We start from the raw sequence: 57671 nt of genomic DNA, 5'->3' as shown, positions 1-57671 counted from the left end.
GGTGTGAAAAGCGCCCCTGCGAGCCCGGCCAAAAGCGCAGAAAGAACAAAGGCCGTGGTCTTGATCGCAAAGGGGTTAAGACCGATGGACTGTGCCGCCACGTCGCTGGAGGCTACTGCGCGCATTGCCATGCCCCATCGGCCCCGTGACAATTGCAGAAACAACAGCAGGGACACTCCGGCAAGCAGCACCGCAGCAATCGCCACCTCGGTTTCAAAGAATATGCGCCCAGCAAATTCAGGCGACCGGAAGCCCATCAGACCATTATGCCCACCGGTAAGATCCCGTAATTCGATCGCAGCATGTTCGACGATAAAGGCGAAGGCGATTGTCATCATCGCAAGATAGGGGCCCGCGACCCGTAGGGCTGGCATCGCCAGCAGCATGCCCGCAAAGCTGCTTATGATGCCGGATACGATGAAAGCCAGCCAATAGTCAAAGCCTGCGATCACCATGATCGCCGTCGTGTAGGCACCGATCGCGAAGAACCCGACATGACCAAAGGAAATCTGTCCGGAAAGCCCCAACAGAATATTGAGACCGACACCAACGACGACATTCAGCGCAAAAAGGGCGAGGATGAAGACAAGGTAACCATTGGCATTGAGTGCCAGCATGATCGTGATGGCGGTCAGAGCCACTATTCCCAAGATTGACGTGCCCGGATGCGCCAAAAGCCGGGTCAAGCGCAGCCGTGCGGATACGTATTCTTGTTCAGCCATGGATCAGACTTTCTTGAGTTCTGCGCGACCGAACAGGCCGTTCGGCACCGTCACCAGCACCAGTATGACAACACTGAATGAAACGATCTGCGTATAGCTCGAACCAATGTAAGCGGTGGTCAGGGCCTCGACGCAGCCATAAAGCACGCCAGCAATCATGACACCCCAAGCGCTGCTGATCCCGCCGAGAATAGCAGCCGCAAACGCCTTGATACCAAAGACGACACCCATGCCTGCCGACACGTTGAAAAGCGGAGCGATCAGCAATCCCGCGACACCGGCAAAAACTGCCGAAATTGCAAAGGATGCTGCGATGACCGCTTGTGTATTCACGCCTGTCAGACGTGCCGCCTCTGGTCGTTGCACAGAGGCCAGCATGGCTTTGCCAAGTCGGGTTTTGGTCGTCACAATCGTCAAGGCCATTGCAATCGCAAGACCGACGACCGGAATGATCAGCTGCAAGGGATAGGCGCCAGCGCCAAAGATATCGATTGCATTTTCAACAAACGGTGACGGCAGGCTGCGGGGTTCTTTGCCGAAGGTGAACAGAATGATGTTATCGAGGACGATCCCGCCTGCAACCGTCGCCATGAGCCAAGCGTCAGAGCCGCGCGCGGCGAAAGGGCGAACCAAGAACCGTTCCACCGCGAGACCCAGTATCGCACAACAGGCCAAAGCCGCCGGAATTCCAATCCAGAACGGCCAACCCAGCGTCACCATGAAAGTATACCCCATGACAGCGCCGAACATCATCGATGAACCCTGACTGAAGTTGACTGTTTTTGACACCGCATAGGTAATGTGAAAGCCCAGAGCCATCAGCCCGTACATCGAGCCAAGCGCCAGTCCGGTAATGAGTGTGGACGCGATCATGATCCTCTCCCGCAAGTGATACGGAAGGCCCTTTGGCCTTCCGACGTTTTGTTTCGGGGGCGCTACTTGATGGGGATGATCTCGCCGTCAATAAATCGCGTGAACACGTAGTCTTCTGCTCCAAGCGCGTCGTGCTGCTCTGGCGTGAAGGGGGTGGAATAGGTTTTGATCAACCCGTCATAGCTGTCGATGTCATATAACCCTTGGCGAATTGCCGGACCGTCCGTTGAACCTGCGTTCTGAATGGCAAGAGCCGTAAGATGCATCGCGTCATAGGCATTCGCGATGCCCACTGCCGGGGTGACATCCGCCGGACCTTTGATTTCGGGAAACTTGGCCATTAGCGCGTCCAGAGTTGCCGCAGCTTTGGGCGAGTCGTTGCCTGAGAAGGTGAAGGTTTGGATCATTTCCACATCCTTGGCACGCGGCCCGGCCAGTTCAGAGAAGCGGCCTCCGGCTGGTCCCCAATGGGATATGACCGGAACGTCCCAGCCCATGCGCTCCAGTGATTTCATGACCTGCGCAGACGGGCCCACATTGGCAACCATAAAGATCGCATCGGCACCGGCCTCTTTTAGTCGGGTCAACTGTGGAACGACGTCGATATCGTTTGCTTCAACCCGCTCAATCCCGGCTGTGGGCATTCCCTTTGCCTCAAGGGCGGCGGTCAGTCCTTTCTCGTTTGACTCGCCCCAAGGGTTGTTGATCAGCATCATGCCGGGGTTTTTTGACCCATGAACTGTCACGGCGCGTTCGACGAGAGCGACGTCTACCATTTCATCCACGGCAGACACCCGGAAGACATAGTTCTCTTCGGCACCGTTTTGGGTGATTGGGGTGCCAGCGGCCCATGGCCCCATGAACGGAACTTTGGCTTGGTTCATGTAAGGCACCAAGGCGAGTGAGACAGGCGTTTGCAGGCCGCCAAACAACACCACGACCCCTTCGCGCTGGACCAGTTCACGCGCTGCGGTCAGACCTTTGCCGGGGTTGTCCTCGTCATCGCGGCGGATCATCTCGACCTGTTTGCCCAACAGCCCGCCGGCTGCGTTGATCTCATCAATCGCCAGCGCCATACCTCGGGTGATTGCTTCGCCGGACTTGGCAGAGGGGCCGGAGAGAGAGGCGATCAGCCCGATCTTGATGGTATCCTGCGCCAGGCCGGGTGTAGCAAAGGCTGTGACCGTGGCGAGCGCAAGCCCGGCAAAGGAGCGGCGCGTGAACTTTTGGTTCAGAATGGTCTTCATGTGGTTTCCTTTCGGGTCTGGTTGAAGGGTTAGGTCAGTCGCCATTGATGCGCGCGGATCGTCGCGCGCTCAGTCATCCATCACGGACACAGGGACGCGACGATGTTGCGCCGATCCGGCGGGTGCGCCCAAGGATGACTTTGGCGAACGATCCTATGGGTAGAAGCTCTGGTGAATTCAGCGATGTGCGCGCCGCCGAGAAGTTTCTGGGCGGCACTGAACCGGATGATCTGAGTGCTCGTCCAAAAGAGCCTGTCCAATGCGCTGCCATCACTGCCCATGAGAGCTGCCGCATCGTCATCAAAAGACGTTGTTACCTCTTCACCAGTCTCTGTGATGTTAACTTTCATGCCTTATTGAGCCCCCGGACGAAACGTCAGAACGCGCGTGCTCTAGACAGGTCCGAGCGCGCGTCTATTTTGAGGTCCACGCAAAAGGCGCGTCGTTGCAACTTGTTTGCAGGTTCAGCTCTGGCAATTCCGCAAGGGGTGGTGAGTAATTGCTTACTTACTATGCAAGTGCCTAAATATTGCTCGATTTTGGGGGCGGCGATTGGGGTGGAATTCGACCTTCAGAGTTTAATCACATGCGGCTTGGGCCGAGATTGCGCGGTCTTCTTTGAAAATACCTTAGAAAGACACCGTCGCCGTGCCGGTGATTTTGGGCTGCATGACCTTTGCTCAATACGCTACCGCTCCACAAACTGCAGAGACGCTCTGCCGACAACGAAACGGGGCGCAGGGTTCAAGTGCTGATATCACTTGAAAGCAAAGCGAGTACTGCTTGTGTCACGTGCCTTTTTCGCTCTGCTAAAAATTCCGGTGATGACATATCCACGCCAAAGGTTGCCGTGAGAGTGAATCTGTTGGTGATGTGAATGAAACTGAGGCCCAGAATTGTGAGGTAGAGATTAAGCGCATCTGGCCGATACGGAAACTCGCCCGATGCATGACCTTGCGAAATCAGCTTATCTAGCTTGGCGATGAATGGCGCTGATGCTGTTCTGATCGAGTCGGCAATATTGACCGCTGCGCGCCCCTTGTTGAGGTTCTCATTGATGATCATGCGCGGGAAACTCTGGTTTCTTAGCATGTAGTCAAAGGTGAAATGCGTCAGGGCGATGATTGCTTGTTTCGGGGGCAGATTCCAGAAATTTGCAGAGGCTTCGCTGCTGCGCAGATGCTGGTAGACACGTGTTAGAGCGGCAAGGTAGAGGCCATCTTTGCTTTCGAAATAATGGTACAGCATCCGGATATTGCAGCCGGCTGCGCGGACAATATTCGTTGTGCTCGCGCCAGCATATCCGTGCTCGCAGAACTCTTCGATCGCTGCGAGCAATATCTTCTCTTTGGTTTGCGATGCGCTTCGACCTTCACTTCTGGGCGCGACCTCTGGGACTGCTGAAATTCTATTGCTCATGAGCGTTCCTCGGTGATTGGCCCAGCCCATCATAAACAGATTTTGTTTGCATGGAACTATAAGTAATAGTTGACTTACTATTTTAACCCATGCCTCATATTTCCAAGTGCTCACTTAGAGGTGAAGAGATTGCTAAGCACAGCATTGGGATTTAACGGCGCATTCAGTGCCCCCCACCGAGCGGCAGCCTTGGCGGGGCGGGATGTGCTGAATGCAGGCGGCACTGCGATTGAGGCAATGGTTGCCGCGGCTGCAAGCATTGCGGTCACATACCCCCATATGAACGGCATCGGAGGTGATGGGTTCTGGCTCATTCATCGGCCGGGAATGGCGCCTGTCGGAATATCGGCCTGCGGTCGGGCTGCCTCTTTGGCTACGCCCGGTTGGTATGCCGCGCAGGGCGTAACAGGTGCAATGCCTGCGCGGGGTGCCTTGGCCGCTCTGACAGTGCCGGGCACGATTGATGGCTGGGCCAAGGCGCTGGCACTGGTGCCGGACCGACGCCGGATGCCGCTAAAGGATCTGCTTGGTGCCGCGATTTCGCAGGCTCGTGACGGAATCGCAGTCACCGGCAATCAATCTCGTACGACGTTGGAAAAGCTGGATGGGCTCAGGGATGTGCCGGGCTTTGCCGAAACCTATCTGGTCGGGGGCAGGCCGCCTGCGCCGGGGCATAGACTGCGACAGTCAGCTCTCGGGGATACGCTCGCCCGTTTGGCAGAGACCGGGCTGGACGACTATTACCGTGGCGAGATTGCACAGACCCATGCCGCGTTTCTGGACGCAAAAGGTAGCCCGCTGCGACTAGAGGATTTCAACGCCTTCTCGGCAGAGCTGGTGACACCGCTCACAACGCAGATTGGTGCGGGGCAACTCTGGAACATGACGCCACCCACGCAGGGGATTTCATCGTTGATGATCCTTGCGATATTTGACCGGCTTGGCGTGACCAAGGCAGACGGCCTTGAACATCTGCATGGATTGGTCGAGGCCACAAAGCAGGCCTTTATTCAGCGCAATGCAGAGCTTGGCGACCCTGACTTTATGGAGCGCCCAGCCCAAGACTGGCTGCACCCGGATCATATAGCCGACCTTGCGGGCCGAATTGATCCTGCGCGGGCCTTGCCTTGGCCGCACCCGGCAAAGCCGGGCGATACAATCTGGATGGGGGCGGCCGATTCAGAGGGAACGGTTGTCAGCTTCATTCAATCCGTGTTCTGGGAATTTGGCTCTGGGCTGACTTGCACCGATACGGGTGTTTTCTTTCAGAACCGAGGCGCGGGTTTCTCGTTGGACGCTGGTCCAAATCAATTGCGCCCTCGCGCGCGCCCGTTTCACACCCTCAATCCTGCACTTGCCGCGCTGAACGATGGTCGCATCATGGCCTATGGCACGATGGGGGGCGAGGGGCAGCCACAGACGCAAGCGGCAGTCTTCACGCGCTACGCAGTTTTCGGTCAAGACCTACAGCAGGCGGTCAGCGCGCCGCGCTGGCTCTTGGGCAAGACCTGGGGTGAAACAACCACAACGCTCAAACTTGAGGACCGCTTTGATCCCTCTCTTGTCGCGGGTCTGCGTGCGGCCGGTCATGACATCGAGATGATTTCCCCATGGTCCGATCTTGCTGGGCACGCAGGGGCCGTGGTGCAGCATTGCACAGGGCTGATGGAGGCCGCGAGCGATCCGCGCGCTGATGGTGCGGCCCTTGCGTTCTAGAGGTTCAGCGAGTGCCCAAAAAGCAATCACCGTGCCGTTTTCCGGGGCAATAGTCTTTTAGCCCGCAGCCAAAAGGACACCAGAATTGCAAAGTAATTGTGCCCTTACCAAGTGTCGCTCACAGATTCGCGCGTCAGACAGAAACTTGTCCTACAGGAGAACGAAATGAATAAGAGAAAGATTACAATTGGTTGCCTTACTGCACTTGTGCTGAGTATGACATCGACTGTCGCTCTCGCAGAGGTCATCAAGTTTCACCATGACCTGCCAGACACCTCGGCACAGCACAAAGGTGCTGTAAAATTCAAAGAGCTTGTAGAGGCGGCATCGAACGGGGCCTATGAGGTTGAAATCTACGCCAACAACGCCCTTGGCGACGATGTTGAGGTTGCGCAGCAAATGCAATTTGGTGCGGTACAAGCTGCGCCCATTCCCACTGCGAAGCTTGCGAACTTTAGCCCGTCATTGCAGTTGATCGACCTGCCTTTCCTCTTTCCGTCAGTCGAGGCGACCTATGCGCTGCTCGATTCAGAAGAGGTTGGCGGCGCGATGCTCAAATCGCTTGAAGAGTCGGGTTTCGTGGGCGCAAAATTCTGGGAATCGGGATTTAAACAGCTGACCTGCAACCATCTCGTCAGCAAACCCGAAGACTATGTTGGGCGCAACGTCCGCGTGATGGAAAGCCCGCTTCTGATTGCTCAGTTTGAAGCCTTGGGTGCAACGGCCATACCCGTGGCCTTTTCCGAAACCTACACGGCGCTTCAGCAGGGCGTGGTAGAGTGCCAAGAGAATCCGATCGTATCAATCAACTCGATGAAGTTCTACGAAGTGCAGGACTACATGATGTTGTCGAACCACGGCTATATCGGGACCGCGTTTATCTTTTCCAAGGTGTGGTTCGATGCGCAGGCCCCCGAAATGCAAGACATACTGATGACCGCCGCGCGCGAGGCCGGCGATTACCAACGCCAGGTTTCGGCAGAGGACAATGGGCGCCTGCTTCAGGAAATCATTGATGCGGGCACCACCGAAGTGGTCGAAATGACACCGGAACAATTGGCCCTCTTCGCAGAGGCCATGCAGCCGGTACACGAGAAATTCGCAGACCGCATCGGCAGTGATCTACTCGAGGCGGCTTATGCGGAGATTAACTCCTTCTCCAAGTGATCTGATGCAAAGGGCCCTGTCGGTATGACAGGGCCTTGGGATCGGCCCTAGGCCCGCTGGGCTTTGCGGGCCGATCCAGGTGCTTGGGCTGAGCCCCGGCTTTTTGCCCCGTCAACAAGGACTTTGCCGATGCTGAAATGGCTGACACGGATCGACGCCACGCTGACATTTCTGGAACGTACCTCAGTCGCACTTCTACTGCTGGTTGCCGTTATAATCTTGGTCGCAGACGTTGCATTGCGTGCGTTCTTTGGTGTCGCGCTCGCTTGGGCGGCTGAGTTGACCCGTTATTCCATCGTCTGGCTTGTGTTTATCGGCGGGGCGATTGGGGCCCGCTCTGGGGCGCATATCTCGATTGATGTGCTGGGGGCTATTTTGCCGCCCGGCATGGCGCATCGTTTGGCACAGATCGCAGCGCTGATTGCCGCTGGCACCACGGCGATGCTGGCCTGGTATGGCTGGACCCTTGTCAGCCAGATGAAACAGTTTGGCCAAACATCCGCGTCGCTCGAATGGCCCATGTGGGTTGTCTACCTCGCCATTCCGACGGGGTGCACGCTCATGTCGGTGCGGTTTGTCCAGAACGCCTTGTTACTGTCAAAAGATGCGCGCCGTCTGACGGCTGCTCAAAGTACAGCCTAAGGATACCCAGATGCACGCCATTTTCTTTGGATCCCTCGTTGCTCTGCTTCTTGTGGGTGTTCCCGTCTTTGTCGTGTTGCTGTTGCCTGTGATGGTGGCGCTGGAAACCACGACTTCGACTCCGCCTGTGCTGATCATTCAGCGATTGTTTTCCGGCATTGATAAGTTTCCGCTGATGGCGATCCCGTTTTTCATCTTTGCGGGCAATATCATGGCCCAGGGTGGAATTTCCAAGCGTCTGATAAGATTGGCAAATGCCTTGGTGCGCCCGTTGCTGGGCGGATTGGGGATCACAACTGTTACAAGTTCGATGTTCTTTTCCGCGATCTCGGGCTCTAGCCCCGCAACCGTGATCGCGGTGGGCAAGATCATGCTGCCCGCCATGGAAAAGGAAGGATACAAACGCTGGTTTTCCATCGGCCTGCTGATGAGTTCCGGATCCATGGGCATCATTATCCCGCCGTCGATTTTCATGATCGTCTATGGCGCGGTCACGGGCGTGTCGATCGGGGCACTGTTTCTGGCGGGCGTAGGCGCAGGATTGGTCTATGGTGTGGCGTTCATCGGCGTTTGCGTTGTGTACGCAAGGGCCACAGGCATGGCCCGCGAGGCGCGCTGGGACACGACCGAGATACTCACTGCGGCGCGTGGATGTTTCTGGGGCCTTGCCACGCCGTTCATCATTCTCGGGGGCATCTATGGGGGCATATTCACCCCGACAGAAGCGGCGGCAGTCGCGGTGATCTATGCCGTCTTGGTTTCGGCCTTGATCTACCGCGAAATGACCCTGTCCGACATTCTTGATTCAGCAGTCGACAGTGCCATCACGACGGCGCAAGTCATGATCATTATCGCTGCGGCCTCAGCCTTTGCTTGGTATCTGACGACCTCGGGCGTCGCCAGCGGACTGACAGGCTTGCTGGCGGGTATCGGCAATAACCCGATTTACGTTCTATTGACGATCAACTGCCTCATTCTTTTGGCTGGCATGGTCCTTGATCCGAATTCGATCATCATCATCCTTGTGCCGTTCATCGTACCCGTGGCCGTTGCGGCGGGTATTGATCCCATTCATCTGGGCATCGTTCTTGCGGTCAACGCGGCAATCGGCATGTTCACGCCGCCCTTTGGGCTGAACCTCTTTGTTTCGGGGGCGCTTGGCGTGAGTTTCAACGAAGCCATAAAGGGCGCGTTGCCTTTCATTCTGGTCGGATTGATCGCCCTGTTCGTGATCACCTATGTACCGATCACGTCGCTCTGGCTGCCTGCGCAATTCTACCCGAATATCTCAACAACCTTCTAAGGAGGCACAAGATGTTGCCGACATGCGACCCATTCATAGCGAGATTTGACAGCCCGCTGAAAGGACAAAGCCCTTCTGGCGCACTTGCAGGCTTGCGCGTTGGCGTCAAAGACGGGTTTGACATTGCAGGGCATGTAACCGGGGCTGGATGCCCAGAGTGGGGCCAGTTCCACGGCGCAGCGACCGCGACCTCTCCTGTCGTGCAGGTTTTGCTGGATGCGGGCGCAGAGATTATCGGCAAAACCCAGATGGATGAGTTGGCTTATAGTCTGATGGGGGTGAATGCGCGCTACGGCACGCCCCTCAATCCCGCTGCTCAGGACCGCGTACCGGGGGGGTCCTCCTCTGGCTCGGCGGCCAGTGTGGCTGCCGGGTTGGTGGATATCGGCCTTGGAAGTGACACCGGCGGTTCCGTTCGTTTGCCTGCATCCTTTTGTGGCGTTTATGGCTGGCGGCCAACCCATGGGCTTATGTCGGGGGACAGCCTTGTGCCATTGGCACCCAGCTACGATACACCAGGCTTTTTTACGCGTGATCTGATGACCATGGCGACTGTCGCTTCTGTTTTTCAGGATGCGCCTGCGACGGTGAAGCCGATCAAGTTTTGGCTACCCTCAGACCTGTGGTCCTTGGCTGAGAGCGGCGTTTCTGCGGCCCTGCGCGATGCACTTCCCGTGGTTGATCATCGCTCAGACCCAATTTTGCCAAGCGGGGATCTGAGCGACTGGTTAGGGGCGTTCCGTATCCATCAAGGCTATGAAATCTGGCAAACGCTTGGCCCTTGGATCACGCAAAACCAACCTGATTTTGGTCCGGGGATACGAGAGCGGTTTGAAACCGCGAGCCGGATCACACGCCAAGACTTTGATAGCGCCGTTGAAAAGCGTTGCGCCATCCGTAAGCATCTGGAAAAGGCGATTGATCCCGCAACGATCCTTGTTTTCCCAACCTCGCCGGGTGCTGCCCCGCTGCGATCAACCCAACAGAGCGATCTGGAATTGTTCCGCAATGCCGCTTTGACCATGCTCTGCGTTGCAGGGCATGCGGGTTTGCCGCAGATCAACATCCCGCTCGCGACCTATACCGGGGCGCCGGTTGGGCTGTCTTTGGCAGGGGCGAGGGGGGCGGATCATCTTCTCATCAAGACAGCGCAGATCTTTGAACCAAAGCCACAGGATCGCGCATGACCGAGCTGAGCTATATCAACCGCCCAGAGGTGCACGCCGAAGTGACAGAGGTTTTCTATCGCTACGAGACGGCCCTTGTGACAAATGATGTAGAGACGCTTGATGCCTTGTTTTGGTCCAGTGATCACACGATCCGGCTGGGTGCCTCTGAAAATCTGTTCGGGCAGGATGAAATTCTTGCATTCCGAAAGGCGCGGCCGGGTGTGGGCCTTGCGCGCAGTCTTCTGCGCGTGGTCGTCACAACATTTGGCGATGATTGTGCCACAACGAACGCGATATTCACCCGCGCGGGATGGCCTGCGTCCCGAACGGGACGGCAGAGCCAGACTCTGATCAAGCTTCCTGAAGTGGGCTGGCAAATTGTCTCAGCCCATGTGTCCATCGTCGATCTTGAGTAGTCAGCTTTGGAACGCCTTACTCTCATTGTCGCGCAGCTTATCGTTGGGGTCAGCCTCAACCGGTGTCGCGAAGACGTGGTAACCCGCGAGAAGGACTGGGATGGCAGGCCAAGGTTTGCAGAACGGGCTTTAGGCTCACGCCATAAGGCGCAGGCGCGAACCCCAGCACCCCGAGACAATAGCCTTCATCCTCCGACTTCACCAAGGTGACACCTTGGCACAGTGGACAAGCCGAGCGCGGGGGAACCTCAGTTTTGCAGGATTTTTGACAGAAAGTCCTGTGCGCGTTCACTTTCGGGCGCGTCAAAGAATTCTTTCGTTGGGCGATCCTCTACGATGGCCCCCGCATCCATGAAGACGACACGGTCCGCGACCTTGCGCGCAAAGCCCATCTCATGGGTGACCACCATCATGGTCATGCCGTCGTCCCGGGCCAGCCCTACCATAACGTCGAGAACCTCTTTGATCATCTCGGGATCAAGCGCGGATGTCGGTTCATCAAAGAGCATCGCGATCGGGTCCATGGCAAGGGCACGTGCAATGGCGACGCGCTGTTGCTGACCGCCCGACAACTGACCGGGATATTTGGCGACGTGGTCAATCATTCCCACGCGCGTCAAGAGCGTCTCGGATCTCGCCTCTGCCTCTTTGCGGGTCCGGCCCAACACCTTTTCCTGCGCAAGGCACAGATTATCGCGCACGCTCATATGGGGATAAAGTTCGAAATGCTGAAACACCATGCCGATCTTGGCGCGCAGCTTGGTCAGTTTTGCTCCACTGCCTGTCACTTCGGCGCCATCCACGACGATCCGCCCCTCCTGAACCGGCTCAAGCCCGTTCACACATTTGATCAGGGTGGATTTTCCCGAGCCAGAGGGCCCACAGACCACAACGACCTCGCCCTTTGCAACTTTTGTCGTGCAATCGGTGAGAACCTTGAAGTCCCCGTACCACTTGCTCACATTTTTCATTTCGATCATGTCGTCATCCGCGCTTGAAGCCGACGCACGAACAGCGAACCTGAAAAACAGATCACGAAGTAAACGAGCGCGGCAAAGAGATACATTTCAACGAGGCGGCCCTCGGTCCGGGCCACGATGGAAGAGGCGGTCATCAGGTCGCGAAGCGATACGACAAAGACCAATGAGGTATCCTGAAACAGGATGATTCCCTGTGTCACAAGGATTGGGATCATGTTGCGGAATGCCTGCGGCAGCACGATGTAACGCTGAATCTGCCAGTAGCCGAGACCGGTGGCCTGTCCCGCGTGTACCTGACCCGTCCGAACGCTTTGAATACCGGCGCGCATGATCTCGGAATAATAGGCGGCCTCGAACATCACAAAGGCGATGAGCGCCGAATAGAAGCCGCCGATGGGCCGGCCAAGCGCCAAAGGCACAAGGAAGTAGAACCAGAAAATCACAAGGATCAAGGGGACGGACCGGATCAGGTTTACATAGGCCGCAGCGAATATCGCCAGCGGCTTGATCCCCGAGAGCCGCGCCAGCGCGAGCAAGGTGCCCAAAGCGATACCGCCCAAAACCGCAAGAAAGGTAAGCCATAAGCTGAGTTGCAACCCCTGCCAGAGGAACGGCAGGTTGTTCAGGATGACGTCGAAATCAAAATCGCCCATCTCAGTTCCCCTTGCCAACATAGCCCGGAATGCGCGTGTAGCGTTCCAGGACAGTCATGACGATTGTGGCGCAGAGCGCGATGAACACGTAGATGACGGTGGCTGCCGTATAGGCCTCGAAACTCTGGAATGTGTATTCTGCGATCTGCTGGCTTTGCGCCGTCAGTTCGAGCAGCCCGATGGTCAGCGCGAGCGATGAGTTCTTGAAGACGGTCAGGAATTCCGATGTCATTGGCGGCACGATCAGGCGGAAAGAAATCGGCAAAAGAACGTATCGGTACACCTGCGCCACGCCCATACCCTGTGCGGTTGCCGCTGATTTGAGGCCCGATGGCACCGCCTCAATCCCGGCACGCACCTGTTCTGCCACGCGGCTTGCGGTATAGAGGCCCAAGGCCACAACTGCCGTGACAAACTCGGGCTGTGGCATGTCGCGCTTCATCCAGCGCCCGGCATCCTCGGGCAACATCTCGGGGACGGCGAAATACCAGATGAACATCTGCACCAGCAGCGGAACGTTGCGAAACAGTTCGACGTAGGTGGTGCAGAGTGTGCTTACCACTTTATTGGGCAGGGTTCGGCCTACGCCCACCAGCGATCCCACGACTATCGCGATCACCCAAGCGCAGAGCGCTACGGACACGGTCCAGCCAAGGCCACTCAGGAGCCAGCCGAAGTATTCCGGTTCCCAAAGAACGCTCCAGTTCCAGTTATAGTTCATCTTGGCCGGTCCCCCGATCTTGCGCGGCCCGCCCAGTCACGAGCGGGCCACAGGTCTTTTACTCAGGCAGGGCACCAAGCTGGAATGCGGCCTGCAGGAGCGGGTCGGCAGGCACGCCCATCGGGTCGAACCACTTTGAATAGATCTCGTTGATCTCGCCCGAGCGGAACACGTTGGCCAGCGCGGTCTTGCCCACCAGTTCAAAGGCACTGTCGTCACGACGGACCATCAGCGCATAGGGATCGAAGGACAAAAAATCACCGACAACGGCAAATTCATCCGGTGTCTTGGACTTGGCAATCAAACCGAACAGCAAAATGTGGTCTGTGGAGTAGGCATCAACCCGGTCGGTCTCTAGCGAGAGCATGCCTTCGGCATGGTCTCGTACCGGCAGGATTTTCACCTCGAGCCCTTGGGCTTCGACCGCTGCCTTGACGGCGCGTTCGTTGGTTGTGCCCTGTGCCAGCGCGATGGATTTACCGTCGAGATCGGCAACCGAGGAAATGCCCGAATCCTTTCGGGTCAGGATCTTGGTGCCGGTCACAAAGGTCACGGGCAGATATTCAACCTGCTGCTGGCGCGTCAGGTTGTTGGTGGTGGACCCACATTCCAGATCAATTGTCCCGTTCGCCATAAGCGCGATGCGGGTCTTGGGATTGACGGGCACATAGCGGACTTCGATATCCTTTCCGAGCGTCTTTTCCACTTCCTCGACCACCTTCATGCACAGGTCGATCGAATAGCCCTCGGGCTGCTGCTGATCATTCAGATAGGAAAATGGCACCGAGCTTTCGCGATGGCCGATCACGATTTCTCCGCTGTCATTTATCTTGGCGAGAGTTCCCGTCAGATCCTGAGCCCAGAGCGCGGCAGGCGCCAGCCCCGTTGTCAAAGCCGCGACAGCAAGCACGCGGCGGGCAAGTTTAAAGTCCATGGTCAAATTCTCCCTCTTCTCATTGGTGGTTAGTTTGCCTGATAGCCTGGCAGGTTAAACGCGCCGGTGTATCCGAACAGCGCGGCTGATCCGCCAGTATGCAGAAAGACGACATTCTCCATGTCGCCAAAGGCGCCCTTGCGGGTCAGGTCAATCAGACCGTCAAGCCCTTTGCCGGAATAGACCGGATCGAACAGCAGGCCTTCAAGCTCTGCCAGAAGCCTGACGCTTTCGATCATGCCTTGCGTGGGAATGCCATATCCCGCCCCCACGTAATCGCAGTTGGCCCTTACGTCTTCACGACGGATGGCCTCTTCACAGCCGATGCGCGCACCGGTGCGTTTCGCAAGCTCAAAGACCATGCTTTCCTGCTTGTCCCGAGGGGCCCGAACGCCAATACCAAGGAGCTGGATGTCACTTTCCAGCGCCGCAAGGCCAGCCACCAAGCCCGCTTGGGTGCCCGCGCTGCCCGTGGCGTGGATTAATGCGTCGATCTTTAACCCCATGGTCGCGGACTGTTCGCAAAGTTCCAAGGCGCAATTCACATACCCAAGCGCGCCGGTGCTGTTCGAGCCACCTCCTGGAATGACATAGGGCTTCCGCCCGGCGGCGCGAAGCTCTACCGCCAGAAGCTCCATCTCTGCCGTCATGTCGGCACCGCCCCGCCGCTTGGCCACTGTTGCGCCATGCAGCCGGTCAAGAAACACATTGCCGCTCAGCGTATATTCTGGGTCGGCAGAGCCGGTCCGATCTTCGAGCAGGATATGGCAGGCCATGCCCAGTCGTGCTGCTGCGGCCGCTGTCTGGCGCGCGTGATTGGATTGGGTGGCACCTTGGGTAATGATCGTATCCGCACCCTCTACCAATGCATCGGCCATCAGGAATTCGAGCTTGCGGGTCTTGTTACCGCCAGAGGACAACCCTGTGCAGTCATCACGCTTTACCCAAAAACGGGGTCCACCCAAATGCTCGGTTAGCCGATCCATGGGTTCCAGCGGTGTGGGAAAATGCCCCAGACGCACTCTGGGAAATGCCGCAAGCGCGCTTGCCAGATCCTTTCGGCGCGCGGCCGACGGCCACGCACTTTGTCGGATATGCCGAGCAGCCCCCGAAATATGCCCTTCGCCCATGAATGACCCTCACCCAATATCGGAAACAGGCTAACCCCCCTTTACAGCGGTGGAAAATGCTATTTTCTTGGACTACTCATATCAAAAGTATGGGTAAGGGATGAAAAATGGATCTCAACATCTTCGATGACGTGCTTGTTCTTTTGGAAGAGGGCAATATGAGCCGTGCCGCACGACGTCGAAATGTCACGCAACCGGCTTTTTCCCGACGCATCCAGAGCTTTGAGAATTGGCTTGGTCGCCCGATCGTCAAACGTGCAGCCAACCGCGTCGAGATTGAACCGGCGTTGTCTGAAAACATCGTCGAGCTTCAGGCGCTGATCCGGCATGTTGAGGCCCTCAGACAGCGGATCGCCAAATACAATGCCGCAAGATCGACCGTAACAGTCGCGGCACAGCATTCGCTGATCGTTTCGATTTTCCCTGATTTCGCTGCGGGCGCACGCGACGCGCAGCCGGAGGTCGATTTTCGCCTAAGGGCGGCAAACCACAATGACTGCATCTCGCTTTTCCTGAGCGGCGAAGCCTCGCTGCTCATGTGCTATGAGCGCGATGGCGGAGAGCCGATGCCATTCGATGACCGTATCGTTCGTGCAACTTGGGGCCGCGATCGGCTTGTCCCGGTGATCGGCGGCGCGCTGCGCTTCACGCTTGATCGCAAGGGGGCCCCACCCGAGGATACACCCATGATCCGCTATCCACCCGGCAGCTTTTTCGCGGATATGCTTGCGGGGGCGAGTACCTCCTATTCCAACCACTCTGGCAGCACCTTTGCTGAGAGTGCATTCACTGTTGGGGTCAAGGAAATGGCCCTGATGGGATTTGCCCTCGCTTGGCTACCGATGAGCCTCGTCTACAGCGAGGTCCAAAGTGGCGCGCTGATCGTGTGCAATGGAGATACCGAAACCCTGCCGCTGCGTATCTCGCTCTTTGCCCGACCAACTGATCCAGTTGCAATGCGCCTTTGTAGCCTGCGACATGACAGTGTGGAACCATCGCGGGTTTAGAACAGCACCACGTAGCAAGGCCGTACCATTTAAATGGGGCCTTTATGGCTAGGCTATCCCGTTGCTATTGAAACATTCGCCCGGTTGATGCGCATAGCGCCGTGTAAACGACAAGCGGGTGGCCTGACCGTGGTCTAATTTCGGAGAATCATGATGGGCGTGTTGGCAAGAAGCTCCTGAAATGTCGTGCTGCTTCCGGTTTTGCCGAAACGTTCGTTCGCATTCAGCCCCGCGCCGATCAGTTGCACCACCTCCGGAGAGCCGGCGAACTTGGAATGGCTGCCGGAATTGGAATCCTCGATTTGGGACAGGTCAATCACGGTCACACCGAGTTTTTCCAACTGGAGCGCGTCTGCTGCGCCGACACGCGGCACGCCCCCCGCAATCCGGCGTGACAGCCGCAGTGCCGCGTCATCCTTGGAAATCAAAAGGAACATCCGCTGCTTGATCGACGGGTGCAGAGCCGAAATCTGAGTGCGAAACAGATCTATGTCGATGTCAGGAGAGGCCAGAATAATGTGATCAATCGGAATTCCCTTGCCAAGTCTGCCGGTTTGCTGCTGATGGACAAGCCCCTCCATCGTCAGGAAGGTGCCCATCGAATGCGCGAAAACATCCACACTTTCGGCCTTGGTCCGGTTCAGGATGGCGGCCAGATTCCTTACTTCGGGGCGGGCGATGAGCGCGCTGTTGAGGTCATAGACATAGCGCGTTCCCTTCGCCGCCGAGGCCCAGGTGAACAGCACAGGCACGCCTTGAAAGTCGGTGTCCTCTACAAATTGCGATAGGCGCAGGACGGCGTCGCTTGCGGTGTTATTAAAGCCATGCACAAAAATCAGAAGTTTGCGGTCTCCGGGTGCGCGTTTGGCCAGCTCACGATTTATGCCCGAGATAAAGGCCGCATCGGTGCTGTAGACGATTGGGTTAACGACGGTGAATTCGGTGCGCGGATCAGGAGGCAGGCGCTTTGGCCGCTCCAGCACGCCGACAACATGGGTTGGGGGCACAGTGGCATCAACCGAGGCCATGCCAAGTTCTGGTGCACGAACAGAGGAGTAAAAGGCCCCAGCCACCTCGGATGAGCCGCGCGTCGACATGATGAAAATACGATGCTTTGTCAGGTCTTCGACGGACTCAACGGGGACATTCGCGTTTCTGATGCCAATGATTTCCGGCGCTGCCGAACATCCGACCAATACCAGCAAGACCAACGTGGAAATCAGGGATCGGGTGCCAAAATGACGTTTCATGACTTCTCTCAAATGGGGCGTCTCGCGCGCAGGGGCCGGACAGGGGCAGCGTTTTGTGAGTCAAAACTCGTTATTTCAGCATGCCCTTGGTTCCCACTTGGATCAACAGATTTGAGAGCCGCAGAGCACTTTGCTCTGGGCGCAGTCTAGCGCGTTGGGTGTGCGTGCGGCGGGGGTGTTCCCGCGCACAAGCCCTCGCAGGCCTAAGGGGCGGTGTCAGTGCAACCGACGATTTGGGTTTTGAGTGTCGCGGTCTTGTGTCACGTCTTCATACTCGGTCTCAACCACATCGTCGCGCGCGGGCGGCGGTCGGCCGCCCATCTCAAAGTGCTGGACATGCACGCGCTGCCGGATTTGCCGGAAAACCGAACGGCGCACCGGCGGCATCAAAAGCGCAAAGCCCAAACCATCGGTAAAAAAGCCGGGGGTCAGTAGCAGCGCACCCGCAAAGAGGATCATCGCCCCATGCGCCAGCGGTTCCGACGGATCATCAAGATCCGAGAACGAGCGGCGCAGGTTCGACATTGCAACCGCCCCCTGCTTGCGCAAGAGCGATGTGCCGATCACAGCGGTCAGGACCACGATCGCCAAGGTGGGCCATAGACCGATCAGCCCGCCCACCTGAATGAACAGTGCGATCTCGATCAGCGGAACGGCGAGGAATGCCAGAAAAAGCCACATGAGCGGCCCCCCTTTGTTTTATGCCCCTTACGGTGGACTTGACCCTGTCCAGCCCCTACATAGGACTGAGCGCTGACGCTTACCATGCCCCGCACAACAAGAGGTGTCCATGAATTCGCCCATCTTGCAGTTACTGGTACTCGCCGGTATCGCCATTTTTCTGATTTTGCGGCTCAAGAGTGTTTTGGGCACCCGTGACGGATTCGAGGGTCCGACGCGCAGCGCGCCCGCGCCCGAGACCCGCCGCCGCAGAGAGTTCGAGGTGATCGAGGGCGGTCCAGATCATGACATCGTTGATCATGTGCCCGAAGATTCTGATGCCGCAGCGGCCTTGGCTGAAATGAAGCGCATTGAGCCGGATTTCAGTGTCACGACCTTTTTGCAAGGGGCGCGTGGTGCTTATGAGATGATCCTGATGGCGTTTGAGCGCGGCAAGCTGGATGAGGTAACGCCGTTTCTGGATCGCGATGTCTACGAGACCTTTGCGCAGGTGGTCGATGCCCGCGAACAGCAGGGGCTGACGATTGAGGCCGAATTCATCGGTGTGCGCGAATTGACACTGGCGGATGCCCGCTTTGATGCCGACACGCGGCGCGCGGAAATCTCTGTGCGGTACGTGGGCGAGTTGATTTCGGTTGTGCGCGATAGCGCGGGCGAGATCGTCGAAGGGGTGCCGGGCCAGTCGAAGCGTCAAAAAGACGTCTGGACCTATGAGCGTGTCATGGGTGCGGATGATCCCAACTGGCGGCTTGTCGCAACGGGCGAATGATCCGGGGGCTGTGGCGATTGGGGCTGAGCTTGTGGCTGGTGTGTGTCGCACCAGCCAAGGCGCAGGACGTGACCCACGAGATCCTGAGCTTTGACGATCTGGATGGATGGGCCGAGGATGATCATGCCGCGGCCCTTTCTGTTTTCCTCAACACCTGCCCAGATATGAAAGACCTCGATTGGCGGTCGCTCTGTGCCTTGGCGCAGCAACGCCCCGACGCACGAGGATTTTTCGAGCTGTTCTTTCGCCCCGTGATGATGTCTGAGGGCAAGCCCGCGCTTTTTACCGGCTATTTCGAACCGGAATTGCATGGCGCGACGCGCCCCGATGGGCGCTATCGCTATCCGGTTTACCGCGAGCCGCCCGAGGCACGGCTATCCAACCCTTGGCTTACCCGTCGCGAGATTGAGACAACGGATGTCATGCGCGGTCGCGGGCTTGAGATTGCGTGGGTCGATGATCCGGTCGAGTTGTTTTTTCTGCAAATCCAAGGCTCTGGGCGGATCAGGCTTGAGAATGGGCAGGTGATCCGCGTGGGCTATGCCGGGGCCAACGGCCATCCTTATCGCTCGATCGGGGTCGAACTGGTGCAGCGCGGCATTTATTCGGTGCATCAGGTCTCTGCCGAGGTGATCAAGAACTGGGTGCGGCGCAATCCCGAGGCCGGGCGCGAACTGCTCTTTCATAACCCGTCTTATGTGTTCTTTCGCCGGTTGGATAATGTGCCCGCAGAGCGGGGACCGCTCGGCGCAATGAATCGCTCGGTCACGACCCTGCGCACGGTGGCGGTTGACCCGGCCTTTGTGCCCTTGGGGGCGCCGGTCTGGGTGGAAAAGGATGGCGATGGCCCGATCCGCCGCCTGATGATGGCCCAGGATACCGGGTCGGCGATCAAGGGCGCGCAGCGCGCCGATATTTTCTTTGGCACTGGCGATGCGGCGGGGCAGGCGGCGGGACGGTTGCGCGATCCGGGGCGAATGGTTGTGCTTATGCCCATTCAGCGCGCCTATGCCATGCTGCCGGAGCAGGAACCGTGAGTCGCAGGCGCATCAAGCCTGAGGAGTTGGAGCTTTGGCAACAGGTCGCCCGGACCGCGCAGCGCCTTCGGCCTGAGACGCCCGGCCGCGTTTCGCCCTTGCCGCCCGAGCCGATGATCCGCAATCCGCGCAGCGCGCCGCCTACGCCGCGGTTGGAGGATTTTCAGATCGGACAGAGGGCTCTGGGTACGCCCCCGGCGCATGATCTTCTGCCCGGTCTTTCGGAGCGTGTGGCCACTGTGCCGGTGCAGATGGATAAAAAAGCGTTTCAGCGGATGAAGCGCGGCAAGCTTTTGCCCGAGGCCAAGATCGACTTGCACGGCATGACGATGGATCGCGCGCATCCGGCGCTGACCGGATTCATCCTGCGCTCGCATGCGGCGGGGCTGCGGCTGGTTCTGGTGGTCACGGGCAAGGGCAAGGATCGCGATACCGGCGGGCCGATCCCGGTGCGGCACGGGGTCTTGCGGCACAATGTGCCACAATGGCTGCGGATGCCGCCGCTGGCACCGCTGGTGTTGCAGATCACCGAGGCGCATCTGAAACACGGCGGTGGCGGGGCCTATTACGTCTATTTGCGGCGGCAGAAATAAAAAGGGCGGCCCATTGGACCGCCCCTCGTTGTGTTACTGTCCCACGATCATCTCAGACTGTTTGACGATCACCTCGGCCTGTTTGATCGAGGCGATATCGACAAGGCGGCCTTTGTAGGTGGTCGCGCCCTCGCCGCGCGCCTTGGCCTCTTCCATTGCCTTCAGGATTTCGCGGGCCTCTTGCACGGCGGCCTCAGAAGGCGTGAAAATCTCATTGGCGAGCGCGATCTGTTTGGGGTGAATCGCCCATTTGCCAACCATACCAAGCGTGGCCGAGCGCCGCGCCTGCGCGCGAAATCCCTCATCATCCGAGAAATCGCCAAACGGGCCATCGACCGGCAAGAGGCCGTGGGTGCGACAGGCGGCCACGATGGCGGTCTGTGCCCAATGCCACGGGTCAGACCAATAGCGCTGGCCCTCGCGCAGCATATAGTAATCCTCTTGCGTGCCGCCGATGCCGGTGGTTTGCATCCCCATGGAGGCCGCGAAATCCGCAGCCCCAAGGCTCATCGCCTCAAGCCGGGGCGAGGCGGCGGCGATTTCCTCGACATGGGCGATGCCAGCAGCAGATTCGATGATGACCTCGAAAGCGATCCGCTTTTTCCGGCCTTTGGCGGCCTCAATCGCGGTAACAAGCGCGTCCACCGCATAGATATCCCCGCCGCAACCCACCTTGGGAATCATGATCTGATCCAGCCGGTCGCCCGCCTGTTCAAGCAAATCCACCACGTCGCGATACCAGAACGGGGAATCGAGGCTGTTGATCCGCACCGACAGGGTTTTCTTGCCCCAATCAACCGAATTGATTGCCTCAATCGTGTTTTTGCGGGCGATATCCTTGTCAGTTGGGGCAACCGAATCCTCAAGGTCGATATTCACCACATCCGCCGCCGAGGCCGCCATTTTCTCGAACAGTTTGGTATTGGAACCGGGGCCAAACAATTGGCAGCGGTTGGGGCGGGCAGGGGCGGGCGGTTGCAGGCGAAAGCTCATGGGCGGGTGGCTCCGTTACATAAGGAAATTGCGGGATTGTCGCGGCTGTGGTTATGAAATTGCGCAAGGCTCTGCAAGGCGCTTTTCCCGGCGCAGGGATTGGGCGGTTCGTGGGCGGAGGAAAGAAAATTCGATGATTTCACTCATTTGTCGAAGGAACATGTGCTATCTAGGAAATTTAAATGAAATCAAACAGAAAATCGCAAGTAAATCGTTGGAAACTGCCGTCAAGCTATAGCGAAAGGATGCGCCATGATCGAGACCCCCTATCTGTTGTTCTTGGGCGACGCGCCCGACATGCTGGCAGCCAAGGTTGCCATTGGCATTCGTGACTGGCGGCCCGAGAATGCGCTGGGTCAATTGCGCCTGCCCGGCTGCGGGGCCGATCTGGGCCTGCCCGACATGACATTGGCCGAGGCCAAGGCGGCGGGCGTCAAGACCGTGGTGATTGGCGTGGCCAACCGGGGCGGTGTCATCAGCCAAGACTGGAAAAAGGTGTTGGTGGCGGCGCTGGAAGAAGGGTTTGATCTGGCGGCAGGCCTCCACAACCTCTTGCGCGACGAGGCGGATCTGCGCGCGGTGGCCGAGGCGACGGGGCGCACCCTGCATGATGTGCGGGTGCCGTCGGTCAAATACCCCATCGCGGATGGCAAGAAACGGACCGGCAAGCGCTGTTTGGCGGTGGGCACGGATTGCTCGGTGGGCAAGATGTACACCGCCATGGCGATGGAGCGCGAGATGATCGCCGCTGGGATGAAGGCCACGTTCCGGGCGACCGGACAAACGGGGATTCTCATCACCGGCGATGGCGTGCCGCTGGATGCGGTCATCGCGGATTTCATGGCCGGATCGGTGGAATGGCTGACACCTGACAATGACCCGGATCATTGGGATCTGATCGAAGGGCAAGGCAGCCTGTTCCACGTCTCCTTTTCCGGGGTCACGATGGCGCTTATTCATGGCGGTCAGCCCGATGCGCTGATCCTCTGCCACGAGCCGACGCGCACGCATATGCGTGGTCTGCCCGATTACACGCCGCCAACACTCGAGGCGCTGCGCGACATGGTTCTGCCCATCGCGCGGATTGCCAATCCGGCCTGTCAGATCGTGGGCGTTTCGGTGAATACGCAGCATATGACCGAGGAGAGCGCGCGCGCCTATCTGGCACGTGTCGAGGCCGAAATGGGCCTGCCTGCAACCGATCCTTACCGATTTGGAGCAGCGCCGCTGGTGGCTGCCTTGGCGGCGGTTTGAGTATGTTTGAAACGATGAAAGGGGGCGCGTGTGCAGATTGATGTAACGCGGGATGTGTTCCGGCTGGCGCAGGTGTTTACCATCAGCCGGGGATCGCGGACCGAAGCCAAAGTGCTGACCGTGCGTGTGACCGATGGGGGCGTGACCGGCTGGGGCGAATGTGTGCCCTACGCCCGCTATGACGAGACATTGGAGAGTGTGACAGCCCAGATCGAGGGTCTGTCGGGGGATTTATCGCGCGCCGCGCTTTATGATCTGTTGCCTGCCGGGGCAGCGCGGAATGCGCTGGATTGCGCGCTCTGGGATCTGGAGGCCAAGCGCGCAGGACGCCGCGTTTGGGAACTGGCGGGTTTGCCCGTGCCGGGGCCGGAAATCACGGCCTATACGCTCTCGCTTGATACGCCCGAGGCGATGCAGGCGCAGGCCGCGAAACATGCGTATCGGCCCTTGCTCAAGATCAAGCTGGGCACGCCAGACGACATGCCAAGGTTAGAAGCGGTGCGCCGTGGCGCGCCGCAGGCCAAGATCATCGTCGATGCCAATGAAGGCTGGAGCGCGGCGGTCTATGCTGATTTGGCCCCGCATCTGGTGCGATTGGGCGTCGCGCTGGTGGAACAACCGCTGCCCGCCGGAGACGATGAGGCGCTGATCGGCATGGCGCGTCCGGTGCCGGTCTGTGCCGATGAAAGCTGCCATGACCGGGCGAGTCTGCCCAAGCTCAAGGGCAAATATGACGTGGTCAATATCAAGCTGGACAAGACCGGCGGTCTGACCGAGGCGCTGGCCCTGCGTGAAGCGGCACGCGCCCAAGGGTATGGAATCATGGTGGGTTGTATGATCGGAAGCTCGCTTGCGATGGCGCCCGCGGTGCTTGTCGCCCAAGGCGCGATGGTGACAGACCTTGACGGCCCGCTGCTTCTGGCCGAAGACCGCGAGGATGCTTTGATTTTCGATGCTGCAGGCGTGCATCCGCCGCGGCCAGAGTTATGGGGATAAGACCATGCGCACTGTCTATGTAAACGGCGAGTATCTGCCGGAAACCGAAGCCACCGTTTCGATTTTCGACCGGGGGTTTCTGATGGCCGATGGCGTTTACGAGGTGACAAGCGTGCTGGGGGGCAAGCTGATTGATTTCGGCGGGCATCTGGCGCGGCTGGAACGGTCCTTGAATGAACTCGACATGAAAAAGCCAGCAGCCTTCGACGGCCTGTTGGAAATTCACCGCGAATTGGTGCGGGCGAATGACATTACCGATGGTCTGGTCTATCTGCAGGTGACGCGCGGCAGCGATGGCGACCGCGATTTCGTGTTTCCCAATGCCGAAACGACCGAGCCGACGCTGGTCCTCTTCACCCAGTCCAAGCCGGGTCTGGCGCAAAACCCTGTTGCCCAAAAAGGCATCAAGGTGATCAGCATTGAGGATATTCGCTGGGGTCGGCGGGATATCAAAACGGTGCAGCTTCTCTATCCTTCCATGGGCAAGATGATGGCCAAAAAGGCCGGCTGCGATGACGCCTGGATGGTCGAGGATGGTCATGTGACCGAAGGCACCAGCAACAATGCCTATATCGTCAAGGGCAACCGGATCATCACGCGGCAATTGTCCAACGACATCCTGCACGGGATCACTCGCGCCGCTGTCCTGCGCTTTGCGCGTGAGGCGCAGATGGAGGTTGAGGAACGCGCCTTTACGATTGACGAGGCCAAGGATGCCGATGAGGCGTTTGTGACTTCGGCCAGTGCCTTTGTCATGCCGGTGGTCGAGATTGACGGCGCGGCCTTGGGCGATGGCACACCGGGGCGGGTGGCTGCGCGGCTGCGCGAAATCTATCTGGAAGAGAGCCTGAAAGCGGCGGTCTAAGGCGCGCATTTCTGCACAGAAGCTGGGCAGAATCGGGGAATTGAGCACGGGGGCGGTTGCGGCCATTTTAGGGGAAACCCAAGATTGGAGCCGCAAATGACCCCTGTTCACCCTGAGGCCCGCATCGGCCATGTACATCTGAAAGTGGCCGATCTGGACCGCGCCATCGCATTTTATTCCGGTGTTCTGGGCTTTGAACTGCAACAGAAATTCGGCACCCGCGCTGCTTTTTTATCGGCGGGGGGCTATCATCATCACCTTGGCCTGAACACATGGGAGAGCCTTGGCGGCACGCCTGCGCCCAAGGGGCACACGGGCCTCTATCACACCGCGTTTCTCTATCCGGACCGGGCGCAATTGGCAGATGCCCTGCGGCGGGTGGTCCGGGCCGGGATCACGATCGAAGGCGCGGCAGATCACGGGGTGAGCGAGGCGATTTATGTGAGTGACCCGGATGGCAACGGGGTCGAGCTATACCGCGACCGCCCAGAATCCGAATGGCCGCGCGATGCGGCGGGCAATCTGGCGATGGTGAATGATCCCATTGATTTGACAGAGCTTTTGTCACACGCCCCGGCAGAGGGCTAGACGCGGCGCAAAGCAAGGCCTAGGCTCTGCCTGACCGCAAGGGAGGGCAGAGCAGATGGCGACGGGCACGAATATTCGCACCTATTTCAACGGGGCCTGGCACGAGGGTGATCCGGCAGTGATCCGGGCGGCGGATCACGGGGCATGGCTTGGAACGACGGTGTTTGATGGCGCGCGCTATGTCGATGGAATTGCCCCCGATCTTGATCGGCATTGCGCCCGCGTCAATGCCTCGGCTCGTGCTCTGATGATCACGCCAACGGTCGAGGCGGCAGACATGGTCGAGAGGGTGTGGGAGGGGTTGCGCACCTATCCCAAGGAGGCGGCGGTGTATATCCGGCCGATGTATTGGGCCCTAGAGGGGGGCGATCTGGGGATTGTGCCCAAAGAGGGTGCCACGGGCTTTGCCATCAGTCTTGAGGAAATTCCGATGCCGCCGCAGGGGTTCAGCACAACACTTGGGCGCACGCGGTTCCGGCGTCCGGTGCTCGAGGACGCGGTGGTCAATGCCAAGGCGGGCTGTCTTTATCCCAACAACGCGCGGATGCTGAAAGAGGCGCGCGGGCGTGGTTTTGGCAATGCGCTGGTGGCGGATGCGCTGGGCAATGTGGCCGAAACCGCAACCGCAAATGTGTTTGCCGTCAAGGATGGTGCGGTGTTCACCCCCATTCCCAACGGCACGTTTCTGGCCGGGATCACCCGCGCGCGCCATATCGAGAATATGCGCCGCGAGGGGATCGAGGTGCATGAAACGGTGATGAGTTTCGACGATTTTCATGCGGCGGATGAGGTATTCCTATCCGGCAACCTGATGAAGGTGACGCCTGTTTCAGCCTTTGAAGACACACAGTATACCCTTGGGTCGGTCACCGAAAAGGTACGCCAGATGTATTGGGATTGGGCGCATTCCGCGAATTGAGAATTGGGGGGCAGCGCCCCCCATCCCATTCAGAAATCCAGATTTGCGACGTTGAGCGCGTTATCTTGGATGAACTCGCGACGCGGTTCGACGACGTCGCCCATCAGCTTGGTAAAGAGATCGTCGGCCTCGGCCACATCGTCGATCTTGACCTGAAGAAGCGTGCGCGCCTCGGGATCAAGCGTGGTTTCCCAAAGCTGATTGGGGTTCATTTCGCCCAAGCCTTTGTAGCGTTGCAGGCTCAGGCCCTTTTCGCCCTCTTTCAGGATCGCATCCAAGAGGTCGAGAGGGCCATATATGGCCTGCGCCCGGTCCTTGCGGATGAGCGTGGCGCGCTCGCGGTAGATATCGCGCAGCGGCGCAGTCAATTGCGCCAGCTTGCGCGCCTCGCCGCCGCGCAGAACGGGGCCGTCGAGCGTGCGCATTTCCTCGACTCCGCGGACGGTGCGCGACAGGCGCAGGCCCTTGTCCTGGGTCGGGCGCCCCTGCCAGCCGCGTTCGTATTCGTTGGAAATCATGTCGAGCCGGGCCGCCACGGTATCCGCTACGCCTTGCAGGTCACTGTCCACGCGACCGGGCAAGAACGCCTCGGCAATCGCGGCCTGTTCAAGGATGTGGCGGGGATAGTGGGTTGGGAAGGCCTCTAGGATACGGCGCGCCTGCCGCGCCTCTTCGACCACGCGCACGAGGTCGGGGCCGGCGATCTCCTCGCCCGAGCCAAGGCGCAGGGCGGCATCGGTGGTGCCTTGGGCAATCAGATAGTCCTCCAGCCCGCCCTGATCCTTGAGATACACCTCGGACTTGCCGCGCATCACCTTGTAGAGCGGCGGTTGCGCGATATAGAGGTATCCGCCTTCGATCAGCTCCGGCATCTGCCGGTAAAAGAAGGTAAGCAGCAGGGTACGGATATGCGCGCCGTCCACATCGGCATCGGTCATGATGACGATCTTGTGGTAGCGCAGTTTCTTGATGTCGAATTCGTCCCGGCCAATGCCGGTGCCCAAAGCCATCACCAGATTGCCGATTTCCTGACTGCCCAGCATCCGGTCAAAGCGGGCACGCTCGACATTGAGGATCTTGCCGCGCAGGGGCAAAACCGCCTGCGTGCCCCGATCACGCCCGGTCTGAGCAGAGCCACCGGCGCTGTCACCCTCGACGAGGAAAAGCTCGGTCTTGGAAGGGTCCTTGGACGAGCAATCCTTGAGTTTCCCCGCAAGGAAATTGACATCCATTGGATTCTTGCGCCGCGTGAGTTCGCGCGCCTTGCGCGCAGCCTCGCGGGCATGGGCCGCCTCGATGATCTTGCCCACGATGACGCGGGCCACCTGTGGGTTTTCCTCGAACCATTCGGCAAGTTTTTCGCCCACCAACCCCTCGACCGCCGGTCGCACCTCGGAGCTGACAAGTTTATCCTTGGTCTGGGACGAGAATTTCGGATCAGGCACCTTGACCGACAGCACGCAGGTCAGCCCCTCGCGGGCGTCATCGCCGGTAAAGGTGACTTTTTCCTTTTTGGCGATGCCGCTGGTCTGGGCATAGGTGTTGATGGTGCGGGTCAGCGCACCACGAAAGCCCGCCAAATGGGTGCCGCCATCGCGCTGCGGGATGTTGTTGGTAAAGGGCAGAACCGTTTCGTGATAGCTGTCATTCCACCACATCGCCACTTCGATGCCGATATCGTCCCGCTCGCCGGTGATAAAGATCGGGTCTGGCATAGCGGGGGATTTGTGACGGTCGAGGTATTTGACAAATTCCTTGACGCCGCCTTCATAGAACAACTCCGAGCGGAGCGGCTCTGTCGGGCGCTCATCCGTCAGGATGATCCGCACCCCGGAATTGAGAAAGGCCAGTTCACGCAGACGCTTTTCCAGTGTCTCAAAGATGTATTCGAGATTAGAGAAGGTTTCTGTTGAGGCGAGAAAGCGTACCTCGGTGCCCTTGCGCCCGTTGGCATCGCCCACCACACGCAGGGATTCAACGGTAAAGCCCCCCTCGAACCGGGCATAGTGTTCCTTGCCGTTGCGCCAGATGCGCAATTCCAGCCATTCAGACAGGGCATTCACAACCGACACGCCTACGCCGTGCAGACCACCCGACACCTTGTAGGAATTGCTGTCGAATTTACCGCCTGCGTGCAGTTGGGTCATGATGACCTCTGCCGCAGATACGCCCTCGCCTTCGTGAATATCTACCGGAATGCCACGGCCATTGTCGCTGACTGAAACCGAAGAGTCGGCATGGATCGTGACGTTGACGGCATCGGCATGACCGGCCAAGGCCTCGTCGATGCCGTTGTCCACGACCTCATAAACCATATGGTGCAGACCAGAGCCATCATCGGTATCCCCGATATACATCCCTGGACGCTTGCGGACTGCCTCTAACCCCTTGAGAACCTTGATGGAATCAGCACCATATTCTTCGGGTGCGGCGGCGGGTTCGGACATGCGGTTTTTCCTTCGGAAGTTTTGCCATTTTATACGAAGTCTGGGGGGGAATGTCACGCCATTCCCCCATATTTTGCGCCACCTCTGGTGCGCTCCTCTTTCCTTCAGCGGCGTTTCGCGCGAACAAGGCACATGCCGATTCTCGCCTTTCTTCGTGACAATGCGCCCTGGCTCACCGCCGGGGTCTTGCTGACCTTCCTGAGCAGTTTCGGGCAGACCTATTTCATCTCGATTTTTGCCGGTGAAATCCGCGAGAGTTTTGGTCTCAGCCATGGGCAATGGGGTGGTATCTATATGCTGGGCACCACGGCGTCGGCGCTGGTGATGGTTTGGGCCGGGGGGCTGACGGATCTTTTTCGTGTGCGCAGGCTGGCGCCGCTGGTTCTGCTTCTCATGGTCGGGGCCTGTCTCTTTATGGCGGCCAATCCGGTCTGGTGGCTGTTGCCGCTGGTGATCTTTGCGCTGCGCTTTACCGGACAGGGCATGCTGAGCCATCTGGCGGTGGTCGCCATGGCGCGCTGGTTCGTGGCCGCGCGCGGCAAGGCGCTCTCTGTCGCGACCTTGGGCTTTGCGCTGGGCGAGGCGTTCTTGCCGCTTATCTTCGTGTCACTCTTGGCGATTTATGACTGGCGCTTGCTCTGGGTTGGCGCGGCGTTGGTGGCGACATTGGGCATCCCGCTCTTGCTGGTGCTCTTGGCCAAGGAACGCACCCCGCAAAGCTGGGCTGAAAGCAGCCAGTCGCTGGGTATGGATGCGCGCCACTGGACCCGCCGCCAGACGCTGCGGCACTCTCTCTTTTGGTTCATGGTGCCGGCGCTCTTGGGCCCTTCCGCCTTTAATACCGCGTTCTTTTTTCATCAGGTGCATATCGCTGAGGTCAAAGGCCTAAGCCATGTGGCACTGGTGGCGATGTTCCCGGCCTATACGGCGGTGGGCATTGGCGCGATGATCCTGTCGGGCTGGGCGTTGGACCGATTGGGGACAGCACGGCTTTTGCCCTTCATGCAACTGCCAATGGTCGCGGCGTTCCTGCTCTTTGCCGTCTCGGGGGGGCCGGGCCTCTTGCTTTTGGGGTTTGTGTGTCTGGCGCTGACCACGGGGGCCAATAGCACCTTGCCCAATGCCTTTTGGGCGGAATTCTATGGCACCGCCCATCTGGGAAGCATCAAGGCCATGGCCGCCGCCGTCATGGTTCTTGGATCGGCTATCGGGCCGGGGCTGACCGGGCTTGGTATTGATCTGGGTCTTGGGATCGAGACGCAATTCGTGCTCATCGCGGGTTATTTCGTCTTTGCCAGTGTGATGATGACCATCGGGGTCTTGCGCGCACGCGGGGCGCTGACGGTCTAGCAGGCTTGCTGGCCCTATTCCGCCGCCACCGTGATCACCGGCTCCATCTGGTTGAACATCTCTTGCGACAGGTGGCATTTCACCTGATGCCCCGGCACCAGTTCACGCACCGGCGGCACCTCGCGTTCGCACAGGCCCCCCGGCACCTCTGACTTCCATCGGCACCGCGTCTGGAACGGGCAGCCGGGCGGCGGGTTCATGGCCGAAGGCACATCACCCTCAAGCACGATATGTTTCTTGGTGATCCGCGTATCGGCAATTGGCACGGCCGAAAGCAGCGCCTCGGTGTAGGGGTGATAGGGGGGGGCGAACACCTGATCGGTGGTGCCCAGTTCCACGACATGCCCAAGATACATCACCATCACCCGATCACTCAGATAACGCACGATGCTAAGGTCGTGGCTGATGAAGAGCAGGGTTGTCTTTTGCTTGCGCTGAATCTCCATCAAGAGATCTGTCACCGCCGCCTGCACGCTCACATCCAGCGCCGACACCGGTTCATCCGCCACCACGATGCGCGCACCGCCGGCAAAGGCGCGGGCGATGCCCACGCGCTGTTTCTGCCCGCCCGACAGTTGACGCGGCATACGTTCGGCAAATTCCCTCGGCAGTTTCACCAGATCAAGCAGGCGCAGCATCTCGTCGCGGCGCGCCTGATCCGTGTCGCCGATGCCAAACACCTCAAGCGCGCGGATGATCTGGCGGCCCACCGTCATCGACGGGTTGAGCGTATCGAACGGGTTTTGAAACACCATCTGCACATCGGCCACGGTTTGCGTATCGCGCTTCTCAATCGGGATCTGCTCGATATTGCGGTTATCCAGCAGGATTTGCCCCTCGGTCGCGGTCTCTAGCCCCATCAAGACCTTGGCGAATGTGGATTTGCCACAGCCCGACTCGCCCACAATCGCCAGCGTCTCGCTTTCGCGGGCCTCGAAACTCAGGGTTTCATTGGCCTTGACCACCTTTTTGCCGCTGCTCCCACCAAACAGCGCATTGGCTGCCACCTCGTAATATTTCTTGAGGTTCTCCATCTTGAGCACGACCTTGCCCGGCGCGGTCGCCTCATGCTGCGCCATGGCCTCGATCGGGGCGTTCCAATCAATGTCGGCAAACCGCAGACAGCGGGTGAAATGCCGGTCATCGCCCCTGATCCCCGCCATGGGAATATCGCCGCCATCGCACAGGCCCGCCTGAAAATAATCGCAGCGCGGTCCGAAATTGCAGCCCTCTGGGCGTTCATGCGGCAGGGGGAAATTGCCCGGAATAGCCTTGAGTGGTCGCGTGTTCTTGTCCGCGCCGGGCAGGGGGATCGACCGGAACAGCGCCTGCGTATAGGGATGCTGCATCTTGTCGAACACATCCTTGATGCTGCCGGTTTCAACCGCCTCGCCGGAGTACATCACGCAAATCCGGTCGCAGGTTTCCAGCACCAGACCAAGGTTGTGACTGATGAAGAGCATCGAGGTGCCGTATTTCTTGCCCAGATCCTTGACCAGCTCCACCACTGCCGCCTCGACCGTCACATCAAGCGCGGTCGTCGGCTCATCGAGGATCAAGAGCGACGGTTTTGACATCAGCGCCATGGCAATGACGATGCGCTGTTGCTGTCCGCCGCTCAGCTGATGCGGATAGCTGCGCATGATGCGTTCGGGATCGGGCAGTTTCACATCGCGCACCACCTCCAGCGCCCGCGCCCAAGCCTCGGATTCGGAAATGCCCTCATGGATCATGGGCACTTCGATCAGTTGCTTGCCGATCCGCATCGCCGGGTTCAGGCTCGCCATCGGTTCCTGATAGATCATCGCGATTTCATTACCGCGAATATCGCGCAATTCGGCGGCGCTCATCTTGGCCAGATCGCGGCCTTTGAACCGCACCGATCCGCCCACGATGCGGCCATTCACGCCCAGATCCTGCATCACGCCCAGCGCCACGGTGGATTTGCCGCAGCCGGATTCGCCCACCAGCCCCACCGCCTCGCCGGGTTGCACCGTCACGGAAAAATCCATCACCGCCGGAATTTCGCGCAACCGGGTGAAAAAGGAAATCGACAGGTTCTCGATCTCGAGGATCGGCCCGTCATAGTCCAGCTTGGCCATGTCCATCTCCCTTGTCACCGGGGCGCTGCCGCCCTCTTTCAGCGTTCTTCAAATATTCATCTTCAATCACGCAGGCTTTCTTCGCGCAGACCATCCGCCAAGAGGTTTAGGCCGAGCACCAAAGACAAGAGCGCAAAGGCCGGCGGAAGTGCGGGATGCAGATACATCGTCAGCAATTTACGCCCGTCGTTGATGGTGCTGCCCCAATCCGGGCTCTCGGGGCTGAGGCCCAGACCAAAGAACCCGAGCGTGCCTAAAAGGATCGTCGTATAGCCAATCCTCAGGCAGAAATCGACCAAGAGCGGCCCGCGCGCATTGGGCAGGATTTCCCACAGCATGATGTACCAAGGCCGCTCGCCCCGTGTCTGCGCCGCCGCCACGTAATCGCGGGTTTTGATATCCATGGTCAGGCCGCGCACGATCCGGAACACCGTGGGTGAATTGACGAACACAACCGCCACGAACACCACCAAGAGGTTGGGCGGAAAGCTGACCAACCCCAGCGGATCGGCATCCCATGCAATCCCTGAATAGAGCCAGAGGCCAATCACCAACGTGACCCCCACATAGACGTTCCGGCGCGACGGTTGCGTGTGATAGCGCGAATTCCACAACAGCAACAGAAATATGATCGGAAAAAGAAACAGCACCGCCGCCATATAGACGGGTATGCCCGTTTGCACGATTTCGGGCGTGACCAGCAGGTAAAACAACAGGATCACTGGAAAGGCGAGGATCAGGTTGGCCATGAACGACAAAAGCGTGTCCAGTCGCCCACCATAATAGCCCGCAGGCAGGCCCAGCGTGATGCCCACCATGAAGGAGAACATGCTGGCAAAGGGCGCGATCTTGATGACCTCCCACGCGCCCGCGATCATTCGGCTAAAGACATCCCGGCCCAGATTATCCCCGCCTAAAAGGTAATAGGGATAGGCCCCCGGATCGGGCGTGCCCATCATCTGGGTAAAGGGCGTGCCCGGCCCTTTGTTCTTCATTGTAGCGGATTGCGACAGCACGTCATGCGTCAGGATCATGTCGAACGCACCGCCAAAGATGCCGGTGAACACCCAGAACATCACCATGGCAAAGCCGACCATCCCGATGGGGCTGTCAAACAGCTTGCCATAGAGACCCAGACGCCGCTTGAAGGTGATCGACAGCGCAAAGGTCACAATCAGCGCGATCCAGACCGGCAGGAACAGCCCCAGCATCCGCAGGGCAATCTCGCTCCAGCTTAATGGTTCCATGGTCCCGATACCCCCTAGCGCACGCTGATGCGCGGATTGAGAAAGACATAGCCGATGTCTGAAATCAGCTGCGTCACCAGCACCACCACCACAGAGATCACTGAAACCCCCAGCAGCAATTCGATGTCATTGTTGCCCGCCGCCTGCACCAGCGTCCAGCCAAAGCCCTTGTAGTTGAACAGGGTTTCAACAATCACGACCCCGTTCAAAAGCCATGGGAATTGCAGCATGATCACCGTAAAGGGCGCGATAAGCGCGTTGCGCAGCGCGTGTTTCATCACGACATTCGGGAAACTCACGCCTTTGAGGCGCGCGGTGCGGATATATTGCGCGGTCATCACCTCGGCCATAGAGGCCCGCGTCATCCGCGCGATATAGCCCATACCATAGAGCGCGATGGTCAGAACCGGCAAAAAGAAATTCTCGAACGTGGGGTTGTCCATCGCCGCCGTTGCCGTGCCCTTGAACCATTTGAGGCCCACGGCAGTGCTGGCAAACACCGCGATGAAAAGCACGCCCGAGACATATTCCGGTGTGGCCGTGGTGGTGATGGCAAAAGTCGACAGCGTGCGGTCGGTGCGCGACCCCTCGCGCATCCCCGCCAAGATGCCAAGGATCAGGGCCGAGGGCACCATCAACACCATCACCCAGAACATCAGCCTGCCTGTCAGCGCCAGCTTGTCGCCAAGGATCTTGCCCACATCCTCGCGGAACACGGTGGAATAGCCCCAGTCGCCTTGCAGGATGCCGCAGAACCTTGGTGCATCCTCAGGGGCGGTGCCCGGTTCGATGCACTGCCCGCGCGTCACCCCGTCGCGATCAAGGATCACGAAACCCGGCACCACGCCCAGCCATTGCCCATATTTCACCGCCATCGGCTGCAAATAGCCATTGCGGCCCAGATAACTGGCCACTTCCTCATCGCTCATGCGAAAGTCGCCTTGGGTCTTGGCCAGCTTTTCGAGGTTGGGATAAAGATTGGTCAGGAAAAAGACGATAAATGTCAGACAGAGCGCCGTCAGGATCATGACCCCAACACGGCGCAGGATGAACATGGCCATAATCGCCCCCTGTTGGCGTTTTCAATGACGCTAGTCGACGGGGGGCAGGCGGTCCAGCATCATTTGCGACGTGGTCTTGTCAGAAAACGCCCCCAGCCTTTTCGGACTGGGGGCGCTGTCCGTTAGATCAGCGATTTGGGATCAACCGTGGCTATCCCCAGCGCCTCGCCGACAGCGGCATAGGTCAACTGACCGGCATGCACATTCAGACCGTTGAGCAAATGCACATCCTCGGCACAGGCGCGTTTCCAGCCCTTGTCGGCCAGCGCCAGCATAAAGGGCATCGTCGCATTGCCCAGTGCCAGCGTCGAGGTGCGCGCAACGGCACCCGGCATGTTCGCCACGCAGTAATGCATGATCCCGTCGACCTCATAAATCGGGTCTTGGTGCGTTGTGGCGCGCGAGGTTTCAAAGCATCCGCCTTGGTCAATCGCCACATCCACCAGCACCGATCCCGGCTTCATCATGCCGAACTGATCGCGGCGCACCAGCTTGGGCGCGGCGGCACCGGGGATCAGAACCGCGCCGATCACCATATCCGCCTGCGGCAGCAATTCTTCCAGCAACCCGGCCGAGGAATAACCGGTCTTGAAGCTGCCCCCAAACACATCATCGAGATAGCGCAGACGCGGCAAAGAGCGATCGAGCACGGTCACATCCGCGCCCATGCCTGCGGCGATTTTGGCCGCATGCGTGCCCACCACGCCGCCGCCGATCACGATCACCCGCGCCGGTCCGACACCGGGCACACCGCCCATAAGCACGCCGCGCCCGCCGTTGGCCTTTTGCAGCGTCCACGCGCCCACTTGGGGCGCCAAGCGCCCGGCAACTTCCGACATCGGCGCAAGGAGCGGCAGACCGCCCGCGCGATCCGTCACCGTTTCATAGGCGATGCAGGTAGCACCCGAGGCCAACAAATCCTTGGTCTGCTCCGGGTCCGGTGCCAGATGCAGATAGGTGAACAGAACCTGCCCCTCGCGCAGCATCTTGCGCTCGGCGGCCTGCGGTTCCTTGACCTTCACCACCATGTCGGACTGTGCGAAAATCTCTGTGGCGGTGCCAACAATCTTGGCGCCTGCCGCCTCATAAGCGGCATCGTCAAACCCGGCTCCAAGGCCTGCGCCGGATTGGATAAGCACCACATGGCCATGACCCACCGCCTCTTTTGCGGCATTGGGCGTCATGCCTACGCGGAATTCTTGTGGCTTGATTTCCGTCGGACAACCTATTTTCATATTATACTCCTCCCTGTGTTATTTTGCGCGGAGTCTGCAACAGAACGCGCGCAAGGAGATTGAAATTTCGCTCGCCTTTTACGGGATTCTGTGAATATCCTTCGGAAATTATGTGATTAGTGGGAAAGGTCTTGCGCAAATGTCCCTCGATCCGACAGATCGTCGCTTGTTGCATGTCCTTCAGCGGCGCGGGCGCATTTCCAACGCCGACCTCGCAGAAGAGGTCAATCTCTCCGCCTCTGCCTGTCACCGCCGCGTTCAGCGCCTTGAATCCGATGGGTATATCAAGGGCTATGTCGCTCTGCTTGACCCGCGTAAAATGGGCGTGCCCGCCACGATTTTTGTCGAGATTACGCTTACCACGCAGGCAGACGAGGTGCTCGACGCCTTTGAAAAGGCGGTGGCGCGGGTGCCCGATGTGCTGGAATGTCACCTCACCGCCGGCACTGCCGACTATATCCTCAAGGTCGTCGCAGAGGATACCGAGGATTTCGCGCGTATCCACCGCCAATACCTGACCCGGCTGCCCGGCGTGGCGAAAATGCAATCAAGCTTTGCCCTGCGCACCGTGTTCAAGACCACCGCGCTGCCGCTCTGATCCCCTACCAGTCCATCACCACCTTGCCCGAATTGCCCGAAATCATCGCGGCAAAGCCCTGCTCGAAATCATCAATTCCGATCCGGTGGGTGATCAGCCCCGACACATCCAGCCCCGATTGCACCAGCGCAATCATCTTGTACCAAGTCTCATACATCTCCCGGCCATAGATGCCCTTGATATGCAGCATCTTGAAAATCACCGCGTTCCAATCCACCGCAAATTCCGTGGGCGCAATCCCCAACAGCGCCAGCTTGCCGCCATTGTTCATCCGCGCGATCATCTGCTGCATCGCCGGGGCCGCGCCAGACATCTCAAGCCCCACGTCAAAGCCTTCGGTCATGCCGATGTCGGCCATCACATCGCGCAGGTGCTCTTTGCCCACATCAACCACATGCTGCACCCCCATCCGCTGCGCCAGATCAAGACGGTAGGGGTTGATATCGGTGATCACCACCTTGCGCGCGCCCACCTTTTGCGCGACCAGCGCCCCCATGATGCCAATCGGCCCCGCGCCTGTGACAAGCACATCCTCACCCACCAGATCGAAACTGAGCGCGGTATGCACCGCATTGCCAAAGGGATCAAAGATTGCTGCAATCTCGTCGGGAATATCCTCTGGAATTGGCACCACATTGCTTTCGGGGATACAGAGATATTCGGCAAAGGACCCGGGGCGATGCACGCCCACCCCCTTGGTATTGCGGCACAGATGCCCTCGCCCCGCGCGACAGTTCCGACAGGTGCCGCAGACGATATGCCCCTCGCCGCTCACCCGCTGACCAATCCGGTATTTCACCGCCGCAGGTCCGGTATCGACAATCTCGCCGACGAATTCATGGCCCACAACCATCGGCACCGACACGGTCCGGGCCGAGAATTCATCCCACTTCCAGATATGCACATCGGTGCCGCAAATCGCCGATTTGCGCACCTTGATCAGCACATCCGATGGCCCCACCTCGGGCACCGGCACGTATTCCATCCAGAGCCCGGGCTCTGCCTTGGTCTTGACCAGCGCCTTCATCTCGTTCTGCATCAGATCACTCCTAGGTCGCGGCCCACGACCGCAAAAGCGTCAATTGCCCGGTCCAGCATATCGCGCGTAAGCCCGGCACTCATTTGCGTTCTGATCCGATCCTGCCCCTTGGGCACCACCGGAAAGCTGAAGGCGGTCACATAAACGCCGCGATCATTCAGCCGCGCTGCCATTTCTTGCGCCAGCTTCGGATCGCGCAACATGACCGGGATGATCGCATGTTCGCCGGGCAGCATTTCAAACCCCAGTGCGCCCATCCTCTCGCGGAAATACGCTGCATTGTCCCAGAGCCGCGCACGCCGCTCCGCGCCGTCCTCCAGCATATCAAAGACTTTGAGCGAGGCCCCTGCAATCACCGGCGCCAGCGTGTTGGAAAAAAGATACGGGCGCGAGCGTTGCCGCAGCCAATCCACCACCTGCGCACTTGCCGCCGTATATCCGCCCGAGGCCCCGCCCAGCGCCTTGCCCAGCGTGCCGGTCAGGATATCCACACGGTCCATCACCCCGAACCGCTCGGGTGTGCCGCGCCCGGTCTCGCCGACAAAGCCGGTGGCATGGCAATCATCCACCATCACCATTGCATCATAGCGGGCGGCCAAATCGCAAATTTCATCCAAGGGCGCATAAGTTCCATCCATCGAGAACACGCCATCCGTTGCAATCAGCCGATGCCGCGCGCCCTTCGCCTCGCGCAAACACCGCTCCAGATCGGCCATGTCGCGATTGGCATAGCGATAGCGCGCCGCCTTGCAGAGCCGGATACCGTCGATGATGCTCGCATGGTTGAGCGCATCGCTGATGATCGCATCCTCTGGCCCCAAAATCGTCTCGAACAAACCGGTATTCGCGTCAAACGCCGCCGCATAAAGGATCGCATCCTCACACCCTAAAAACCCGGCGATCCGGGCCTCCAGCTCTTTATGCTCTTCCTGCGTTCCGCAAATAAACCGCACGCTCGCCATGCCAAACCCGTAACGGTCCAGCGCCGCATGCGCCGCCGCGATCACTTCGGGATGATCTGCCAGACCCAGGTAATTGTTGGCGCAGAGGTTCACCACCGCGCGCCCATCCGCCAGCCGCACCTCGCCCGCCTGCATCGAGGCGATCACCCGCTCGCCCTTATAGAGCCCCTCATCGCGCAACCCGTCCAGTCGCCCTGCAATATCCGAGTCAAACCGATCTGCTGCTGTCATGTCGCCCTCCCGTTCAGTGTTCCCGAACTGCTCCGGGACTGGGGGCAGCGCCCCCACACCTCAGACGGCGATCCGAGGCCGTCCACTCGCCTCTACCACGATTTCAGCTTCCAAAAACACCCGTCGCGCCTCGGCCTGCGCTTCTTTTACGGCACGGCGCGCGGTAACATGAATATCCACTGCCCCGGCCGCCTCGGCTTCGGCTTGTGCTTCGGCCCGCAAAACCGCCTCTAGCGCCGCCATCGCGGTGTCGGACGCGGCATAATCCTCTGGCCCGCTTTCAAGATGCACGCGGTATTTGCCCTCAGAGGGTGATGTTACCGTGCCGCCCCGCCGGATTGTCACACGGCCCACCACCGCGCCAATCGCATTGGCCACGCCGCCATGCGCAGGCAGGATCATCTCGCAGCCCAGCCGCGCACCCACCGCGCCGTAATAGCTCGCCGCCGACGCACCGAGACCAATCACCGGCACCGCCAGCCCGCTCTCGATTCGCACCAAACCGCGATGCCCATCCAACCCTTTTTGCATCAGCACATGCTCGGCCAGCGCCGTAGGAGACAGGCCAAAGTCCATGTCTTCTTCGGCAAAAGCAGTCTCTAACAAAGCTAAACTTGTCTGATGCGTCAGGCGATCCACGATCATGCGCGCCAAATGCTCTGGCCCCTCTGCCAGCCGGTTGCCCGACCCGGTTCGCTTGCGCGCCACCAGTTCCAACGCAATGCGCGCGGCCTCTGCATCCCAACTGTCCAGCCCGCCCAGCACATGGCTTGCATCCGACGGCGTGATACCCGCCACCTGCACCAGCCCCCGGCGCACCAAGCGTGTCAGCGCCGCGCCATCCATGCGCGTCTTGAGCACCTTGCCGACGGGGCGGACATCGACACCAATCCGGCCCAACAAAGCTTCTTCGCGCTCGCCTAATCCCCCGGCCTCGATCCCCGGTACCGCGCGCACGAACCGCGCGTCATGCTCGCCGGGGGCCACTGCCCGCAATTGTTCCTCCAACACGCCATGCACCGCCTCGCGTGCCTCTGCCGCCATCAGGCTCACCGGCACCACGCGCCGCGGGCCGAGGATCACGCCGCCCTCCAGCCCTTCGTCGCGCACATGAACCTCACTGTCACCACCCAGCCCAAAGGTTCGCATCGCAACCGCTTCGACCATGGTGCGCCATGGGCCCACACGCGCGCCTTCGGGATCAATCGCCGGTCGCCCCTCGCGCAGGACCGCCACATCGGTCGTTGTTCCGCCAATATCCGACACCAGCGCATGCGCCGCCCCGGTCAGCCAGCGCGCGCCCACGATGCTTGCCGCAGGCCCGCTCAGAATGGTCTCGATGGGGCGTTCCCGCGCTTGATCGGCACTGATCAACGCCCCGTCTCCCCGCACCACCATCAGCGGCGCGTGTATCCCCAACTCGCCCAGCTTGCCCTCGGCTCGGTCGATCAGCCGCGCAATCATCCCGATGAGCCGCGCGTTCAGCAGCGCGGTCAGCGCCCGTTTCGGCCCGTTGAGCTTGGCCGACAGATGATGCGACAGGCTCACAGGCCGTCCCGTTACCGCGCGGATCGTCTCTGCCGCCGCCAATTCATGCGCGGGGTTTCTGGTGGCAAAGAGCGATGCCACCGCATAGGCCTCTGCCCCTGTTCCAGTCTCTAACCAGGCCAAAAGCGCCTCTTTATCCAGCGGCATTGCCTCGCCTCCGGCGTGGTTATGGCCACCACTCAGCACAATCGCCGGGTCACCTCCCAGCGCCTCGGCCAGCCCATGCGCCTGCAAATCTGCCGCCCGAAACCCGATATAAACTAGGCCCGCGCGCCCGCCTTGCCCCTCGACAAGCGCGTTGGTCGCCAAGGTCGTCGAGAGGGAGGCAAGGCCGATATCGCCCACATTCGCGCCGCTTTCGCGCAGCACGGCCTCGACCGCAGCACCAATTCCCACGGCCAGATCGGCCCGTGTCGTCAGCGCCTTGGCGCTCGCAATCACCTCGCGCTCATCCCGGATCAGAACGGCATCGGTATATGTGCCCCCGGTGTCCACGCCCAACAACAACGCCATCTGCCTGCCCTCTTTGACTGTCAGGCTAGGGGTGTAGCGGGTTTCTCGCGCTATGCCAGCCCGTTTGCGTCACGATCCAGTCGTTTGACCGCCCACCGCGCCGCATCCGAGACGGCCGCATCCGCATCCTCGCACTGCGATTGTGCCACCGGGCGCAGGCTGGGATCTGCGGAATTGCCAATCGCATAGAGCACATTGCGCAAAAACCGATCCCGCCCGATCCGCTTGATCGGGCTGCCGGAAAATCTCGTACGGAACGCGGTATCGTCCAGCATTGCCAGCTCCGCCAGCCGTGGCGCCACCAGATCGTCGCGCGCGTGATACTTCACTTCACGCGCCGTAACCGCAAACTTGTTCCATGGGCAGACCGCCAGACAATCGTCGCAGCCATAAATCCGGTTGCCCAGACCGGGGCGCAGGGCTTCATCCACGGGCCCCTTATGCTCGATCGTCAGATAGGAAATACAGCGCCGCGCGTCCAACTGATAGGGCGTGGGAAAGGCATCGGTGGGACAGATGTCAAGACAGGCGCGGCAAGACCCACAATGATCGATTTCCGCCGGATCCGTCTCTAGATCCAGTGTCGTAAAAACGGACCCAAGGAAAAACCAGCTTCCCAACTCACGGCTCACCAGGTTGGTGTGCTTGCCCTGCCATCCCAGCCCCGCCGCTTGTCCCAGCGGCTTTTCCGGCACGGGGGCGGTGTCAACAAACACCTTCACCTCCCCGCCGCCCGCGTCGATCAGCCAGCGCGCCAAGCGTTTCAACCGCTTCTTGACCGTGTCGTGATAGTCTCTGTTGCGGGCATAAACCGAGATATTGCCGCAATCGGGCCGCTTCAACCCGGCCAAGGGGTCTTCCTCGGGGGTATAGCTTTCGCCCAACATGATGACGGTGCGCGCCTCGGGCCAGAGCGCCTCAGGCGCGCCGCGCCACTCGCTGCGCTCTGCCAGCCATCCCATCTGCCCGTGATAGCCCTGCCCAAGAAATGCGGCCAAACGCTCGGGCACATGCCCCACATCCCATGGGCGACACATCCGACAGGCGTCAAACCCTTCGGTAAGCGCTTGATCAATCAGTCTCTGTTTCAGCCCAATATTCATCTGGCGCAAAATACCTCGGGGGAGTCGCCGCTTGCGGCGACGGGGGCAGCGCCCCCAACCTAAAAGTCGAGATCAGCATAATGCGCAGGCGGCGGAAATCCCGACACTTGATCCGCCAGAATCCCGCGGAACGCCGGGCGCGACTTGATCTTGGCATACCAATCCTTGACCGCCTCGCTGCGCGTCCAGTCCACATCGCTGATGTAATCCAGCGCGCTAAGATGCGCGGCTGCCGCAAAATCCGCCAGCGTCATCACATCGCCCGCCAGCCAGCGCCGGTGATCCAACAGCCACGCCATGTAATCCAGATGATATTTGATCGCCTTGGCGCCGTCCTTGACATTGCGACTGTCGGGAAAGCCTAGCTTCATCACCTTCTTGTTCACCCGCTCATAGACCAACTTGCTGGTCACTTCGCTATGAAACTTGTCGTCAAACCACCCCACCAGCCGCCGCACCTCATAGCGCGCATCGGTGCCTTTGGGCATCAGGGACGGTTCGGGATACTTCTCTTCGAGATATTCGCAGATCGCGGCACTCTCCGACATGGTCTTGCCGTCGATCCGCAGCACGGGCACTTTGCCAGCCGGGTTGCGGCGCAGAAAGTCCGGATCCTGCTCCCAATAGCGCTCTTCCACCAGCTCACATTCGATCCGCTTTTCCGCCAGACTCAGCCGAACCTTGCGGCAAAAGGGCGAGAGCGGGACATGATAGAGCTTGGCCATGAACGATTACCTGTGGTCTCGGGGGTCGCCCCTCAATGCCCCCTTTGGCTGCGGTTTTCAATCCTCGAAACAGGTGGCGCGCCCATCTCGGTCAATCGTTGCCGCCCCATCAAGGATACCAGCGGCCCGGTTGCGCAATGCCTGCGATGGTTTTGACGCGGAGCGTCCCTTGGGATCAGGCAGCACCGCCGCCAGCCGTGCCGCTTGCGTGGCGCTCAGGTCGGCGGCGCTCACGCCGAAATAGTGCCGCGCGGCGGCCTCAACCCCGAAAACCCCCTCATCAAACTCTGCAACGTTAAGATAGACCTCGATGATCCGACGTTTCGACCAAAGCGTTTCGACCACCGGAGTAATGCTGGCCTCCAGCGCCTTGCGCGCCCAATTGCGCCCATGCCAGAGATAGACATTCTTGACGACTTGCTGACTGAGCGTCGAGGCCCCGCGCCCTGATCCCTCGGCGATCGCCGTGCGAATGGCCGCCATATCAAACCCCCAGTGCTGGCAAAAATTGGCATCCTCTGCCGCCACCAGGGACCGCGCCATCACTGGCGCAATTTGCGCCATTGGCACCCAGTCCTGGGCGATGCGGCCCAGTCGCCGCTCTTCCTGACCCATGTAATAGGTCTTGGGCGGTGCGATCTCACGATGGGTTGCGATCACTCCGATCACGATCAGCACGGCCGCAAGCGACCAGCGCACCAGCCATGTGGTCGGCGTCCATCGGGATTTCGCCCGTAAGGGTGGGGATTTGCGCGCGCGTGCCATGGAACAGCTATAACGCCCTGCGCGGGCACGCAAAACACCTTTGGCGCGGGTCGGGTTCTTCTTGGCGAAAATACTCCGGGGGTCCGGGGGCAGAGCCCCCGGATTTCGTCTCTATTCTGCCGGAATAGCCTCTGGCACCATGCCAAGCGGATGGCTCAGCTTGTTGAGCATCTCCTTGGGGCAAAGCTGGATGAAATGTGCCCGCTCTTGATCCCAGTATTGCAGGATGTCCTGCCCCCGGCGGCTGCCGGTTTCCGCGACATGCCGCTCGATCAGCCCTTTCAGCTCGGCCTCCCAATGCGGCTCTGTTACGGCACAACTGACCAGGGTTTCGCCATTGACAAGTGTCGGCGCGCGGCCCTGCGGATCATAGAGATAGGCCATGCCGCCGGTCATGCCGGCGCCAAAATTGGCCCCGATATCGCCAAGGATCACCGCAACGCCGCCGGTCATGTATTCACAGCCATTGCTGCCGCAGCCCTCGATCACCACCTTTGCACCCGAATTGCGCACGGCAAAGCGTTCGCCAGCACGGCCTGCGGCAAAGAGATAGCCATCGGTCGCGCCATAGAGCACGGTATTGCCGATGATCGTGTTTTCGGCGGCAACCAGCGGGCTGGCCATTGGTGGGCGTACCACGATGGTTGCCCCCGACAGGCCCTTGCCCACATAGTCATTGGCGTCGCCCGAGACCTCGATCTTGAGGCCCGGCGCGGCAAAGGCCCCAAGGCTCTGCCCCGCACTTCCCGTCAGCTTGACCGTCAGGTGATCCGGCTGAAGGCTATTGCGCATTCCGAACTTGCGCACGATATGGCTGGATACCCGCGTGCCCACGGTGCGATGCGTGTTCTGCACCGCATAATGCAGCTGCATCTTCTCACCATCGTTCAGGAACCGCGCGGCATCGCGCACGATTTCGGCGTCCAGCGTATCGGGCACCTTGTTGCGCGGCTTGAGCCGGTCATAGCGCTGATGCTGCGCCCCATCGACGGTGATCAGCATCGGGTTGAGGTCAAGATCATCCAGATGCGCCGAACCGCGCGACACCTGCGTCAGCAGATCCGCCCGCCCGATCACCTCATCAAGGCTGCGCGCACCGATAGAGGCAAGGATTTCCCGCACCTCCTGCGCGTAGAAAGTGATGAGGTTCACCACTTTGTCGGCATTGCCGGTGAACTTGGCGCGCAGCGCCTCGTCTTGCGTGCAAACGCCCACGGGACAGGTGTTCGACTGGCACTGACGCACCATGATACAGCCCATCGCGATCAGCGCTGCGGTGCCGATGCCATATTCCTCGGCCCCCATCATCGCCGCCATGACGATATCGCGCCCGGTACGCAGCCCGCCATCGGTGCGCAGCGTGATCCGCTCGCGCAGATTGTTCATGCTCAGCACCTGATGCGCCTCGGTCAGGCCCATTTCCCACGGCAGGCCGGCATATTTGATGCTCGTTGCGGGGGATGCGCCGGTGCCACCATTATGCCCGGAAATCAGGATCACATCCGCCTTGGCCTTGGCCACACCGGCGGCAATCGTGCCCACACCGGATTGCGCCACCAGCTTGACGCATACTTTGACGCCCGGATTGATCTGCTTGAGGTCATAGATGAGCTGCGCCAGATCCTCGATACTGTAGATATCGTGATGCGGCGGCGGCGAAATCAGCGTCACGCCTTCGGTCGAATGGCGCAGCCGTGCAATCAGCTTTGTCACTTTCATGCCCGGCAACTGCCCACCCTCGCCGGGCTTGGCCCCTTGCGCGACCTTGATTTCCAACTCTTCGCAATGGTTGAGATATTCCGCCGTCACGCCAAAGCGGCCAGATGCCACCTGCTTGATCTTGGCCGATGGGTTGTCGCCATTGGCCTCTGGCGTGAAATGCGCCGGGTCTTCGCCGCCTTCGCCACTGTCCGAGCGCGCGCCGATCCGGTTCATTGCGACGTTCAGCGTCTTGTGCGCCTCGGGGCTCAGCGCCCCAAGCGACATGCCCGGTGTCACGAACCGCTTGCGGATCGCGGTTACGCTCTCGACCTCTTCAATCGGGATCGCCTTGCCCAGTGGCTTGATCGCCATCAGGTCGCGCAGATGGATGGGCGGATTGGCCTGCATAGCCGCGCTGTAGCGCTTCCAGAGCTCATAGCTTGCCTTGTTACAGGCGGTTTGCAGGATATGCATTGTCTGCGCACCCCAAGCATGGGTTTCGCCCGATTTCCGCGCCTTGTAAAAGCCGCCGATCGGCAGAATATCCTGCCCGCCGGCATAGGCGCGGCCATGCACCTCTTCCAGCTTGGCCTGAATCCCCGACACACCGATGCCACTGATCCGGCTGGTCAGACCGGGGAAATACTCTGCGCACATCGCACGGCTCAGCCCGACCGCTTCAAAGTTCAAACCGCCACGATAAGAGGAGATCACCGAAATCCCCATCTTCGACATGATTTTGAGCAGACCCTGATCAATCGCTGTCCGGTAGCGGGCCACTGCTTCGGTTAGGCTCCCCTCGATCAATCCGCGCGCGATCCGGTCGGCGATGCTGTCCTCGGCCAGATAGGCGTTGACCACCGTGGCACCCGCGCCAATCAGCACCGCGAAATAATGCGGGTCGATACATTCGGCAGAGCGCACGTTGAGGCTCGAGAATGTGCGCAGCCCCTTGCGTGTCAGATGGCTATGCACCGCACTCGTCGCCAAAATCATTGGCATGCCGACGCGGGCCTCGTTCTGGTGTTGATCCGTCAGGATGAGATGCCCGGTGCCCGAGCGGATCGCATCCTCTGCCTCGGCGCGGATACGCTCTAGCCCGTCTTGCAGCGCGTTCTTGCCGGGCGCAAAGGTGCAGTCGATCTCGGTCACATCGGCGTTGAACTGTTTGATCATCTCGGCCCATTGGGCATTGCCCACGAACGGGCTTTCGAGGACCAGAATCTCGGTTTGCGCGCTCGATTCATCCAGCACGTTCTTGAGGTTGCCGAACCGCGTCTTCAGGCTCATCACCCGGTATTCGCGCAAGCTGTCAATGGGCGGGTTGGTCACCTGACTGAAATTCTGACGGAAGAAATGGCTCAGGGGGCGATACTGTTTGGATAGAACGGCACTTGGCGTGTCGTCGCCCATGCTCGCCACCGCCTCTTTGCCATCCTCGGCCATGGGGGCCAGAACCTGCTCCAGTTCCTCGATGCTATAGCCCGCTGCGATCTGCCGCTTGCGCAGGTCCGAACCGGAATAAAGCGGGGCCTCTGTTGCCCCCGAAAGCGCCTCATCCAGCTCGTTGATCTTGCCGACCCATTCGCCAAAGGGCTGCGCGTCCGCCAAGCGGTTCTTGATTTCCGCATCGTGATAGAGCTTGCCTTGGGTCATATCCACGGCCAGCATCTGGCCCGGCCCAAGTGCGCCCTTTTCCTTGACCGTACGCTCGTCAATCGGGACCATCCCGGCCTCTGACCCGGCAATCACCATGCCGTCACCCGTAACCACATACCGCATCGGCCGCAGCCCGTTGCGGTCAAGCCCGGCGCATACCCAGCGGCCATCGGTCATCGCCAGCGCGGCGGGGCCATCCCACGGCTCCATCACCGAATTGCAATAGGAATACATATCGCGCCACGACTGCGGCAGCTCTTCGGCCTGCTTGGACCAGGATTCAGGCACCAGCATCGTCTTGGCCATCGGCGCGGACCGTCCGGCGCGCACCAGCACCTCGAACACGGCATCCAGCGCGGCACTATCGCTTGATCCTTGCGGGATGATCGGCTTGATATCTTCGGCCAGATCGCCAAAGGCCCCGCTTGCCATGCGGATCTCATGGCTTTTCATCCAATTGGTATTGCCCTTGAGCGTGTTGATCTCGCCGTTATGCGCCAGCATGCGGAACGGCTGCGCCAGCCACCATTGCGGGAAGGTGTTGGTCGAATAACGCTGATGATAAATGGCAAAGGCGCTCTTGAACCGTTCGTCCATGAGGTCCGGGTAGAACACCGCCACCTGCTCGGCCAGCATCATCCCTTTGTAGATGATGCTGCGGCAGCTCAGGCTGGCCATGTAAAATCCCATGATCCCGGCAGCCTGCACCGCCTTTTCGATCCGGCGGCGGATCACATAAAGTTCCCGCTCGAATGTTTCCTCGTCCAATCCCTTGGCATCGGAAATCAGGATCTGTTCGATCTCAGGCCGGGTTGCGTTGGCCTTTTCGCCAAGACAGGAAATATCCACCGGCACATGCCGCCAGCCATAGATCGTGTGCCCCATGCGGAGCACTTCGGTTTCCACGATGGTCCGGCACTGTTCCTGTGCGCCAAAATTTGTGCGCGGCAAGAACACCTGACCCACGGCAACCAACCGGCTCTCGTTCGGCTCGTGGCCAGTGCGGCGGATTTGATCGTAAAAGAACGACACCGGGATTTGCAGATGAATGCCTGCGCCATCGCCGGTCTTGCCATCGGCATCAACGGCACCCCGGTGCCAGATCGCCTTGAGCGCGTTGATCCCTGCCTCGACCACGCGGCGCGACGGTTTGCCGTCAATCGACACGACAAGGCCCACACCACAAGAGGAGTGTTCCTCTTCTTCGGCATACATGCCATTGGCTGCCAACCACTCGCGCTTGGCTTGCTGTTCTTCGGCCCAGTTAAGATCAAATGTCGTCATCGGTCTTTACCCTTCCTTAATCTGGTGGGTCAGTGTGTCTGTCACGTTGTCTCGTCGCGTGGCTGTCGGATCATCGCCGGAATACCGGCAGTATACCGACAGGTTACCGCTACTCCGCAGCAACGGCTTGCGCTTGGTCCAGATAGTTCAGGATTGCCGCCGCCGAGTCGCGCCCGTCGCGGATCGCCCAAACCACAAGGGATGCGCCGCGCACGATATCGCCCACGGCAAAAACCCCGTCCATCGCGGTTTGCCCAGTGGTGAACTCGGCCTTGATCGTCCCCCAACGGGTGAGTTCCAATTCCTTTTGCCCCCAAAGGCTTGGCAGGTCTTCGGGCTCGAACCCGAGCGCCTTGATCACCAGATCGGCGGGCGCATCCTCGATCGCGCCCTCAATCGGCTCTGGGCTCTGCCGCCCTGTGGCATCGGGCGCACCAAGGCGCATTTTCTGCACTTTCACCGCTGTTACCGGGTCGCCAACAAAGCCAACAGGGGCGCTCAGCCATTCAAACTTGACACCTTCCTCTTCGGCATTGGCCACCTCACGCTGGCTGCCGGGCATATTCTCGCGGTCGCGACGGTATAGGCATGTAACCGATTTGGCCCCTTGCCGAATGGCTGTTCGCACGCAATCCATCGCTGTATCGCCGCCGCCTACCACAACAATGCGCTTGCCCTCTGCGTTCAACTCGCCGCTTTCATACTCTGGCACGCTGTCGCCAAAGCACACACGATTGCTGGCGGTCAGATAGTCAATCGCTCGCACGATCCCGTCTGCACCGGCCCCCGGGCCGTCCAAATCGCGGCTCTTGTAAACTCCGGTGGCAATCATCAACGCATTGTGTTTGCTGCGGATTTCATCGAAACTGATGTCTGTTCCCACATCACAATTGAGCACGAATTTAACGCCACCCTGCTCCAGTTGTTCGACGCGGCGCATGACCACGTCCTTTTCCAACTTGAAACCAGGAATCCCATAGGTCAGCAATCCGCCACCGCGATCATAGCGGTCATAGACCGTAACCTGAACCCCCGCCCGCCGCAGCACATCCGCCGCCGCAAGCCCACCGGGGCCAGCACCAATAATGCCGACAGATTCAACGCGCTCCACACTTGGCTTGATCACCTCAACCCAGCCCTCTTCCCAGGCGGTATCGGTGATGTATTTTTCAACCGCCCCAATCGTGACCGTGCCATGCCCCGATTGCTCGATCACGCAATTGCCCTCGCACAGCCGGTCCTGCGGGCAGATGCGCCCACAAATCTCGGGGAAGGTGTTGGTCAACTGGCTGATTTCATAAGCCTCTTTCAGCCGACCTTCGGCTGTCAGTCGCAGCCAGTCCGGGATATTGTTGTGCAGCGGACAATGGCTCTGGCAATAGGGCACGCCACACTGGCTACACCGTCCGGCCTGCTCCTTGGCTTTGGCATCGGCGAATTCGGCATAGATTTCATGGAAATCCTGCCGCCGATCATCTGCGCCACGTTTCTCGGGCATATCCCGCTCAACGCTCACAAATTTCAGCATGGGTTGCTTGGCCACGGCTTTTCCTCCCGAGTCAACTGGTTGCGAAGGTTTACAGCACTCCTCTTTGGATTAAAAGTCATAAACTATGACCTATTATGAATTAATTATAGTTGCTGTGCGCGCGTCCCCATTGATTTTTTCATAAATTAATTCCGATCCGGACCTACAATCAACTTTGCCTTTTTAAGACAATGCTTTATACGATTTCAAAAATCGGATCGGGACAGGCACCATGGCGCTCTTTCACATCTTCCTCGTCGCCATCGTGCAGGGGATAACGGAGTTTTTGCCAATTTCCTCGTCTGGCCATCTGATCCTTTTGCCGAATCTCCTGCATATTCCCGATCAGGGACAGATCATTGATGTGGCGGTGCATGTGGGCACGCTCTTTGCGGTCATTCTCTACTTCTGGTCTGACCTGCGGGGGGCCATCTTTGGCCTGCCTCGCCTGTTCATGGGGCGTGCCGACACGCCCGGCGCTCGGCTTGCGTTGCTGTTGATTGTCTCGGCGGTTCCGGTGATGGTGGCGGGCCTGCTGCTCAAGATCACCGGGCTAAATGACGCGCTGCGCTCGATTACTGTGATCGGCTGGGCCACGCTCATCTTTGGCGTCCTGCTCTATTGGGCGGATCAAACTGGCAAAACTGTCAGAACCAGCGAAGGTTGGACCCTGCGCGATGCCATCCTCTTGGGGATGTGGCAGGTCATTGCCCTTATTCCCGGCACCTCGCGCTCTGGTATCACCATCACGGGTGCGCGCGTCATGGGTTTTGCGCGCGAGGATGCCGCGCGCCTTTCGATGCTAATGTCTGTGCCCACGATCATCGCCAGCGGCGTCTTGCTGGGTGCAGAGGCCGCGATGACGGCGGATATGGGTCTGATCCGCGACGGGGCGATTGCCGCCGCCCTGGCCTTTGTCGCGGCCCTCTTGGCGCTCGGCCTGATGATGCGCCTGCTGCGCAGCGTCAGCTTTACGCCCTATGTGATCTATCGCATGGTGCTGGGCGTGGCCTTGTTGGCCATCGCCTATGGCTGAGGGTCAGCGCGCGCGCAGGTTCTTGGCCGATTCCTTGATCGCCGCATATTGCCCAGCCGGACGGAACCGCCAGAGATAATCCGGCAGTACCGCGCCCACCGCAACAGGGGTGATGCCAAGCGCGTCAAAGCCCTTGGCCCCGTCTCCGACAACATTATCCCGCCGCAGGCTACGCACCTGATCCCGGGTGATCTGCGGCGGCACAAGGCCAAGCGTGACCGTCTGAACAAGCTCCATCGCCCCAGCCATAAGCGCGGCCACTCCAAAGGGAATATTGGCGATCAGACGCCGCCGCCGGATCACCTGCAGCATCTGCTGCATCAGACCACGAAAGCTGATCGCCTCTGGCCCGCCAAGCTCGTAAATGCCCGGCACTGCCCGGCCCATGGCCCCCATCACCGCGGCCTGCGCCACGTCATCTACATAGACCGGCTGGAATCGCGTGTCGGCACCGACCACAGGCAGTACCGGACCAAGCCGCGTCATCCCGGCAAAGCGGTTGAAAAACTGATCTTCGGGACCAAAGATGACCGAGGGGCGCAGGATCACTGCGTTCGGGAAATGCTGTAGGATACCTGCCTCGCCCGCTGCCTTGGAACGGGCATAGTGGCTGTCCGAGGTGGCATCGGCCCCAATTGCCGACAAATGCACCAGATGCGCCACGCCTTCCTCTGCGGCGATCCGCGCGATCCGTGTGGCCCCCTTGTCCTGCACAGCGTCAAAGCTGTTTTTGCCCTTGCGGTCAAAGGTGCCAACGCAGTTCACCACCGCATCAGCGCCCTGCATCACCGCTCGCACAGATGCATCATCGCGGATATTGCAAAATACCGGCTCGACCTGACCGACAACGCCATAGGGTTTGACATGCATCGCCTCATTGGGGCGCCGCACCGCCACCCGTACCCGCCAACCGGCCTGCGCCATGCGCCGCGCGATATAGCGGCCCACGAACCCTGATCCGCCGTAAATGGTGACAAGCTTTGACATTCGGGCCTCCGAGGCTATGCGCGTATCCTCACTTTCCTATCGCCCCTGCGCGATTTGGACAAGACGATAAGGCAATTGCAGCCAAGCGACAAAATCGCCGTTGACACCATCCGGGGCGAGCGATAAACGCCTGCCTCACGACACCTGCCCAGGTGGCGGAATGGTAGACGCGCTGGCTTCAGGTGCCAGTGGCCGCAAGGCCGTGGAGGTTCGAGTCCTCTCCTGGGCACCACTTTCCCTTTGCGGGGTGTTTTTGTCGCTAAACCACTCAATTCCGGGCGTTAGAGCGGGCGTTTAATGCGCTTCCGCCCAATTGCGGCCTTGGCCCGCATCCACTACCAGGGGCACGTCTAGACGCACTGCCGGGTCTGCGGCCCCCTGCATCACAGCGCGCGCAACGTCGATCAAGCGGTCTACGCTGTCCTCGGCCACTTCAAAGATCAATTCGTCATGGACCTGCAACAGCATCTTGCAGGGCAGCCCCTCGATCGCTTCGGGCATACGGATCATGGCGCGGCGGATGATGTCCGCCGCCGTGCCTTGAATTGGCGCGTTGATCGCTGCACGCCGGGCGAATCCGGCGCGCGGGCCTTTGGCGGCAATCTCGGGCGTGTGGATCTTGCGCCCGAACAGGGTCTGGACATAGCCATGTTCCTTGGCAAAGGCGGTGGTGGCGTCCATGTAATCCTTGATGCCCGGAAACCGCTCGAAATAGCGGTCGATGAATCCCTGCGCCTCGCCTCTTGGAATGCGCAGATTGCGCGCAAGACCAAAGCCCGAGATGCCATAGATCACCCCGAAATTGATCGCCTTGGCCTGACGCCTGATCTCGGGCGTCATCTCGGCCAGCGGCACGTTGAACATCTCTGACGCGGTCATGGCGTGAATGTCATGGCCATCGCGAAACGCCTGCTTGAGCGTCTCTATCCCGGCCACATGCGCCAAAATGCGCAACTCGATCTGGCTGTAATCGAGACTGACCAGACGATTGCCGGGGGCCGCAACAAAGGCCTCTCGGATGCGTCGCCCTTCTTCGCTGCGCACGGGAATGTTTTGCAGATTGGGGTCTGACGAGGAAAACCGCCCTGTGCTGGCCCCGGTTTGCAGATAGGAGGTGTGGACCCGCCCCGTATCCGGATCGATGTGATCCTGAAGCGCGTCAGTATAGGTGGATTTGAGCTTGCTCAGTTGCCGCCAATCCAGAACGCGCGCAGGCAGATCATGCTCTGTCGCCAGATCCTCGAGCACGTCGGCCCCGGTGGCATAGGCACCGGTTTTGCCCTTTTCGCCGCCCGGCAGGCCCATTTCGTCAAACAGGATCTCTCCCAATTGCTTGGGCGAACCGACATTGAAACTGCGCCCGGCAAGCGCGTGAATTTCTGATTCCAAGCCGGCCATCTTCTGCGCGAACTTGCCCGACATGGCGCGCAGCGTGTCACGGTCGACCAGCACGCCATACCGCTCCATCCGCGCCAGCACAGGCACCAACGGGCGTTCCAGCGTCTCGTAGACCGTGGTGACCTGGGCACGGTGCAGCTGCGGCTTGAGCGTGAGCCAGAGGCGCAGCGTGATGTCGGCATCCTCTGCGGCATATTTCACCGCCTCGACCACTGGCACGCGGTCAAAGGTGACAGCGGCTTTGCCACTACCCAGCAGGGATTTGATCGGGATCGGGCTATGGTTCAGATAGCGCTCTGACAGCGTGTCCATCCCATGCCCGTGCAGCCCGGCATGCAGCGCATAGGACATCAGCATCGTATCGTCGATGGGGGCTACGGTTATGCCATGGGCGGCCAGAATCTTGGCGTCGTACTTCATATTCTGACCGATCTTGAGGATGGCGTCATCCTCAAGCACGGGTTTGAGGGCGTCCAACACCTCGTCCAGCGGCAATTGCCCCTCGGCCCGCGCGTCCGACCCAAAGAGATCATCCGCCGCCCCGTCTTTGTGCGCCACCGGGATGTAACAGGCGCGGCCCGGTGCCGTAGCCAGCGAAATCCCCACCAGATCGGCCTGCATTTCGTTGAGCGAGGTGGTCTCGGTATCAAAGGCGACATAGCCTTGGGCGTGGATGGTGGCGATCCAGGCGTCCAGCGTCGCGCGGTCCGAGACATGGACATAGGTCTCAGGCTCTATCGCTGGCCAATCGGGGGATTGATCGGGTGCCGTGGCAGCGCTTTGCGCGGCAGGTTCCGGAATGGTCGGCGCCACTGCGCCCAAGGCCTCGGCGATGCGCTTCGAGAGGGTGCGAAACTCCATCTGCGCCAGAAACCCCAACAACATCTCGGGATCAGGATCGCGCACTTCCAGATCGTCGAGCGTAAAGTCGAGCGGCGTGTTGCAATCCAGTTGCACCAGCCGCTTCGACATCTCGATCTGTGCGCGCTTTTCAATCAACGTATCGCGGCGCTTGGGCTGCTTGATCTCTTCGGCGCGGTCCAAAAGCGCCTCGAGTGAGCCGAATTCGTTGATCAAAAGCGCCGCCGTCTTGATCCCGATCCCCGGCGCACCGGGCACGTTATCGACACTATCGCCGGCCAGCGCCTGCACATCGACCACCCGGTCCGGGCTGACGCCGAATTTCTCGCGCACGCCCTCCACATCAATCAGGCGGTTTTTCATCGCATCCAGCATTTCGACCCCATCGCCGACAAGCTGCATCAGGTCCTTGTCGGAGCTGATGATCGTCACCCGCCCGCCCAGATCGCGCGCCTGACAGGCGAGCGTGGCGATAATGTCGTCGGCCTCGTAGCCCTCTTTCTCTTCGCAGGCGATGTTGAAGGCGCGCGTGGCCTCGCGCGTCAGCGGGATCTGCGGGCGCAGGTCCTCTGGCATCGCTTCGCGGTTGGCCTTGTATTCGGGATAAAGATCGTTGCGAAACGTATGGCTGCCCTTGTCAAAGATGACGGCGACATGCGTGGGCGCGTCGTGGCCGTTGTTGCCCTCAACATAGCGTTGCAGCATGTTGCAAAACCCCGACACAGCCCCGATGGGCAGCCCGTCGGATTTGCGCGTCAGCGGCGGCAGCGCGTGATAGGCGCGGAAAATGAACGACGATCCGTCGATCAGATGCAAGTGACAGCCTTTTCCGAATGACATGGGTTGCCCTCCCGATCAGGCGTCTTCTTGGCGAAAATACTCAAATTCCCGGGCCCGAACAGGGCACCCGGCCGATGGCTCAGACCTTGCCCTCAAAATCCTTGTGAACCAGTTTGGCATCGCAATAGGGGCATTCGACAAACCCTGTTTCATGCGGGATTTGCAGCCAGACGCGGGGATGGCCCAAAGCACCCTCGCCCCCGTCGCAGGCGACGCGATAGCTGTCCACAATGCGGGTTTCCGGGGCCTGCGTTACCATCGGGGCGTTTCCTTTTGCCGTGCTTTCCACTAGGTGCGAATATGAGTGAACACAAGCCGAGGGGCAAGAGCAGCATGGCGTCCAATGCCATTGAAATCCGCGGATTGACCAAGACTTATGGCGCAGGGCGCAATAGCCCGGCCAAACAGGCGCTCAAAGGGATCAACCTCGACGTACCGCAAGGGTCTGTTTTTGGCCTGTTGGGGCCGAACGGGGCGGGTAAATCGACACTGATCAATATTCTGGCGGGCTTGGTGGTCAAGACTGCGGGGCAGGTTACGATCTGGGGCTTCGATCAGGATCGCAACCCGCGTCAGAGCCGCGCCTCAATCGGGGTGATGCCGCAGGAATTGAATCTTGACCCGTTCTTTACCCCGCGCGGCGCGCTTGAGGTGCAGGCGGGGCTCTACGGCGTGCCCCGGCGCGAACGGCGCAGCGACGAGATATTGCGCCTCATAGGGCTAGAGGACAAGGCCGAGGCCTATGCGCGCACCCTATCAGGGGGCATGCGGCGGCGTCTGCTTCTGGGCAAGGCCTTGGTGCATCATCCGCATATCCTTGTTCTGGATGAGCCGACCGCAGGCGTGGATATCGAGCTGCGCCAGATGCTGTGGGAGAATGTGCGGCGGCTGAACGAGCAGGGCATGACCATCATTCTCACCACCCACTACCTCGAAGAGGCCGAGGAAATGTGCGACGAAATCGCCATTATCAATCTGGGTGAAGTGGTGGCGCGCGACAGCACCGCCAATCTCTTGGGGCGTCTTGACCACAAGACGATGATCATTCAGCCCGACAAGCCCGCCGCAACCCTGCCGCAGGCGGAGGGGCTGAGCGTGACCAAGCGTGGCGATGGGGCGCTGGTCATCACCTATAAATCCGGTGCCACCTCTGCCGAAGAGGTGCTTGCTGCCGTTCATGCCGCCGGAATCACCATTCGCGATGTGAAAACAGAACAGGCGGATTTGCAGGATGTGTTCCTGGAGCTGACCCGGAGCCGGTGACGCCTGCACAAGACCCAAACGGAGGATGCCAGCAGATGCCGACACCCTCCGTTCCCCACGTGCTCCCTACGCACCACACGTGTAACTTGATCAGGTCTCGGCCATACTGGCCCGAATAAAACAACCTTACGCCAAACGTGCGGCAGCTCCAAACAGAGACTGCCGCGCATTCGTTTCAAATTGTGCTCAGCGCACTCTGGGGATGGCCGCGCTCAGGCGGCCTTTCTAGGGAGGTGGGTCACCTCGCTTTCGATCAGAGCGCGGTGCAAGGCGGCGATTCCCGCCTCCATCTCCTTGGCTCCGAGGACGAATTGAACATCCACGCTGCGGGGTGTCTGGTGGGCGGCGATCACCTCGATCCCGGCATCCTCTAGCGCTGCCAGACCGCGGCTGAGTACCCTGAGCCCACTCAGATCACGCCCGATGGGCGACACCAGAGACAAGGTGCGCGCAGAGACCTTGGCCGAGGGGTAAATCTCTTCCAGATCACGCGCCACGCGCCGGACAACCTTGAGCGACGCCTGCACATAGTGCGTGATCGTATTGGCGTTCGATGTCTTGGATACGATCCAGACATTGTGCCGCTTGAGCGCCTCCAGAATGGCCGCGTCATAGCCTTTGACGCCGACCATATCCTGTTCGAACAATTCCAATGCCACGACCTTGAGGCCGGTCACGATCTCGACGCTTGGCGTATCGGTCGGCTGATCGTCGATCAGCGTCCCCGGATCGCCCGGATCAAAGGCATTCGTTACCCGCAGCGCCACATCGGCCTGTCGCAGGGTCTTGGCCGCCTTGGGGTGAATCGCCTCCATCCCCAGATTCGAGAGCTGATCGGCCACGTCGTAATTGGTGTGGCCCAGCTTGCGCACAGCGTCCGCCCCCACAAGGTTTGGATCCGCGGACGAGAGGTGAAATTCCTTGTGGATGATCGCCTCTTTCGCCCCTGTCCATGCGGCAATAGTGGCGAATGTGACCTCGGAATAGCCCCGGTCAAACTCGCGCATCAGCCCTTCGGTGCATTGCGCATAGCCCGTGACAATCGGCATTTCGCTGGATAGATCCACGTCACGCAAGCCTGCGGCGATCCGTTCTGACAGGTCATGCTCTGTCTCGTCGCGCCAACCGCTCAGGTCGATGAATCGCGCGTTGACGCCGGCCCGCTGCAACAAAAGCGTGGTGACAAAGGCAGAATGCGATTCCCCCAGACCCGAGAGCAATTCACGGATGACCAGCATGTGATCGCTCAGGCGGAAATGGCCATAGGAACATAGCCGCTGCAGATCAAAGAGGCACGACCGCGCCCCCTCGATCCGCTCGCGCACGAACTCGTCCGCCATGCTGCGATCACCCGGATGTTCCAGAATATCCCCATGTGCCTCGCGCATCGCGCGACCCACCTCGGTCAGCGCATCAAGCCAACCGTGATCATCATCCCCGTTGGCAAATCGCGCATAGACCCCCGGTGTGCCGGATTTCTTGTGCTCCAACAGCTTGTTGGTGATCCCGCCAAAGGCCGAGACCACAAAGATGCGATGGTAGAGCGCGGCACCTGTCCGCTCTCCGATAAAGAGCGTTCCAAGCAACTCGTTCACGCGGCTCATGGATGTGCCGCCAATTTTTTCGACGGTATGGTCTGGAAATGTCATATCCCTCTATCCGGGTTTAAACCCGGACCCTTTTGTCAGGCGCTTTCCAGCGCGTAAGAGCCATCGGCCTGATGAACCTCTTTGCCCGTCACCGGCGGGTTAAAGCAGCAGGCCATGACAAGCTCTTCCTCTGCGCGCAGGATGTGGCGATCATGCTTGTCGAGCGCATACATCACGCCCGGCTTGATCTCATGCGTCTCGCCGGTGGCGATGTCCGTGATCGAGCCTTTGCCCTGCATGCAATAGACGCTTTCAAAGTGGTTCTTGTATTCGAACGTATGTTCCGAACCCGGCTCCAGGAACGTGATGTGAAATGAAAATCCCATCCCGTCATCTGCCAGCAGCATCCGCACGCTCGACCATTGCGCATCAGAGACCACGCGCTCGCGCTCTTGCTCGATGATTTTGTTAAAGTCTCTCACAATCATTTCCGTTACTCCGCTGCAAGTTTATGTGTCTGTGTCACGTCGCGCGCTGCTTCTTCGAGGATGCTCA

51 protein-coding genes and 1 tRNA gene (2 of these 52 only partly in view) are annotated in these 57671 nt (G+C 59.7%); 20 read left to right on the top strand and 32 right to left on the bottom strand.

Annotated features, from left to right (window positions below; all coding sequences use genetic code 11):
* From GC127_RS08125 to GC127_RS08105, 5 genes are all read right to left on the bottom strand, one after another.
* Positions 1-722, bottom strand: the 5' end (the start) of a protein-coding gene (locus GC127_RS08125; RefSeq protein ID WP_008282688.1) for a branched-chain amino acid ABC transporter ATP-binding protein/permease. It extends 1819 nt beyond the left edge of the window; only the first 722 of its 2541 coding nucleotides appear in the window; its start codon is at positions 720-722; the stop codon falls past the left edge of the window.
* Between the two features lie 3 nt (positions 723-725).
* The gene (locus GC127_RS08120; RefSeq protein ID WP_008282687.1) at positions 726-1595 is read right to left on the bottom strand and encodes a branched-chain amino acid ABC transporter permease; all 870 of its coding nucleotides are present in this window, start codon (positions 1593-1595) and stop codon (positions 726-728) included.
* Between the two features lie 62 nt (positions 1596-1657).
* Positions 1658-2842 (bottom strand): ABC transporter substrate-binding protein, encoded by a 1185-nt coding sequence (locus GC127_RS08115; RefSeq protein WP_151977474.1) that lies wholly within the window; start codon positions 2840-2842, stop codon positions 1658-1660.
* 80 nt (positions 2843-2922) lie between these two features.
* Entirely contained in the window at positions 2923-3192 is a 270-nt protein-coding gene (locus tag GC127_RS08110; protein WP_151977472.1) for an AtzH-like domain-containing protein, read from the bottom strand.
* Positions 3193-3586: 394 nt separating this feature from the next.
* Positions 3587-4261 (bottom strand): TetR/AcrR family transcriptional regulator, encoded by a 675-nt coding sequence (locus tag GC127_RS08105; protein WP_199861214.1) that lies wholly within the window; start codon positions 4259-4261, stop codon positions 3587-3589.
* Between the two features lie 129 nt (positions 4262-4390).
* Here GC127_RS08105 and GC127_RS08100 point away from each other — a divergent pair, with 129 nt between their 5' ends.
* From GC127_RS08100 to hpxZ, 6 genes are all read left to right on the top strand, one after another.
* Positions 4391-5977 (top strand): gamma-glutamyltransferase family protein, encoded by a 1587-nt coding sequence (locus GC127_RS08100; protein ID WP_199861213.1) that lies wholly within the window; start codon positions 4391-4393, stop codon positions 5975-5977.
* Between the two features lie 165 nt (positions 5978-6142).
* Positions 6143-7144 (top strand): TRAP transporter substrate-binding protein, encoded by a 1002-nt coding sequence (locus GC127_RS08095; RefSeq protein WP_237183430.1) that lies wholly within the window; start codon positions 6143-6145, stop codon positions 7142-7144.
* A 129-nt stretch (positions 7145-7273) separates the two neighbouring features.
* Positions 7274-7786 (top strand): TRAP transporter small permease, encoded by a 513-nt coding sequence (locus GC127_RS08090; RefSeq protein ID WP_081507288.1) that lies wholly within the window; start codon positions 7274-7276, stop codon positions 7784-7786.
* Between the two features lie 10 nt (positions 7787-7796).
* Positions 7797-9089: a TRAP transporter large permease gene (locus tag GC127_RS08085; protein ID WP_008282680.1), complete on the top strand. Its 1293-nt coding sequence runs from the start codon at positions 7797-7799 to the stop codon at positions 9087-9089.
* An 11-nt stretch (positions 9090-9100) separates the two neighbouring features.
* Positions 9101-10276, top strand: coding sequence for an amidase (locus tag GC127_RS08080; protein WP_254700036.1), 1176 nt, complete (start codon positions 9101-9103; stop codon positions 10274-10276).
* Positions 10273-10674 carry an oxalurate catabolism protein HpxZ gene (hpxZ, locus tag GC127_RS08075; RefSeq protein WP_008282678.1) on the top strand — a complete coding sequence of 134 codons (402 nt, stop codon included), beginning with the start codon at positions 10273-10275 and terminating at the stop codon, positions 10672-10674. Before GC127_RS08080 ends, hpxZ begins: the two co-directional genes overlap by 4 nt.
* 248 nt (positions 10675-10922) lie before the next feature.
* On the opposite strand, the gene GC127_RS08070 is transcribed toward hpxZ, so the two are convergent.
* Genes GC127_RS08070 through GC127_RS08050 form a run of 5 tightly spaced genes read right to left on the bottom strand, consistent with a single transcriptional unit; the run spans position 10923 to position 15092 of the window.
* Entirely contained in the window at positions 10923-11654 is a 732-nt protein-coding gene (locus GC127_RS08070; protein ID WP_008282677.1) for an amino acid ABC transporter ATP-binding protein, read from the bottom strand.
* Complete coding sequence (locus GC127_RS08065) at positions 11651-12307, bottom strand: amino acid ABC transporter permease (RefSeq protein ID WP_008282676.1); 657 nt, start codon at positions 12305-12307, stop codon at positions 11651-11653. The genes GC127_RS08070 and GC127_RS08065 overlap by 4 nt, the downstream gene beginning before the upstream one ends.
* Before the next feature lies 1 nt (position 12308).
* Entirely contained in the window at positions 12309-13028 is a 720-nt protein-coding gene (locus GC127_RS08060) for an amino acid ABC transporter permease (RefSeq protein WP_037298631.1), read from the bottom strand.
* Positions 13029-13086: 58 nt separating this feature from the next.
* Positions 13087-13962, bottom strand: coding sequence for an amino acid ABC transporter substrate-binding protein (locus GC127_RS08055; RefSeq protein WP_008282674.1), 876 nt, complete (start codon positions 13960-13962; stop codon positions 13087-13089).
* Positions 13963-13991: 29 nt separating this feature from the next.
* Positions 13992-15092, bottom strand: a complete 1101-nt coding sequence (locus GC127_RS08050) for a D-cysteine desulfhydrase (protein WP_151977468.1) — start codon at positions 15090-15092, stop codon at positions 13992-13994.
* A 107-nt stretch (positions 15093-15199) separates the two neighbouring features.
* Between GC127_RS08050 and GC127_RS08045 the strand changes: the two genes are divergently transcribed.
* Positions 15200-16099 (top strand): LysR substrate-binding domain-containing protein, encoded by a 900-nt coding sequence (locus tag GC127_RS08045; protein WP_151977466.1) that lies wholly within the window; start codon positions 15200-15202, stop codon positions 16097-16099.
* Positions 16100-16233: 134 nt separating this feature from the next.
* Here the strand turns inward: GC127_RS08045 and GC127_RS08040 are convergent, their stop codons facing one another.
* Positions 16234-17349: an alpha/beta hydrolase gene (locus tag GC127_RS08040; RefSeq protein WP_151977464.1), complete on the bottom strand. Its 1116-nt coding sequence runs from the start codon at positions 17347-17349 to the stop codon at positions 16234-16236.
* A gap of 216 nt (positions 17350-17565) precedes the next feature.
* The gene (locus GC127_RS08035) at positions 17566-18030 is read right to left on the bottom strand and encodes an FxsA family protein (RefSeq protein WP_151977462.1); all 465 of its coding nucleotides are present in this window, start codon (positions 18028-18030) and stop codon (positions 17566-17568) included.
* A gap of 109 nt (positions 18031-18139) precedes the next feature.
* Between GC127_RS08035 and GC127_RS08030 the strand changes: the two genes are divergently transcribed.
* Genes GC127_RS08030 through GC127_RS08020 form a run of 3 tightly spaced genes read left to right on the top strand, consistent with a single transcriptional unit; the run spans position 18140 to position 20429 of the window.
* Positions 18140-18799, top strand: coding sequence for a Tim44/TimA family putative adaptor protein (locus GC127_RS08030; protein WP_081507294.1), 660 nt, complete (start codon positions 18140-18142; stop codon positions 18797-18799).
* Positions 18796-19836: a murein transglycosylase A gene (locus GC127_RS08025; protein ID WP_081507295.1), complete on the top strand. Its 1041-nt coding sequence runs from the start codon at positions 18796-18798 to the stop codon at positions 19834-19836. Before GC127_RS08030 ends, GC127_RS08025 begins: the two co-directional genes overlap by 4 nt.
* Positions 19833-20429, top strand: coding sequence for a Smr/MutS family protein (locus tag GC127_RS08020; protein ID WP_008282667.1), 597 nt, complete (start codon positions 19833-19835; stop codon positions 20427-20429). The genes GC127_RS08025 and GC127_RS08020 overlap by 4 nt, the downstream gene beginning before the upstream one ends.
* Positions 20430-20462: 33 nt before the next feature.
* On the opposite strand, the gene GC127_RS08015 is transcribed toward GC127_RS08020, so the two are convergent.
* Positions 20463-21422, bottom strand: coding sequence for an L-malyl-CoA/beta-methylmalyl-CoA lyase (locus tag GC127_RS08015; RefSeq protein ID WP_008282666.1), 960 nt, complete (start codon positions 21420-21422; stop codon positions 20463-20465).
* A gap of 252 nt (positions 21423-21674) precedes the next feature.
* Here GC127_RS08015 and dgcN point away from each other — a divergent pair, with 252 nt between their 5' ends.
* The 5 genes from dgcN (at position 21675) to GC127_RS07990 (ending at position 26044) form a co-directional block, all read left to right on the top strand.
* Positions 21675-22676, top strand: coding sequence for an N-acetyltransferase DgcN (gene dgcN, locus GC127_RS08010; RefSeq protein WP_008282665.1), 1002 nt, complete (start codon positions 21675-21677; stop codon positions 22674-22676).
* A 30-nt stretch (positions 22677-22706) separates the two neighbouring features.
* Positions 22707-23672 (top strand): N-acetyl-D-Glu racemase DgcA, encoded by a 966-nt coding sequence (gene dgcA / locus GC127_RS08005; RefSeq protein WP_151977460.1) that lies wholly within the window; start codon positions 22707-22709, stop codon positions 23670-23672.
* A gap of 4 nt (positions 23673-23676) precedes the next feature.
* The gene (locus GC127_RS08000) at positions 23677-24537 is read left to right on the top strand and encodes a D-amino-acid transaminase (protein ID WP_151977458.1); all 861 of its coding nucleotides are present in this window, start codon (positions 23677-23679) and stop codon (positions 24535-24537) included.
* 96 nt (positions 24538-24633) lie between these two features.
* Positions 24634-25125 (top strand): VOC family protein, encoded by a 492-nt coding sequence (locus tag GC127_RS07995; protein WP_008282662.1) that lies wholly within the window; start codon positions 24634-24636, stop codon positions 25123-25125.
* Positions 25126-25180: 55 nt separating this feature from the next.
* Positions 25181-26044 (top strand): branched-chain amino acid aminotransferase, encoded by an 864-nt coding sequence (locus tag GC127_RS07990; protein ID WP_151977456.1) that lies wholly within the window; start codon positions 25181-25183, stop codon positions 26042-26044.
* A 29-nt stretch (positions 26045-26073) separates the two neighbouring features.
* Here GC127_RS07990 and gyrB read toward each other — a convergent pair whose 3' ends face one another.
* A complete protein-coding gene (gene gyrB / locus GC127_RS07985; RefSeq protein ID WP_008282660.1) occupies positions 26074-28491 on the bottom strand; it encodes a DNA topoisomerase (ATP-hydrolyzing) subunit B in 2418 nt (805 codons plus the stop codon).
* 132 nt (positions 28492-28623) lie between these two features.
* Between gyrB and GC127_RS07980 the strand changes: the two genes are divergently transcribed.
* Positions 28624-29841 carry an MFS transporter gene (locus tag GC127_RS07980; protein ID WP_151977454.1) on the top strand — a complete coding sequence of 406 codons (1218 nt, stop codon included), beginning with the start codon at positions 28624-28626 and terminating at the stop codon, positions 29839-29841.
* 14 nt (positions 29842-29855) lie between these two features.
* Here the strand turns inward: GC127_RS07980 and GC127_RS07975 are convergent, their stop codons facing one another.
* The 4 genes from GC127_RS07975 to ald all read right to left on the bottom strand — a co-directional run bounded on the left by GC127_RS07975 (position 29856) and on the right by ald (position 35486).
* Positions 29856-31943 (bottom strand): ABC transporter ATP-binding protein, encoded by a 2088-nt coding sequence (locus GC127_RS07975; protein ID WP_037298692.1) that lies wholly within the window; start codon positions 31941-31943, stop codon positions 29856-29858.
* A gap of 62 nt (positions 31944-32005) precedes the next feature.
* A complete protein-coding gene (locus GC127_RS07970) occupies positions 32006-33190 on the bottom strand; it encodes an ABC transporter permease (protein WP_008282657.1) in 1185 nt (394 codons plus the stop codon).
* 14 nt (positions 33191-33204) lie between these two features.
* A complete protein-coding gene (locus tag GC127_RS07965) occupies positions 33205-34251 on the bottom strand; it encodes an ABC transporter permease (RefSeq protein WP_008282656.1) in 1047 nt (348 codons plus the stop codon).
* A 122-nt stretch (positions 34252-34373) separates the two neighbouring features.
* The gene (gene ald, locus GC127_RS07960; RefSeq protein WP_151977452.1) at positions 34374-35486 is read right to left on the bottom strand and encodes an alanine dehydrogenase; all 1113 of its coding nucleotides are present in this window, start codon (positions 35484-35486) and stop codon (positions 34374-34376) included.
* Between the two features lie 139 nt (positions 35487-35625).
* On the opposite strand from ald, the gene GC127_RS07955 reads away from it, so the two are divergent.
* On the top strand, positions 35626-36084 hold the full coding sequence (locus GC127_RS07955; protein WP_008282654.1) for an Lrp/AsnC family transcriptional regulator: 459 nt from the start codon (positions 35626-35628) through the stop codon (positions 36082-36084).
* A 4-nt stretch (positions 36085-36088) separates the two neighbouring features.
* On the opposite strand, the gene tdh is transcribed toward GC127_RS07955, so the two are convergent.
* The 8 genes from tdh to GC127_RS07915 form a co-directional block, all read right to left on the bottom strand.
* The gene (gene tdh / locus GC127_RS07950; RefSeq protein ID WP_199861316.1) at positions 36089-37111 is read right to left on the bottom strand and encodes an L-threonine 3-dehydrogenase; all 1023 of its coding nucleotides are present in this window, start codon (positions 37109-37111) and stop codon (positions 36089-36091) included.
* A gap of 11 nt (positions 37112-37122) precedes the next feature.
* Entirely contained in the window at positions 37123-38316 is a 1194-nt protein-coding gene (locus GC127_RS07945; protein WP_151977448.1) for a glycine C-acetyltransferase, read from the bottom strand.
* A 60-nt stretch (positions 38317-38376) separates the two neighbouring features.
* The gene (locus tag GC127_RS07940) at positions 38377-40377 is read right to left on the bottom strand and encodes a hydantoinase/oxoprolinase N-terminal domain-containing protein (RefSeq protein ID WP_151977446.1); all 2001 of its coding nucleotides are present in this window, start codon (positions 40375-40377) and stop codon (positions 38377-38379) included.
* A gap of 50 nt (positions 40378-40427) precedes the next feature.
* On the bottom strand, positions 40428-41480 hold the full coding sequence (queG, locus tag GC127_RS07935; RefSeq protein ID WP_151977444.1) for a tRNA epoxyqueuosine(34) reductase QueG: 1053 nt from the start codon (positions 41478-41480) through the stop codon (positions 40428-40430).
* 59 nt (positions 41481-41539) lie between these two features.
* Positions 41540-42205: a glutathione S-transferase family protein gene (locus GC127_RS07930; RefSeq protein WP_008282649.1), complete on the bottom strand. Its 666-nt coding sequence runs from the start codon at positions 42203-42205 to the stop codon at positions 41540-41542.
* Positions 42206-42262: 57 nt separating this feature from the next.
* Complete coding sequence (gene mtgA, locus GC127_RS07925; protein WP_151977442.1) at positions 42263-42970, bottom strand: monofunctional biosynthetic peptidoglycan transglycosylase; 708 nt, start codon at positions 42968-42970, stop codon at positions 42263-42265.
* Between the two features lie 111 nt (positions 42971-43081).
* Entirely contained in the window at positions 43082-47614 is a 4533-nt protein-coding gene (gene gltB / locus GC127_RS07920; protein ID WP_151977440.1) for a glutamate synthase large subunit, read from the bottom strand.
* Between the two features lie 109 nt (positions 47615-47723).
* Entirely contained in the window at positions 47724-49157 is a 1434-nt protein-coding gene (locus GC127_RS07915; RefSeq protein ID WP_199861212.1) for an NAD(P)-dependent oxidoreductase, read from the bottom strand.
* A gap of 217 nt (positions 49158-49374) precedes the next feature.
* On the opposite strand from GC127_RS07915, the gene GC127_RS07910 reads away from it, so the two are divergent.
* A complete protein-coding gene (locus GC127_RS07910) occupies positions 49375-50178 on the top strand; it encodes an undecaprenyl-diphosphate phosphatase (protein ID WP_081507309.1) in 804 nt (267 codons plus the stop codon).
* A 3-nt stretch (positions 50179-50181) separates the two neighbouring features.
* Here GC127_RS07910 and GC127_RS07905 read toward each other — a convergent pair whose 3' ends face one another.
* Complete coding sequence (locus tag GC127_RS07905; RefSeq protein WP_151977438.1) at positions 50182-51165, bottom strand: complex I NDUFA9 subunit family protein; 984 nt, start codon at positions 51163-51165, stop codon at positions 50182-50184.
* A gap of 146 nt (positions 51166-51311) precedes the next feature.
* Between GC127_RS07905 and GC127_RS07900 the strand changes: the two genes are divergently transcribed.
* Positions 51312-51397, top strand: a tRNA-Leu gene (locus GC127_RS07900).
* 62 nt (positions 51398-51459) lie between these two features.
* Here GC127_RS07900 and polA read toward each other — a convergent pair.
* A complete protein-coding gene (gene polA, locus GC127_RS07895; RefSeq protein ID WP_151977436.1) occupies positions 51460-54264 on the bottom strand; it encodes a DNA polymerase I in 2805 nt (934 codons plus the stop codon).
* A 79-nt stretch (positions 54265-54343) separates the two neighbouring features.
* Complete coding sequence (locus GC127_RS07890; protein ID WP_037276823.1) at positions 54344-54523, bottom strand: zinc-finger domain-containing protein; 180 nt, start codon at positions 54521-54523, stop codon at positions 54344-54346.
* A gap of 74 nt (positions 54524-54597) precedes the next feature.
* Here GC127_RS07890 and GC127_RS07885 point away from each other — a divergent pair, with 74 nt between their 5' ends.
* On the top strand, positions 54598-55527 hold the full coding sequence (locus tag GC127_RS07885; protein ID WP_037298623.1) for an ABC transporter ATP-binding protein: 930 nt from the start codon (positions 54598-54600) through the stop codon (positions 55525-55527).
* Between the two features lie 212 nt (positions 55528-55739).
* On the opposite strand, the gene GC127_RS07880 is transcribed toward GC127_RS07885, so the two are convergent.
* The 3 genes in view from GC127_RS07880 to ectB are tightly spaced (at most 35 nt apart) and all read right to left on the bottom strand, a layout consistent with a single transcriptional unit that may run on beyond the window.
* Positions 55740-57176, bottom strand: a complete 1437-nt coding sequence (locus GC127_RS07880; RefSeq protein WP_008282640.1) for an aspartate kinase — start codon at positions 57174-57176, stop codon at positions 55740-55742.
* Positions 57177-57211: 35 nt separating this feature from the next.
* The gene (locus GC127_RS07875; RefSeq protein WP_081507314.1) at positions 57212-57604 is read right to left on the bottom strand and encodes an ectoine synthase; all 393 of its coding nucleotides are present in this window, start codon (positions 57602-57604) and stop codon (positions 57212-57214) included.
* 5 nt (positions 57605-57609) lie between these two features.
* Positions 57610-57671, bottom strand: the final stretch of a protein-coding gene (ectB, locus tag GC127_RS07870; RefSeq protein WP_008282638.1) for a diaminobutyrate--2-oxoglutarate transaminase. It continues 1231 nt past the right edge of the window; the window shows 62 of its 1293 coding nt (coding positions 1232-1293); its start codon lies off the right edge, out of view; the stop codon is at positions 57610-57612.

It is taken from the genome of Roseovarius sp. EC-HK134 (assembly GCF_902498815.1).
Taxonomy (GTDB): domain Bacteria; phylum Pseudomonadota; class Alphaproteobacteria; order Rhodobacterales; family Rhodobacteraceae; genus Roseovarius; species Roseovarius mucosus_A.
Note: the sequence above shows the minus strand (reverse complement) of the source record. Positions and strands in the feature narration are given on the sequence as shown.

Coding starts and splice junctions, on each gene's coding strand:
- GC127_RS08035 (WP_151977462.1), bottom strand. CDS start 18,030: ATGTGGCTTTTTCTGGCATTCCTCGCCGTTCCGCTGATCGAGATCGCA.
- GC127_RS07875 (WP_081507314.1), bottom strand. CDS start 57,604: ATGATTGTGAGAGACTTTAACAAAATCATCGAGCAAGAGCGCGAGCGC.
- queG (WP_151977444.1), bottom strand. CDS start 41,480: ATGAATATTGGGCTGAAACAGAGACTGATTGATCAAGCGCTTACCGAA.
- GC127_RS07940 (WP_151977446.1), bottom strand. CDS start 40,377: ATGGCGTTGTTGTTGGGCGTGGACACCGGGGGCACATATACCGATGCC.
- GC127_RS08045 (WP_151977466.1), top strand. CDS start 15,200: ATGGATCTCAACATCTTCGATGACGTGCTTGTTCTTTTGGAAGAGGGC.
- GC127_RS07975 (WP_037298692.1), bottom strand. CDS start 31,943: ATGGCCAAGCTGGACTATGACGGGCCGATCCTCGAGATCGAGAACCTG.
- GC127_RS08105 (WP_199861214.1), bottom strand. CDS start 4,261: ATGAGCAATAGAATTTCAGCAGTCCCAGAGGTCGCGCCCAGAAGTGAA.
- GC127_RS07990 (WP_151977456.1), top strand. CDS start 25,181: ATGGCGACGGGCACGAATATTCGCACCTATTTCAACGGGGCCTGGCAC.
- GC127_RS08115 (WP_151977474.1), bottom strand. CDS start 2,842: ATGAAGACCATTCTGAACCAAAAGTTCACGCGCCGCTCCTTTGCCGGG.
- hpxZ (WP_008282678.1), top strand. CDS start 10,273: ATGACCGAGCTGAGCTATATCAACCGCCCAGAGGTGCACGCCGAAGTG.
- GC127_RS08120 (WP_008282687.1), bottom strand. CDS start 1,595: ATGATCGCGTCCACACTCATTACCGGACTGGCGCTTGGCTCGATGTAC.
- mtgA (WP_151977442.1), bottom strand. CDS start 42,970: ATGGCACGCGCGCGCAAATCCCCACCCTTACGGGCGAAATCCCGATGG.
- GC127_RS07980 (WP_151977454.1), top strand. CDS start 28,624: ATGCCGATTCTCGCCTTTCTTCGTGACAATGCGCCCTGGCTCACCGCC.
- GC127_RS08055 (WP_008282674.1), bottom strand. CDS start 13,962: ATGGACTTTAAACTTGCCCGCCGCGTGCTTGCTGTCGCGGCTTTGACA.
- GC127_RS07885 (WP_037298623.1), top strand. CDS start 54,598: ATGGCGTCCAATGCCATTGAAATCCGCGGATTGACCAAGACTTATGGC.
- gltB (WP_151977440.1), bottom strand. CDS start 47,614: ATGACGACATTTGATCTTAACTGGGCCGAAGAACAGCAAGCCAAGCGC.
- GC127_RS08025 (WP_081507295.1), top strand. CDS start 18,796: ATGATCCGGGGGCTGTGGCGATTGGGGCTGAGCTTGTGGCTGGTGTGT.
- GC127_RS07930 (WP_008282649.1), bottom strand. CDS start 42,205: ATGGCCAAGCTCTATCATGTCCCGCTCTCGCCCTTTTGCCGCAAGGTT.
- tdh (WP_199861316.1), bottom strand. CDS start 37,111: ATGAAGGCGCTGGTCAAGACCAAGGCAGAGCCCGGGCTCTGGATGGAA.
- GC127_RS08060 (WP_037298631.1), bottom strand. CDS start 13,028: ATGAACTATAACTGGAACTGGAGCGTTCTTTGGGAACCGGAATACTTC.
- GC127_RS08000 (WP_151977458.1), top strand. CDS start 23,677: ATGCGCACTGTCTATGTAAACGGCGAGTATCTGCCGGAAACCGAAGCC.
- GC127_RS08095 (WP_237183430.1), top strand. CDS start 6,143: ATGAATAAGAGAAAGATTACAATTGGTTGCCTTACTGCACTTGTGCTG.
- dgcN (WP_008282665.1), top strand. CDS start 21,675: ATGATCGAGACCCCCTATCTGTTGTTCTTGGGCGACGCGCCCGACATG.
- GC127_RS07945 (WP_151977448.1), bottom strand. CDS start 38,316: ATGACAGCAGCAGATCGGTTTGACTCGGATATTGCAGGGCGACTGGAC.
- GC127_RS08080 (WP_254700036.1), top strand. CDS start 9,101: ATGTTGCCGACATGCGACCCATTCATAGCGAGATTTGACAGCCCGCTG.
- GC127_RS07910 (WP_081507309.1), top strand. CDS start 49,375: ATGGCGCTCTTTCACATCTTCCTCGTCGCCATCGTGCAGGGGATAACG.
- GC127_RS07905 (WP_151977438.1), bottom strand. CDS start 51,165: ATGTCAAAGCTTGTCACCATTTACGGCGGATCAGGGTTCGTGGGCCGC.
- GC127_RS08030 (WP_081507294.1), top strand. CDS start 18,140: ATGAATTCGCCCATCTTGCAGTTACTGGTACTCGCCGGTATCGCCATT.
- GC127_RS08110 (WP_151977472.1), bottom strand. CDS start 3,192: ATGAAAGTTAACATCACAGAGACTGGTGAAGAGGTAACAACGTCTTTT.
- GC127_RS08065 (WP_008282676.1), bottom strand. CDS start 12,307: ATGGGCGATTTTGATTTCGACGTCATCCTGAACAACCTGCCGTTCCTC.
- GC127_RS07955 (WP_008282654.1), top strand. CDS start 35,626: ATGTCCCTCGATCCGACAGATCGTCGCTTGTTGCATGTCCTTCAGCGG.
- GC127_RS07970 (WP_008282657.1), bottom strand. CDS start 33,190: ATGGAACCATTAAGCTGGAGCGAGATTGCCCTGCGGATGCTGGGGCTG.
- ald (WP_151977452.1), bottom strand. CDS start 35,486: ATGAAAATAGGTTGTCCGACGGAAATCAAGCCACAAGAATTCCGCGTA.
- GC127_RS07890 (WP_037276823.1), bottom strand. CDS start 54,523: ATGGTAACGCAGGCCCCGGAAACCCGCATTGTGGACAGCTATCGCGTC.
- polA (WP_151977436.1), bottom strand. CDS start 54,264: ATGTCATTCGGAAAAGGCTGTCACTTGCATCTGATCGACGGATCGTCG.
- GC127_RS07995 (WP_008282662.1), top strand. CDS start 24,634: ATGACCCCTGTTCACCCTGAGGCCCGCATCGGCCATGTACATCTGAAA.
- GC127_RS08040 (WP_151977464.1), bottom strand. CDS start 17,349: ATGAAACGTCATTTTGGCACCCGATCCCTGATTTCCACGTTGGTCTTG.
- GC127_RS08070 (WP_008282677.1), bottom strand. CDS start 11,654: ATGATCGAAATGAAAAATGTGAGCAAGTGGTACGGGGACTTCAAGGTT.
- GC127_RS07965 (WP_008282656.1), bottom strand. CDS start 34,251: ATGGCCATGTTCATCCTGCGCCGTGTTGGGGTCATGATCCTGACGGCG.
- GC127_RS08090 (WP_081507288.1), top strand. CDS start 7,274: ATGCTGAAATGGCTGACACGGATCGACGCCACGCTGACATTTCTGGAA.
- GC127_RS07880 (WP_008282640.1), bottom strand. CDS start 57,176: ATGACATTTCCAGACCATACCGTCGAAAAAATTGGCGGCACATCCATG.
- GC127_RS08015 (WP_008282666.1), bottom strand. CDS start 21,422: ATGAGCTTTCGCCTGCAACCGCCCGCCCCTGCCCGCCCCAACCGCTGC.
- GC127_RS08050 (WP_151977468.1), bottom strand. CDS start 15,092: ATGGGCGAAGGGCATATTTCGGGGGCTGCTCGGCATATCCGACAAAGT.
- GC127_RS08085 (WP_008282680.1), top strand. CDS start 7,797: ATGCACGCCATTTTCTTTGGATCCCTCGTTGCTCTGCTTCTTGTGGGT.
- gyrB (WP_008282660.1), bottom strand. CDS start 28,491: ATGTCCGAACCCGCCGCCGCACCCGAAGAATATGGTGCTGATTCCATC.